Source organism: Paraburkholderia sp. PREW-6R (assembly GCF_039621805.1).
Classification (GTDB): Bacteria; Pseudomonadota; Gammaproteobacteria; order Burkholderiales; family Burkholderiaceae; genus Paraburkholderia.
In genome coordinates this window covers 345479-403149 of sequence record NZ_CP155075.1, presented here as the reverse complement: position 1 = coordinate 403149, position 57671 = coordinate 345479, and the positions used below count along the sequence as shown (strand labels likewise).

The 57671-nt window shown below is 60.4% G+C and carries 49 protein-coding genes (1 of these 49 cut by a window edge); 25 read left to right on the top strand and 24 right to left on the bottom strand.

Going from position 1 to position 57671, the window contains the following annotated elements; translation table 11 throughout:
• Positions 1-54: 54 nt before the first annotated feature.
• Together AAGS40_RS26370 and AAGS40_RS26365 are read right to left on the bottom strand one after the other, a co-directional pair.
• Complete coding sequence (locus AAGS40_RS26370) at positions 55-1479, bottom strand: chemotaxis protein CheW (protein WP_345817457.1); 1425 nt, start codon at positions 1477-1479, stop codon at positions 55-57.
• Positions 1480-1490: 11 nt separating this feature from the next.
• Positions 1491-3293, bottom strand: a complete 1803-nt coding sequence (locus AAGS40_RS26365; RefSeq protein ID WP_345817456.1) for a PAS domain-containing methyl-accepting chemotaxis protein — start codon at positions 3291-3293, stop codon at positions 1491-1493.
• A 172-nt stretch (positions 3294-3465) separates the two neighbouring features.
• Here AAGS40_RS26365 and AAGS40_RS26360 point away from each other — a divergent pair, with 172 nt between their 5' ends.
• On the top strand, positions 3466-3975 hold the full coding sequence (locus AAGS40_RS26360) for a GAF domain-containing protein (protein ID WP_345817455.1): 510 nt from the start codon (positions 3466-3468) through the stop codon (positions 3973-3975).
• 176 nt (positions 3976-4151) lie between these two features.
• Here the strand turns inward: AAGS40_RS26360 and AAGS40_RS26355 are convergent, their stop codons facing one another.
• A complete protein-coding gene (locus AAGS40_RS26355; protein WP_345817454.1) occupies positions 4152-5279 on the bottom strand; it encodes a GAF domain-containing protein in 1128 nt (375 codons plus the stop codon).
• A 356-nt stretch (positions 5280-5635) separates the two neighbouring features.
• Between AAGS40_RS26355 and AAGS40_RS26350 the strand changes: the two genes are divergently transcribed.
• Both AAGS40_RS26350 and AAGS40_RS26345 read left to right on the top strand, forming a co-directional pair.
• Positions 5636-6973, top strand: a complete 1338-nt coding sequence (locus tag AAGS40_RS26350) for an EAL domain-containing protein (protein ID WP_345817453.1) — start codon at positions 5636-5638, stop codon at positions 6971-6973.
• A gap of 184 nt (positions 6974-7157) precedes the next feature.
• Positions 7158-8525, top strand: coding sequence for a sensor domain-containing diguanylate cyclase (locus tag AAGS40_RS26345; protein ID WP_345817452.1), 1368 nt, complete (start codon positions 7158-7160; stop codon positions 8523-8525).
• Positions 8526-8688: 163 nt separating this feature from the next.
• On the opposite strand, the gene AAGS40_RS26340 is transcribed toward AAGS40_RS26345, so the two are convergent.
• Entirely contained in the window at positions 8689-9972 is a 1284-nt protein-coding gene (locus tag AAGS40_RS26340) for an MFS transporter (RefSeq protein ID WP_345817599.1), read from the bottom strand.
• Positions 9973-10090: 118 nt separating this feature from the next.
• Positions 10091-12772, bottom strand: coding sequence for an aconitate hydratase AcnA (acnA, locus tag AAGS40_RS26335; RefSeq protein ID WP_345817451.1), 2682 nt, complete (start codon positions 12770-12772; stop codon positions 10091-10093).
• A 177-nt stretch (positions 12773-12949) separates the two neighbouring features.
• Between acnA and AAGS40_RS26330 the strand changes: the two genes are divergently transcribed.
• Positions 12950-13852, top strand: a complete 903-nt coding sequence (locus AAGS40_RS26330) for a LysR family transcriptional regulator (protein ID WP_345817450.1) — start codon at positions 12950-12952, stop codon at positions 13850-13852.
• A gap of 220 nt (positions 13853-14072) precedes the next feature.
• Here the strand turns inward: AAGS40_RS26330 and AAGS40_RS26325 are convergent, their stop codons facing one another.
• Complete coding sequence (locus AAGS40_RS26325) at positions 14073-14360, bottom strand: DUF4148 domain-containing protein (protein WP_345817449.1); 288 nt, start codon at positions 14358-14360, stop codon at positions 14073-14075.
• A 295-nt stretch (positions 14361-14655) separates the two neighbouring features.
• On the opposite strand from AAGS40_RS26325, the gene AAGS40_RS26320 reads away from it, so the two are divergent.
• Genes AAGS40_RS26320 through AAGS40_RS26310 form a run of 3 tightly spaced genes read left to right on the top strand, consistent with a single transcriptional unit; the run spans position 14656 to position 20770 of the window.
• Positions 14656-17892, top strand: a complete 3237-nt coding sequence (locus AAGS40_RS26320; protein ID WP_345817448.1) for an efflux RND transporter permease subunit — start codon at positions 14656-14658, stop codon at positions 17890-17892.
• A 19-nt stretch (positions 17893-17911) separates the two neighbouring features.
• Positions 17912-19192 (top strand): efflux RND transporter periplasmic adaptor subunit, encoded by a 1281-nt coding sequence (locus tag AAGS40_RS26315; protein ID WP_345817447.1) that lies wholly within the window; start codon positions 17912-17914, stop codon positions 19190-19192.
• A gap of 57 nt (positions 19193-19249) precedes the next feature.
• Entirely contained in the window at positions 19250-20770 is a 1521-nt protein-coding gene (locus AAGS40_RS26310; RefSeq protein WP_345817598.1) for an efflux transporter outer membrane subunit, read from the top strand.
• Here the strand turns inward: AAGS40_RS26310 and AAGS40_RS26305 are convergent.
• From AAGS40_RS26305 to AAGS40_RS26290, 4 genes are all read right to left on the bottom strand, one after another.
• Positions 20748-22196 carry a heavy metal sensor histidine kinase gene (locus AAGS40_RS26305; protein WP_345817446.1) on the bottom strand — a complete coding sequence of 483 codons (1449 nt, stop codon included), beginning with the start codon at positions 22194-22196 and terminating at the stop codon, positions 20748-20750. The genes AAGS40_RS26310 and AAGS40_RS26305 overlap by 23 nt on opposite strands.
• Positions 22196-22873 carry a heavy metal response regulator transcription factor gene (locus AAGS40_RS26300; protein WP_345817445.1) on the bottom strand — a complete coding sequence of 226 codons (678 nt, stop codon included), beginning with the start codon at positions 22871-22873 and terminating at the stop codon, positions 22196-22198. The genes AAGS40_RS26305 and AAGS40_RS26300 overlap by 1 nt, the downstream gene beginning before the upstream one ends.
• Before the next feature lie 191 nt (positions 22874-23064).
• Positions 23065-23502, bottom strand: a complete 438-nt coding sequence (locus AAGS40_RS26295) for an ester cyclase (RefSeq protein ID WP_345817444.1) — start codon at positions 23500-23502, stop codon at positions 23065-23067.
• Positions 23503-23680: 178 nt separating this feature from the next.
• Positions 23681-24091 (bottom strand): DUF4267 domain-containing protein, encoded by a 411-nt coding sequence (locus AAGS40_RS26290; protein WP_345817443.1) that lies wholly within the window; start codon positions 24089-24091, stop codon positions 23681-23683.
• Between the two features lie 95 nt (positions 24092-24186).
• Here AAGS40_RS26290 and AAGS40_RS26285 point away from each other — a divergent pair, with 95 nt between their 5' ends.
• A complete protein-coding gene (locus AAGS40_RS26285; protein WP_345817442.1) occupies positions 24187-24747 on the top strand; it encodes a TetR/AcrR family transcriptional regulator in 561 nt (186 codons plus the stop codon).
• Between the two features lie 85 nt (positions 24748-24832).
• On the opposite strand, the gene AAGS40_RS26280 is transcribed toward AAGS40_RS26285, so the two are convergent.
• From AAGS40_RS26280 to AAGS40_RS26225, 12 genes are all read right to left on the bottom strand, one after another.
• Positions 24833-25879, bottom strand: coding sequence for a maleylacetate reductase (locus tag AAGS40_RS26280; RefSeq protein WP_345817597.1), 1047 nt, complete (start codon positions 25877-25879; stop codon positions 24833-24835).
• Positions 25880-25929: 50 nt separating this feature from the next.
• Positions 25930-26940 carry a Gfo/Idh/MocA family oxidoreductase gene (locus tag AAGS40_RS26275; RefSeq protein ID WP_345817441.1) on the bottom strand — a complete coding sequence of 337 codons (1011 nt, stop codon included), beginning with the start codon at positions 26938-26940 and terminating at the stop codon, positions 25930-25932.
• Between the two features lie 36 nt (positions 26941-26976).
• On the bottom strand, positions 26977-27717 hold the full coding sequence (locus AAGS40_RS26270) for an SDR family oxidoreductase (RefSeq protein WP_345817440.1): 741 nt from the start codon (positions 27715-27717) through the stop codon (positions 26977-26979).
• A gap of 48 nt (positions 27718-27765) precedes the next feature.
• Entirely contained in the window at positions 27766-28782 is a 1017-nt protein-coding gene (locus tag AAGS40_RS26265) for an ABC transporter permease (protein WP_345817439.1), read from the bottom strand.
• Complete coding sequence (locus AAGS40_RS26260; RefSeq protein ID WP_345817438.1) at positions 28779-30299, bottom strand: sugar ABC transporter ATP-binding protein; 1521 nt, start codon at positions 30297-30299, stop codon at positions 28779-28781. The genes AAGS40_RS26265 and AAGS40_RS26260 overlap by 4 nt, the downstream gene beginning before the upstream one ends.
• Positions 30296-31258: an ABC transporter permease gene (locus AAGS40_RS26255; protein WP_345817437.1), complete on the bottom strand. Its 963-nt coding sequence runs from the start codon at positions 31256-31258 to the stop codon at positions 30296-30298. The genes AAGS40_RS26260 and AAGS40_RS26255 overlap by 4 nt, the downstream gene beginning before the upstream one ends.
• A 98-nt stretch (positions 31259-31356) precedes the next feature.
• On the bottom strand, positions 31357-32469 hold the full coding sequence (locus tag AAGS40_RS26250) for a sugar ABC transporter substrate-binding protein (protein ID WP_345817436.1): 1113 nt from the start codon (positions 32467-32469) through the stop codon (positions 31357-31359).
• Between the two features lie 118 nt (positions 32470-32587).
• A complete protein-coding gene (locus tag AAGS40_RS26245; RefSeq protein ID WP_345817435.1) occupies positions 32588-34036 on the bottom strand; it encodes an aldehyde dehydrogenase in 1449 nt (482 codons plus the stop codon).
• Positions 34037-34045: 9 nt separating this feature from the next.
• Positions 34046-34669: a nuclear transport factor 2 family protein gene (locus AAGS40_RS26240; protein WP_345817434.1), complete on the bottom strand. Its 624-nt coding sequence runs from the start codon at positions 34667-34669 to the stop codon at positions 34046-34048.
• Between the two features lie 57 nt (positions 34670-34726).
• Entirely contained in the window at positions 34727-35605 is an 879-nt protein-coding gene (locus AAGS40_RS26235) for an intradiol ring-cleavage dioxygenase (protein WP_345817433.1), read from the bottom strand.
• Positions 35606-35656: 51 nt separating this feature from the next.
• Positions 35657-36568, bottom strand: a complete 912-nt coding sequence (locus tag AAGS40_RS26230) for a sugar phosphate isomerase/epimerase family protein (RefSeq protein WP_345817432.1) — start codon at positions 36566-36568, stop codon at positions 35657-35659.
• 26 nt (positions 36569-36594) lie between these two features.
• The gene (locus AAGS40_RS26225; RefSeq protein ID WP_345817431.1) at positions 36595-37371 is read right to left on the bottom strand and encodes a coniferyl-alcohol dehydrogenase; all 777 of its coding nucleotides are present in this window, start codon (positions 37369-37371) and stop codon (positions 36595-36597) included.
• Positions 37372-37586: 215 nt separating this feature from the next.
• Between AAGS40_RS26225 and AAGS40_RS26220 the strand changes: the two genes are divergently transcribed.
• Positions 37587-38366 (top strand): IclR family transcriptional regulator, encoded by a 780-nt coding sequence (locus AAGS40_RS26220; protein WP_345817430.1) that lies wholly within the window; start codon positions 37587-37589, stop codon positions 38364-38366.
• A 264-nt stretch (positions 38367-38630) separates the two neighbouring features.
• Here the strand turns inward: AAGS40_RS26220 and AAGS40_RS26215 are convergent, their stop codons facing one another.
• Positions 38631-39434 (bottom strand): helix-turn-helix transcriptional regulator, encoded by an 804-nt coding sequence (locus tag AAGS40_RS26215; RefSeq protein WP_345817429.1) that lies wholly within the window; start codon positions 39432-39434, stop codon positions 38631-38633.
• Between the two features lie 96 nt (positions 39435-39530).
• Here AAGS40_RS26215 and AAGS40_RS26210 point away from each other — a divergent pair, with 96 nt between their 5' ends.
• The 14 genes from AAGS40_RS26210 (at position 39531) to AAGS40_RS26145 (ending at position 55864) form a co-directional block, all read left to right on the top strand.
• Positions 39531-39803, top strand: coding sequence for a hypothetical protein (locus AAGS40_RS26210; protein WP_345817428.1), 273 nt, complete (start codon positions 39531-39533; stop codon positions 39801-39803).
• Complete coding sequence (locus AAGS40_RS26205; RefSeq protein ID WP_345817427.1) at positions 39800-40753, top strand: zinc-binding alcohol dehydrogenase family protein; 954 nt, start codon at positions 39800-39802, stop codon at positions 40751-40753. Before AAGS40_RS26210 ends, AAGS40_RS26205 begins: the two co-directional genes overlap by 4 nt.
• Positions 40754-41731: 978 nt before the next feature.
• Positions 41732-42967: a helix-turn-helix domain-containing protein gene (locus AAGS40_RS26200; protein WP_345817426.1), complete on the top strand. Its 1236-nt coding sequence runs from the start codon at positions 41732-41734 to the stop codon at positions 42965-42967.
• 596 nt (positions 42968-43563) lie between these two features.
• Positions 43564-44367, top strand: coding sequence for an enoyl-CoA hydratase-related protein (locus AAGS40_RS26195; protein ID WP_345817596.1), 804 nt, complete (start codon positions 43564-43566; stop codon positions 44365-44367).
• Between the two features lie 90 nt (positions 44368-44457).
• Positions 44458-45687 carry a CoA transferase gene (locus tag AAGS40_RS26190; RefSeq protein ID WP_345817425.1) on the top strand — a complete coding sequence of 410 codons (1230 nt, stop codon included), beginning with the start codon at positions 44458-44460 and terminating at the stop codon, positions 45685-45687.
• Between the two features lie 86 nt (positions 45688-45773).
• Complete coding sequence (locus AAGS40_RS26185) at positions 45774-46529, top strand: acetoacetate decarboxylase (protein WP_345817424.1); 756 nt, start codon at positions 45774-45776, stop codon at positions 46527-46529.
• Between the two features lie 20 nt (positions 46530-46549).
• Positions 46550-47755 carry an acyl-CoA dehydrogenase family protein gene (locus AAGS40_RS26180; RefSeq protein WP_345817423.1) on the top strand — a complete coding sequence of 402 codons (1206 nt, stop codon included), beginning with the start codon at positions 46550-46552 and terminating at the stop codon, positions 47753-47755.
• A 27-nt stretch (positions 47756-47782) separates the two neighbouring features.
• Positions 47783-48718 (top strand): 3-hydroxyacyl-CoA dehydrogenase NAD-binding domain-containing protein, encoded by a 936-nt coding sequence (locus tag AAGS40_RS26175; RefSeq protein WP_345817421.1) that lies wholly within the window; start codon positions 47783-47785, stop codon positions 48716-48718.
• 20 nt (positions 48719-48738) lie between these two features.
• Positions 48739-49113, top strand: a complete 375-nt coding sequence (locus AAGS40_RS26170; RefSeq protein WP_345817419.1) for a YtcA family lipoprotein — start codon at positions 48739-48741, stop codon at positions 49111-49113.
• On the top strand, positions 49110-50159 hold the full coding sequence (gene mdtN, locus AAGS40_RS26165) for a multidrug transporter subunit MdtN (protein WP_345817418.1): 1050 nt from the start codon (positions 49110-49112) through the stop codon (positions 50157-50159). The genes AAGS40_RS26170 and mdtN overlap by 4 nt, the downstream gene beginning before the upstream one ends.
• On the top strand, positions 50140-52164 hold the full coding sequence (locus AAGS40_RS26160; protein WP_345817417.1) for an FUSC family protein: 2025 nt from the start codon (positions 50140-50142) through the stop codon (positions 52162-52164). The genes mdtN and AAGS40_RS26160 overlap by 20 nt, the downstream gene beginning before the upstream one ends.
• The gene (locus AAGS40_RS26155; RefSeq protein ID WP_345817416.1) at positions 52151-53680 is read left to right on the top strand and encodes a TolC family protein; all 1530 of its coding nucleotides are present in this window, start codon (positions 52151-52153) and stop codon (positions 53678-53680) included. The genes AAGS40_RS26160 and AAGS40_RS26155 overlap by 14 nt, the downstream gene beginning before the upstream one ends.
• 44 nt (positions 53681-53724) lie before the next feature.
• Complete coding sequence (locus AAGS40_RS26150; RefSeq protein ID WP_345817414.1) at positions 53725-55167, top strand: mechanosensitive ion channel family protein; 1443 nt, start codon at positions 53725-53727, stop codon at positions 55165-55167.
• 541 nt (positions 55168-55708) lie between these two features.
• Positions 55709-55864 (top strand): hypothetical protein, encoded by a 156-nt coding sequence (locus tag AAGS40_RS26145; protein WP_020071396.1) that lies wholly within the window; start codon positions 55709-55711, stop codon positions 55862-55864.
• A 440-nt stretch (positions 55865-56304) separates the two neighbouring features.
• Here AAGS40_RS26145 and AAGS40_RS26140 read toward each other — a convergent pair whose 3' ends face one another.
• A complete protein-coding gene (locus tag AAGS40_RS26140; RefSeq protein ID WP_345817411.1) occupies positions 56305-56487 on the bottom strand; it encodes a CsbD family protein in 183 nt (60 codons plus the stop codon).
• A gap of 446 nt (positions 56488-56933) precedes the next feature.
• On the opposite strand from AAGS40_RS26140, the gene AAGS40_RS26135 reads away from it, so the two are divergent.
• Both AAGS40_RS26135 and AAGS40_RS26130 read left to right on the top strand, forming a co-directional pair.
• Positions 56934-57527, top strand: coding sequence for a YSC84-related protein (locus tag AAGS40_RS26135; RefSeq protein WP_345817410.1), 594 nt, complete (start codon positions 56934-56936; stop codon positions 57525-57527).
• Positions 57528-57577: 50 nt separating this feature from the next.
• Positions 57578-57671, top strand: the beginning of a protein-coding gene (locus tag AAGS40_RS26130) for a hypothetical protein (RefSeq protein ID WP_345817408.1). The gene runs 911 nt beyond the window's last position; the window shows 94 of its 1005 coding nt (coding positions 1-94); it begins with the start codon at positions 57578-57580; the stop codon falls past the right edge of the window.

Here is a 57671-nt window from a genome sequence, read left to right as displayed (position 1 = left end):
AAACTCGGATGGCCAATGTCTACCTGGCGTCGCACGTCCGCTTGCATGCCTCGACTAGCCGAAGCGGGTTGCCACAGTCTGCGAAAGATCAACGAGCCGGTAGCTGCGTCGCTGCGGCTGCCCCATCGTGAGGATTTCGCGCCCCTCGCCAGTGGCGTGGTCGGTGATGCGTGAGACTTCCGTCGCCTCGCCCGGCCCCGACATGGTGATGACGGCATCAATAGCAAACGCCAACGCATGGCCGTCGACATTCACAATCAGCGCCTGCTTCCAGCAAGCGCTGCCCTCGCAGCCGGGCACTGAGCGCATGCTGACAAGTTCTATCATCGAGCCTCGCCAGTCGATAAGACCGATGCTTTCCTCGTCGCAGCGGCCCGCCACCCTGACCGGCGGCCTCGCGAGGATTTCCGAGATCTGGTCGGTTCTGACCGCCAGATGCTGGTCCGCTACGCAAAAAACGATGAACGATGTCGACGCAGGCACGTGCGAGACATCGACAGACAATCTGCCGCGCTCGGCCGGCGTCTGGCGCGGCAGGCGAATCAGGGCTTCACTCCTCGCAAGCGCCTCGCAATCGATGACGAGCGCAGTCTGCTCTTTTTCCGTCGCAATGGCTCCTCTAAAAAGATGTGCGCGAACAAAGGCGGCCCGCGGCACCGGCTTGAAGTCGCCAGGTCCGGCAACAAGCAGCTCGGACAGCTCGTCTACGGAGAAGGCAGCCAACGTTTCCGCATGCTCGAAGACAAGCATGTATTTGCCGTCAGTCGCGCCTGAGTCGTCCAAACCGAGGACGCTGGGCAGATCCATGACGGCGAGATCGCTGCCGGCCCACTGGGCCACACCGAGGAACGTCTGGCTGCCAGGCGTCGGTTGCTGCAAAGGCGGCATCGGGACGACAGCTTTAACGCTCAACGCGTCCACACATAGCAGATGGTCAGCGCACCGCACGATCGCAAACTGGCCGGCTTGCCGCGCCTCGCCCTCGTCCGCTGTGAAGACGCGCCCGGCGCTTTGCCCAACACCCATGCGGGGACCACGCGCCAGGGCGGCCATGCCCTCGGTCGCCGCGTACAGTCGCCGCACATCTGCAATACCAATCAGAGAAGTGCCTTCGCCGGGCAGTAGCCGAGGGAATATGCCGCCTTTCGGGCTCGAGCCTGATTCCAGCTCAATGATGGTGTCGCCGTCGACGCTCTCCGTATTGCCAATCGCATCGACCTCAACGCCGAAAAGCGCGTCGGCTTCGCGCAGCACGACCACGTGCCTGGCACAATCCGATCTTTTCTCTTCCGGATGGAGCAAGCCGAAGGTGTCGAGTGTTGCGATCGCCTCGCCTCGCAGCAGGAAGTAGCCCCTCATTGCACGGGGTTGGGCAGGTACGCTGCTGTATGCAGAAGGTGCTTCAACGGCCTCGACGATGCGATCCGCAGCAAGGGCGATCCATGTCGCACCGACCCGCACGAGGCCGTACACGGACATTGACGCCTGCGTCATTGCTGTTGCCGGTTGAGCGCCGCAACGGTCGAACTGGATCGGGTCGCTGCTTCGCCGCCGGTGACGAGTGTCAGCTCCCGCAAAAGGTCAGAGACGGTACGGGTGGCGACGGCCTGGTCTTCGGTCACCTGGTGAATGCCGGCGATGGTTTCCGTAGTGCGGTCCACCCCTGCGCGGATGCGCTCGAAGCCTTCTGCTGCTCGCCGCGATGTGTCGCTGCCCGTCTTCACCCTCTGTACCGATTCGTCGATGAGCCGGCCGATTTCGTTGGTCGCCTGAGAGCAACGTTCCGCCAACCTGCGAACCTCGCTTGCCACGACCGAGAAACCAAGCCCGTGCTCACCGGCGCGCGCCGCCTCGATAGCAGCGTTGAAAGCAAGCATATTGGTCTGGGCCGCGATCTCGCTGATCACCTTGACGACCTCGCTGATACCGGCCGACGAGCGCTCGATCGCCTCGATTGCCGACATCGACTCGGCCAGCGTCCGCTCGCCAGTGTCGGCCTCGGTCTGCGTTTGCGTCGCAACGTTAGTCGCCTCACGGGTGCTCTGCGCGATGCCCTGAATCGACTGCGACAGCTCGTCGATCTTTTCACTCATGGCGATCAGATTGTCCTGCATCCGCCGCTCACGCTCCACCTGGCCCGTGATGTCGCTCGCGTATTTGACGATCTTGTATGGACGGCCTGATTCGTCGAAAACGGGATTATAGGTCGCCTGCAACCACACCCGGTACCCGTGCTTCGAGACACGCACATACCGGCCGGCGTTGTAGTCGCCACGGCTGAGGCGAGCCCAGAAGTCACGGTAAGCGGCGGTTGTGACATCTTCCTGCTCGCAGAAAATCCGATGATGCTTGCCGACGATCTCACGAAGGGTGTAACCCATCGCGTCCAGGAAATTCTGGTTCGCTGCGAGGACGTTGCCTTCGAGATCGAACTCGATCACGGCGTTGGCGCGGTCGATTGCCGCAAGGCGTCCGTTGCTCTCCGCCACGCCGCGTTTGAATTCGGTAATGTCAGAGGCGAACTTGACGATTTTGATAAGTTTGCCGTCCGAACTGTAGATCGGGTTATAGGTGGCCTGGATCCACACTTCGCGGTTGTGCTTTGCGAACCGTTTGTACTGACCGGCGTCGTACTCGCCTTTTCCGAGCTTCTCCCAGAAAGCGCGGTAATCGTCGGTCGCAATGTATGACGGATCGCAGAACATACGATGATGTTGCCCTTGAACGTCTTCCTTGCTATAGCCCATGAGTTCAAGAAACCGGTCATTAGCGGCGAGCACGTGCCCGCGGAGGTCGAACTCCACGACTGCCTGCGCACGTTCGATTGCCCGAACCTTGCCGGCGTGATCATCTGCCAGCGTGCGGCCGGATGTGGTGTCGGTGGCCACCTTGACGATCTTTTTGACCTTGCCGTTCACGTCCAGAACGGGCGTATAGGAACCGCTAATCCAGATATCCTTTCCTGCTTTGCTGACCCGACGGAAATCTCCGCTAACCTCCCGGCCGGATCCGAGCAGACTCCAGAACTCGTGATATGCAGCGCTTTTGGCGTACGTCGCATCACAGAACACCCGATGATGCGATCCGACGATTTCTTCTGCCCGATATCCGACGAGCGTCAGGAAGTTGGCGTTCGCAGACAGCAGCACGCCTTCCGGAGTGAATTCTGCAACCGCTCGTTCTCGCTCTGTGGTTGCCCATAACGATCGCAGTTCTTCGAGCGGTCTTTGAAAAGTATTGGAAGCAACCGGTTCGTCGTTTTTGATAGCCGAAGTTTTGATGTCTGCGTCCATGAATCTGCCTCTACCGTCGGCGCCGGTTATTCGGCGCTCATCACCGTATATTGACGGCGCGCCACTCACCTAACTTGAGTCAAATCGCACAAAACATTACCAGGCTCAAGTGCCGCCGGTTTATGCCGACATTACATCGACCAAGACTTTTCCCCGCATCAGCACAACAGAAATGGCCGAATACCCCGTCCTTTACAACGAAGAAGAGCGTCTGCAGGCCGTCGAACAATGTGGCCTGCTCGACACACCCGACGAACCCCGGTTTGACCGTCTCACCCGGCTGGCGGCCTATCTGACGAATGCGCCTATTGCGCTCATATCGCTCGTGGCAACGGAACGGCAATGGTTCAAATCGCGGCACGGGTTCGCAACGAGAGAGACAGCGCGGGACATCGCCTTCTGTAATTTTGCTCTGACCGAGTCGACGCTGTTCATCGTCGAAGATGCCACGCAAGACGATCGCTTTCGGAATAACCCGCTGGTGACGGGAAAAATGGGGATCCGCTTCTACGCAGGGAAAGCCATAACGGGGCTGGCGGGGCACCGTCTGGGCACACTGTGCGTGATCGATACGGTGGCTCGCGGGCTCGATCCCGTGCAGCGGCGTCTTTTCGAGGATCTGGCACTGTGCGCGTCGGACATTATTCGCGGTGCCGAGCTTGAACGGCAGAAAACCATCTGAATCCGTCAGCACTGCGGCCGGCTGCGGCCGGTGTCTACCGGACGCGTGGCCGGCGTTCACGATGACATAGACAGTCCGGCCATCATGCCGCTCGCGAGAACGGCATGTTCATCCGACTTTTCGCATTCGCGGGCCGGCGCGGCGCGTGAACTCGCGATGACCCGCCACTTTCCGCATCAGGCATCCCCTTCAGTAGTGCGGTCGATCGCCCCGGCTGTGGCCCATCTAAGCTGCCGCTCCCTGATGCGCAGGTTGATGCGGTCAGAGGCGAGGTGCGCCAGCGTAGTGAGCGCGTCGCGCTCAGAGCGCATCAACCTGCGAGGCGTGCGGTCAATGACGCACAGCGAGCCGAGTGCGTGGCCCTGAACGTCGCGAATGTTGGCGCCCGCGTAAAAACGGAAGTGCAGCTCGCCTGTCACGAGCGGATTGCCGGCGAAGCGCAGATCCGCTGTTGCGTCCTCGACGACGAACAGGTCGTCCTGCAAGATGGTGTAATTGCAGAATGCCCATGACCGGGGCGTCTCGACGGTTTCCAGGCCCCAATGCGATTTGAACCATTGCCTGTCCGGCGTGAGCAACGTGAGCAACGCAATGGGCGCCTCCAGCAGCGTCGCCGCGAGACGGGTGATGTCATCGAACGCTGTCTCCGCGGGCGTGTCGAGCAGGCCGGACGCAGCAACCGCCATCAACCTTTGTGACTCGTTACCTGCGGCTTCACCGTTAACCGGCGCCGCTGCCGGGTGCGCCGGTCCTCGGGCGGCGCCAAGCAAACGGCGAACCGTAGTCTGGACGGTGGCCGAAGAGGCACCGGCGGCAATCGCATGCACACGCTTTGCGGTGACGCGCCACTGCTCGAAGTCGGGGCTGACGTCGCCCGCCACGATCACGCGTGTATGTCCAAGAGAGGGATGATCGAGGATGGCTCTGACGAACCGCAGGCATTGATCGCTGCCGGGCTGGTATTCGACCAGGATGACGGGCGGCAGCAGATAGCCCGCCGTCAGCAGGGCCGCAAACGGGTCGACGCTTTCGCGCACGGTGCACTCGGGCATGAGTTCAAGCGGCTCGACATACCGGCGAAGCCTGTGCTGCGGCGCGTGAACGAGTATCAGCGAAGGCTCGTCGATTTTTTCGGTTGCCAGTCGCGCCTTGAGATCGATGATCGCGCTGCGGCGCACGCGTCGGTGACCGCCCGGCGTTTTCCATGAGTCGAGCGAATGCTGCTCGATCCATGTCTGAGCCGTGCGGACCGAGACGCCCAGCAACTCGGCCGCTTCCCGGGTGGTAATGATGGGGTCGTCCATGGTGTTCCTGTTTTTAGGTTCGCAGCATACGTCATCCGAGGGTATACGGCAGGAGCGACAGAAAAATATAGCAAAATCGGCAAATCAGGTTAAAATCATGTCCTGTATCAGTCCTCGGCCTTACCCGTTCCCCGACGGGGAAGGATTTTCGAAGCCGGCCTTTGGCCGGCTTTCTTTTTGGGCGGCCCCTTTGATACGGGAGGACGCGGACGGTTTCTACGACGGCTTGACGAATGATCTTCGGGCACGCTTCAGATGGCCAGATCCGGTCAATCCACAAAATCGGCAAAATCAGAAAAACACCCTAAAGAAGTGCTCGCTTCTGCCGTAATGTGTTGAAGAGGTCCCGTCGGCGAGTGCTGGCAGCGGGCGACAGGATGCGAACTATAAAACGGAGGAGCCAACTCATGAATCGCGCCGGGCCAGGCCAGATGACAGACGCCAGCACAGCATGCGTGGCGCGTCAGCCCATCATCGACCGGGCGGGACGGATCGTTGCCTATGAACTGCTGTTCAGAAACGGCTACCGTCCGGTGGCGGATGTGAACGACGGCTTTGCCTGCACGGCGCACGTGATCGAGCGTGCGGTGGGAGCACTTGGCGTTGACAGCGCACTTGGAGGCCTCGACGGGTATCTGAACTGCACCGCCGACTTTCTGCATTCAGGCGTGCCGCAAATCCTGATGGGCGGTCGCTTCGTGCTCGAGGTTCTCGAGTCATGCGAACTGGACAACGCGCTGAAGGTACGATGCAACGCATTGCGTGCAGCGGGTTTCCGAGTCGCGCTCGATGATGTAGCCACGCTCAGCCCCGAGATTGAAGCATTTCTTCCGGCAGTCGATATCGTCAAGCTGGAGTGGCCGGTCATCGATGCGGCGACGGGGCCGACGCTAGTGCGCAACCTCAAACGCGCCGGCAAGGCGGTGGTTGCGGAGAAGGTGGATGACCGTGAGCAGTGGCAAAACGCAATGGACTGGGGCTGTGACATGGTGCAGGGCTTTTACTTCAGCAAGCCCCAGATCATGGAAACCCGTCGACTGGTGCCAGACCTCGGGCAACTGCTGGATCTGCTCAATCTGCTGATCGACGATGCCTGCGATCACCGCATTGTCCGCGCGCTCTCTGATATGCCGGTCCTTGTCACGCAAGTGCTGCGACTGGCGAACTGCTCAGGCAATGCCAATCCCAGGCGGACTGCAATTGTGTCATTGCATCATGCGCTTGCTGTCATTGGAACGACCCGCCTGTTCCAGTGGTGCAACCTGCTGCTCTACAACCACGCTGACCCAGGGTCAGTCTGTCGTGACCCGCTGATCGCGCTCGCGACACAGCGCGCGTCGCTGATGCTGAGGCTCACGGCAGGCGCACACCCGAAGCAGCCGGCGTTTGCCCAAAGCGCTTATCTGACCGGCATGCTGTCGCTGCTGCATGTGATCTATGGGCGGGAACAGGAGGATTTTGCCGAAGAGCTGCCGATCGGGGCAACGATGAAGGCTGCGCTCACTGACCGTCGCGGCGCGCTGGGAGAGTTGCTCAGCGCGGCCGAAGTGTTCGAGGGCAGGCAGCCCATGGTAAGCGGCACGCAGCAGCATGGCGAGCATGAACAAAGCCAGGCTCCTCACCATGTCAGTGCACAGCACGACAGCAGAACAGCAGCGAATCTCGATGCGACGGACAACGCAACGATGAACTGAAGTCGGAAAATTCGACTTATTCTTCAAGTCGCCCCGCCAGGAGCCGATATATGCAATATGCATCAGTACGGAAGCCGTACCCATGCTCCACTCCGGTCATAGCTAAAGCGCACGCTGCGATTGCGCCCTCCCTCTAATGCAAGCCACGCTTATCCATTTGCCGTCGACGCCTCGCCACCGACTCATGGCCGCGCTTGTCGCCGCGCTGGCGATCGCTGCGGCCCTGCTTGTCTGGCCGTACGCCAGGGCGCCTGGACCCGTCATCCCGCCGTTTCTCCCGGTGTTCGCAACGTGGGTGACGTTGACGGAGGGGCTGACAGCCCTGCTGCTATGGACCCAGTACGCCGTCTCCGGCCGGCTTCTGTTCGCGGCGCTCAGTGGCGCCTATGCGTTCACGAGTGTCATCGCCGCCGTACAGTTGCTTGTCTTTCCGGGCGTTTTTTCACCTGCAGGGCTGCTTGGCGCGGGTCCGCAGACAGCAATATGGATATGGGTGTTGTGGCACGGCGGCTTTCCCACGCTGGTGACTGCATCCCTGCTTGCCCGCACCGTGCCCGCCAGCCTGACTAACCGCGCCAGCGGACGGTTTGCGGCCGTTGGGGGCGTCGCCCTTGCCATTGCCTTATGCGCGATCGCCACAGCCGGACAGTCGCACCTGCCGCCCGTCGTCGCGCAATCCGGCTCGTATGCCCAGTTGTCGAGCAGCCCCGCAGGGATCATGGTCGAAGCGCTCTGCCTGATGGCGCTTGGACTCCATGTGTCGACAACCCGTCTGCGCTCGTTGATGGACCTGTGGCTCGCAGTGGCGCTTCTCGGTGCGCTCATCGACGTGACGCTCACCCTGTCGGCAGGCGCACGCTTCAGTGTAGGCTGGTATGCAGCGCGGCTGGCCTCGATGGTGTCGTCGAGCGCCGTCTTGGGCATGCTGATCTACGAGACGACGGGCCTCTACCGGCGACTGTCCGAGACGCACCGTACCCTCGTTGAAACGTCGGCACGCGACGGTCTCACCGGTGTTTTTAACCGCGCCTATTTCGACGACCGCTTCCCGCGCGATGTTTCGTTTGCGTCCGCGAGCAGCCAGCCGCTTTGTGTCCTGCTGATCGACGTGGATCACTTCAAGCAGTACAACGATACGTTCGGGCATCTTGCCGGCGACGACTGCCTGAGACAAATCACCTCCGCGCTCTCCAGCGCGTTGCGGCGGCAAAGCGACTTCGTCGCGCGCTATGGCGGCGAAGAATTCGTCGTGGTGCTACCCGCCTGCGACGCGGTGGCCGGATTGCGCGTGGCGCAGTCGCTGCGGGCGGCGGTCGAGCAACTCGGCATCCCGTGCGCATCTCCGGGCGGCTCACCCGTCACCGTCTCCATTGGCCTCGCCTGCACTTTCCCTGTTCGGCCCGAGTCGTCGCAGGCCTTGTTAAGACGCGCCGACGAAGCCTGTTACCGGGCCAAGTCGCGAGGCCGCAACAGGGTGGTCGACGCGGCAGAGGCCGCCGGGCTGGACGACGCCTCGAAGACTACCAGCGCTCGACAGAGCTTCGTGCACTAAGCGCTGAAGCGGTACTTGGCTAGCCGGATGTGTGCAAGGCGGTCGCCCGGGTACGGCATCGGCATCTGCGTGGATTGGGTCTCCCGGATTGATCGGCTTGCGCAGCCTTCGTGCAGGCGTGCAGGCGTGCAGGCGTGCAGGCCGATGACAGCGTGATTTGATGTCACTGGTTTGTCGATTCTGCTGCCTTCGTCAACGGCTGCTTTGTCCACAAGCGGTTCCCGTGCGTCTCGGGCATTCTGATATAGACGATCAGCGAGATCGCTGCCCAGACGGATACATACCAGTAAAAATAATGTTCGTGTCCAATTGCCTTGAGTCTTAGCGCGACGAATTCCGTCGTTCCACCGAGGATGGCGGTCGTCAGCGCATAGGGCAAGCCGACTGCTAGCGCACGGATACGCACCGGAAACATTTCCGCCTTCGCCAGCATGTGAACCGAAGTAAAGCCGCTCAGCATCACGAGTCCCGCAAACGCGAGCGTGAATGCGACCCATGGGTTATGGGTCACGCTTAATGCGTTGAACAGGGGCACGGAAAACAGCGTCGTCGAGAGTCCGAAACAGATCAACACCGGACGTCGACCGAAAACATCGGATGCATAGCCGAACAATGGCTGCAGGAACATGTAAAGCAGCAAGGCGCTGGTTGACGCGAGCGCGGATGTTTCCTTCGATAGTCCGACTGTGTTCACAAGGTACTTCTGCATATACACGGTGTAGGTATAGAACGCGACGGTGCCTCCGACCGTGATGCCGATCGCAAGTACAATCCGACGCCAGTGGACCAGCAGTTGCGTCGAAATCGGCGGCGCGGTCTCCTGCTGACTGGCACGAAAAGCATCCGATTCCACGACGTTCCTTCGCATGTACCACGCGAAGAGGGCTAGCGCTCCGCCGACGAAGAATGGAATCCGCCAGCCCCACGCATCAATCTGCGCGGACGACATTGCATGCTGCAGGACGAGCATGAGTGCGAGAGCGACCAGTTGTCCGGAGACAACGCTGACCTGTAGAAATCCCAGATAAAAACCGCGCCGGTTGGCTGGCGCAATTTCACTCAGATAGGTCGCGCTCGTGCCATATTCACCGCCCATGCTCAGACCTTGCAGCAGCCGGGCGACGATCAGGATGATCGGCGCAAATACACCGATCGCGCTATAGCCGGGCGTGAGTGCAATCATCAGCGAGCCGACGCACATCGCAGCGACCGAGCGCGTGAGCGCCGACTTGCGGCCGTGCTTGTCGGCCCACAGTCCGACGAGCCAGCTACCGAGCGGCCGGGCGACATAGCCGACGGCCGCAATAGCCGCGGTGTTCATCAATTGCACAGTGGGCTTGTCGCTCGGAAAAAACGATTTTGCAAAGTAGATCGAGAAGATGCTGTACGTCAGAAAGTCGTACCACTCAATCAGGTTCCCTCCCAGACCCGCCGCAATCGATCGCATCTGCGGCCGAGTCGCGCTCCTGGTAGCCTCGAGTGCATCGCGGCCAATACTGCTCTTGTGAGCGGGTGTCATATTGTCTCCAGCATGTATAAAGTTATTGTTGGATTGGCGCGGCGAGTCAGGACAGGTGTCGTTCAGTGCTTTGGGTTTGCCGGGCGAGCCGGTCACGCAGCACGTACGGCAAAATTCCACCATGCCGGAAATAGGTTTCTTCGATCGCCGAATCGATGCGCGCACGCAGGCGAACCGTTGCCGTTTTGCCGTTGCCTCGATGAATCACGAGATCAACCATCTGTCCTGCCCGGATCGCATTCAAGTCGCCGGGCAGATCGAACAGTTCCTCTCCAGTGAGACGAAGGCTTTGCGCACTGTCGCCGTCCTGGAATTCGAGTGGCAAAATCCCCATTCCCACCAGGTTGCTTCGATGGATACGCTCGAAACTGCGCGCAATCACTGCGCGAACGCCCAACAGACGTGGACCCTTCGCCGCCCAGTCGCGGCTTGAACCATTGCCGTATTCGTTCCCGGCGAACACAATCATCGGGACGTTGTCAGCCGCATATTTCGTCGCGGCCGCGAAGATGCTCATGCGTTCCCCGTCCGGCTGATGGGACGTCACGCTTCCTTCTTCACCCGCGACCATCAGATTGCGAAGGCGCACATTCGCAAAGCTGCTTCGCACCATCACACGGTCGTGAGCGCGCCGGGAAATGTAGCTATTGAAGTCGCGCGGCTCGACACCCAGCGAAATCAGGAATTTACCGGACTCGGATTCGGGCGGGATTGCACCGCCTGGATTAATGTGATCCGTCGTGACCGAATCGCCGAGGATCGCAAGCGCGCGCGCTCCGCGAATGTCTCCAAGCTGCGGAATTTCACGTGTTATGCCGTCGAAAAATGGCGGACGTTGCAGATACGTGGAATCTTCACTCCACGTGAAGAGGTCGCCTTGAGGCGCCGGCAGCGATTCCCATAAGTTTTGCTCTGCTGTCGTAGCGTAAAGATTGAGCACATTGTTTGCATCCTGCGCAAATGGCGTGACTTCGGCCATGTCCTCTGCGCTCGGCCACACGTCGCGCAGATAGACATCCTCGCCCTGCAATCCCTTCCCCAACGGCTCCGTGTCAGGATCGAAACCGGTTCTCCCCGCAATAGCAAACGCAACCACCAGCGGAGGGCTCATCAGGAAATTCGCCTTGATCGACTGGTGGATGCGTGCTTCGAAATTGCGGTTGCCCGAAAGCACTGCGGCCACGCTCAGGTTTCGGCTTTTGATCTGCTCGAGAACTTCCGGCGCAAGCGGCCCCGAATTGCCCATGCAGGTGGCGCATCCGTAGCCCACCGCGTTGAATCCGAGCGCGTTCAGATATGGCTCGAGACCCGCCGACTTGAGATACGCGCTAACGACCCGCGACCCCGGCGTGAATGACGTCTTCACATGCGTCGCAGTTCGCAGTCCTTTCTGCACCGCGTGTTTTGCCAACAGTCCCGCCGCGAGCATCAGGCGGGAATTGGACGTATTGGTGCAAGACGTGATTGCAGCGAGCACGATATCGCCGTGCTGCAGGCCGGTTGTGTCTTTATCGTCTTCGCTTTGAGAAGACGCAGCGTCAGGTAAAAGTGCCTGCACTGTTTTCTTCAGATTTGATAGCGGGATCCGGTCTTGTGGTCGCGACGGGCCTGCAACGCTCGGCACCACGGAGCCAAGATCAATACTGACCGTTTCGGTGTAGTGGATGTCGCCCCGAGCGGGAATGCCGTACATGTTTTGCGCTTCGAAATAAGCTTTGAGCGCAGCGAGCTCGACGTCGGTTCTGCCGACAGATTTCAGGTACTGCAAGGTGTTGTCGTCGACAGCGAAGAAGGCGACGGTCGCGCCAAATTCAGGCGCCATGTTGGCAATCGTCGATCGGTCGGGCGCAGCCAGACTTGCCGCTCCTGCTCCGAAAAACTCTACGAATTTGCCGACGACTTTTTTGGCGCGCAACGCTTCGACAACGGTAAGCACGATGTCGGTCGCAACAATGCCAGGAGCAGGCAATCCCGTCAGTTCTACGCCAATCACATCTGGCACGACGACGCAAACTGGCTGTCCGAGCATCGCCGCCTCGGCTTCGATACCTCCTACCCCCCAACCGAGCACGCCAATGCCGTTGATCATCGGCGTGTGACTGTCGGTTCCGACGAGCGTGTCGAAATATGTCAGGCCGTCCTTCTGATTCACGCCACGTGCAAGCCATTCCAGATTGACTTGATGGATGATGCCGGTACCCGGCGGAAAGATACGGAACGATTCGAACGCGTTGTCGGCCCATTTCAGGAACGAATATCGTTCGGCGTTACGTCGATACTCGACTTCCATATTCAGACGGAGTGCTTCTGACGAGCCTGCGTGTTCCACCGAGATCGAATGGTCGACGACCAGATCGACCGGCACCTGCGGTTCGATGGTCGAGGGGTCGATGCCAAGTCCCGCGGCAGCTTCGCGCATCGCAGCGAGGTCGGCCAGAAGCGGAACGCCGGAAGAGTCAGGTGCGACGATTCGGGAAACGACAAATGGCACTTCGCTGGTACGCTTCCCATGCGGCTTCCACCCCGCGACTTCACGAAGATGATGTTCGTGCACGGTCGTCCCGTCGAGATTCCGTAGCAACGACTCAAGAATGATACGAACAGAATGGGGAAGTCGCGAAATGGTGCCGAAGCCTGACTGTTCGAGCGCGGTGAGCGAAAAAAACTGGCTGTCGGGAAGTCCCGGAATGCGTAGGGGACGCAATGCGTCTTCAGGTTGAAAGCTCATGTATGTGCTCGTTAGATGGGTTCAGATTCTCGCCAACCCAGGACCACCATTGCGGCGCGTTGTCCGTCGATCTGTAACGGTGTGGTCGGCTGTTTCAAAAGACATGATCAGGCAGTGTAGGCAAGGACCTGGCTAGCGTCTAATATATTGAAATTGCACTCTCAATACATAATATGTATGGACCTACGGCATCTGAGGTATTTCGTCGTCGTGGCGGAGGAACTGCATTTCACAAAAGCAGCGCAGCGCATTGGTATTGCTCAGCCGCCGCTGACGTTCCAGATCAAGGCACTGGAGACTGAGCTGGGCGTGCAGCTATTCGACCGGCAACCGGGGCGAGTGACGTTGACCGAACCCGGCAAGGTTTATCTTGGAGAAGTGCGCGCCATCCTGGAGCACGTGCGGATGGCGGCGCTGCGCTGTCAACTCAGTGCACAGGGCGTAACCGGCCGGCTCAACATCGGGTTTACCGAGTCCGCGTCGTTTCGCGCAGAAGTGACGAATACGCTTCATCGATACCGAAGTCTCTTTCCGGGAGTCGACATTTCACTCGAGGAAAATCGCACGGGACCGCTTCTGGATTCGCTGCGGCAGGGACGTATTGACATTGCGTTCGTGCGTCCACCTACCGACAGTGATGAAGGAATCCGCTTCGTTCTGCTTTCGACGGAACCTATGGTCGTGGTCGTTCCGAAAGGTCATCGAATGGAAAGCCGCGCTGCTGTTTCGCTGGAAGAACTGCGCGAAGAGCTGTTCGTGCTCTATTCGCGTACTACCCGCTCTGGGCTTCCTGAGCTGGTCATTTCGGCATGCGAAGCGAGTGGCTTCAATCCGAAAGTGGTGCAATATGCCCCGCAAATCTCGTCGACGATCAATCTCGTTGCCGGCGGGCTCGGCATTTCGATTGTTCCGGCCTGCATGCGCAGCAGCCGTTCCGACGATGTTTGCTACATCCCGCTGAGTGGCGACGGTGCCAACCTGGTTGCGAGCCTGGGATTGGCGCATCGGGTCACGGGACTATCGCCGGCCGCGCAGAATCTATTAGATTTGATCGCGGGAGATGCGGAAACGCTGTCGTAGATAACGCGCCGGGACTCGACGGGTTGGCTGCCGGGTCACGAGCCTTTAGTATCATCAACCGACGAAGATATTGCCGAGCACTTAACGCTCATCACGCTCGTCGACAAGTGCACTTCCGTAAGCCACTTCCGGCCCACCGGTTACCCAGGCGGCAGCGCATCTGGACGCTGCCTTGGGACGCATCGTGACCGCGCCAAGAGAGCGCACTGGATCGCTAACATCACTCCGAAGCCGCCTCGGGACGGGATCCCGGCATACCGCGTGTTGCCACTACGTTCGTGCCGTCCGAGCCGTGCTGGATTGCATACAGTTCCCGATTCCGCTCGATAGTGGCCTCCGACGGCGGGTAGTCGTCTTTACGTGCCGGCACGAGCCCTTGCGCCTGCGCCTGCCTGAGTTGTGCGATGACTTCGGCGCGCGTGAGTCCTGCCGTGCTGGATTGAGCAAACGCGTTTGCGCCGAACGGCAGGCTGAGGGCGGCGACGGCGATGGCGGTAAGCAGTTTCATGATGTCTCTCCGAAAGTTGACGAACGGTGATTGGGCTGAATCACGCTTCCCATTCTCGTCATTTCACCTGTCGACGCACTGACCCGCCGATTACGGTTTTGTTATCTACCCATCCTCGTACCGATCTTCCCCTTCAAAGTTTCCACCCTCCTTCAGATAACAGAGTTGTAATCTTCTGGACCACAACCGGTAAGCGCCTGTCCATCACACTCCTGAACATTGAAGCGCATGTCGTGCGCCGTCCGTTGCATTGAAAAGGCGGACGCTTCTGTCTGCCTCTTCTCAGGAAACCGTCATGTGGATCGTCAAGCTCGCGCTGCGCCGGCCCTATACGTTCGTGGTCTTTGCCGTGCTGATCTTCATCGTCGGCCCATTGGCCATCCTGCGCACGCCTACCGATATCTTTCCGAACATCGACATTCCGGTCGTCAGCATCGTCTGGACGTATAACGGCTTCTCCGCGCAGGACATGGCGAACCGCATCACGTCGAATTACGAGCGCGCGCTGACTTCCGACGTCGACGACATCGAGCATATCGAGTCGCAATCGCTGAATGGCGTGTCGGTCGTGAAGATATTTTTTCATCCAGGTGCCGATATCAACCGCGCGATAGCCGAAGCCGCATCCAATTCCGCGTCAATTCTGCGTGTGCTCCCTCCGGGCACCTTGCCGCCGAACATCATTACGTACAACGCGTCGACGGTACCGATCCTGCAACTCGGTCTTTCAAGCAATACGTTGTCCGAGCAGCAGCTTTACGACCTCGGTAACAGCCAGGTCCGCACACAACTCGCGACCGTGCAAGGCGCTTCCGTACCGCTGCCATTCGGCGGAAAAGTGCGCCAGATCATGGTCGATATCGATCCGCGCGCGCTACAGGCGAAGGGCCTCGCGCCGCTCGACGTCGTCAATGCGGTCAATGCGCAGAATCTGATCCTGCCGGGCGGCACCGCGAAGATCGGCACGAAGGAATACAACGTGCAGATGAACGGCAGCACGGACACAGTCGCCGCGCTGAACGATTTGCCGATCAGGACTGTGGCCGGCGGCGTGATCTACGTACGCGACGTGGCACACGTGCGCGACGGTTACGCGCCACAAACCAACATCGTGCGTAGCAACGGCAAACGCGCTGCACTCCTGACCATCGAAAAATCCGGCAGCACGTCGACGCTGACCATCATTCAGCAGGTCAAGGCCATGCTGCCGCACATTGCCGCCGGCCTGCCGAGTGCGTTGCATATCACGGCACTCTCCGATCAGTCGGTGTTCGTCAAATCCGCTGTGGTCGGTGTCGCGCGCGAAGCGCTGATTGCAGCCTGCCTGACCGCGCTGATGATTCTGCTGTTTCTCGGCAGCTGGCGCGCCACGTTGATCATTGCGGTATCCATTCCGCTCGCGGTGCTGACGTCGCTGATTGCGCTTGGCGCATTGGGCCAGACCATCAACATCATGACACTCGGCGGCCTCGCGCTCGCCGTGGGCATTCTCGTCGACGACGCCACCGTCGCAATCGAAAACATCACGCATCACCTTGAGAATGGCGAGCCGCTTCATGACGCGATCCTGAATGGGTCGGGCGAGATCGCGGTTCCCACGTTCGTGTCGACCTTGTCGATCTGCATTGTGTTCGTACCGATGTTTCTGCTCTCGGGCGTGGCGCGCTATCTGTTCGTACCGCTCGCCGAAGCGGTGGTCTTTGCGATGATCGCCTCGTACTTCTTTTCGCGCACGCTCATTCCCACGCTCGCCATGTATCTGATGCGCTCGCGCAGCAGTGCACCAGCGACAGGCAATGGACCCATCGCCCGAGTCGTGCGTTTTCAGGCCGCATTCGAGCGTCGTTTCGAATTGCTGCGCGAGCGCTATCGCCATGTGCTGGGTGCGGCAGTCGCCACCCCTCGACGCTTCATCGCCCTATTCCTGCTGCTGTGTGTCGGCTCGCTCGCGCTGGTGCCGTTCGCGGGACGCGACTTTTTCCCCGCTGTCGATACTGGCGAGATTCGCCTGCATCTGCGCGCGCCGACCGGCACGCGGATCGAGGATACGGCGCGCATCACCGACCAGGTCGAAGCCGCCGTGCGCCATCTGATTCCAAAGCAGGAACTCGCGGCAGTGTTGGACAACATCGGCGTGCCCGTGAGCGGCATCAACCTGACTTACGATTCGTCGGACCCGATTGGCCCGGAAGATGCCGACGTGATGATCACGCTCGCGGCCCAACACAAGCCGACGGCGACCTATGTCGCGGCGCTGCGCACGACGCTTGCGAAGGCATTCCCCGGCGTGAGCTTCGCCTTTTTGCCCGCCGACATCGTCAGTCAGATTCTGAATTTCGGCCTGCCCGCGCCGATCGATATCCAGATCGTGGGCAACAAGCTCGACGCCAACCGCCTCGTGGCCAACAAACTGCTTGAAAAGTTGCGCGGTGTGCGCGGCCTCGTCGACGCGCGCATCCAGCAACCGGGCGACGCGCCTGCGATCAACGTGAATGTGGACCGCACGCGGGCGATCCAGGCCGGCCTTCAGCAACGCGAGGTGTCGCAGAATCTGCTGATCGCGTTATCGGGCAGTTCGCAAACTACACCAAACTTCTGGCTCGATCCGAAGAACGGTGTCAGCTATCCGCTCGTCGCGATGACCCCGCAGTACGACATCAACTCGCTGCAAGCGCTGGCGAATATCCCTGTCGCGTCGAGCGGCAGCGCAACGCCTGGCGCGATGAACGGCGACCGCCCGGCTCCGCAGAACCTGCTTGGCGCGCTTGGCACGCTGTCGCGCGTCAGCCAGCAGGCCGTGGTGTCGCACTACAATGTGCAGCCGGTGCTCGACATTTTCGCTTCGACGCAAGGACGCGATCTCGGCGGCGTGGCCGCGGACGTTGGCCGTATCGTCGACCAGGTCCGCCCGCAATTGCCTGCGGGCGCCTCGATCGTCGTGCGCGGGCAGGTGCAGGCCATGCACGACTCCTTCGCCGGCCTCGCGAGCGGCATGATCTTCGCTATCGTCCTCGTTTATCTGCTGATGGTCGTCAATTTCCAGTCCTGGCTCGACCCGATGATCATCATCAGCGGCTTGCCAGGCTCGCTCGCGGGTATCGCATGGATGCTGTTCAGTACCGGCACGCGGCTGAGCGTGCCCGCGCTGACGGGCACCATTCTATGCATCGGGATCGCCACGGCCAACAGCATTCTCGTGATCAACACCGCCCGTGAATTGCATCACGACGGCGAGCCGCCGCTACAGGCCGCGCTCGACGCCGGCTTCAGCCGCTTTCGCCCGGTGCTGATGACCGCCCTCGCCATGCTAATCGGCATGCTGCCGATGGCGCTCGGTCTCGGTGACGGCGGCGAGCAGAACGCGCCGCTCGGTCGCGCGGTGATCGGCGGTCTTGCGCTCGGCACCGTTTCCACGCTGCTGTTCGTACCGGTCGTCTACGGAACGGTGCACGCGTGGCTGGATGAACGCCGGGCCCGTCGGCAAAACCGCCAAGACAGTCAGGAAGCCAGCGTCGCCGACCGCACCTATTGATTTCGAAGAGAGCCTCCTCATGAACGACGCCTCCATTCCACCCACGCCCGACGACGCCGGCAAGCCCAACGGGCAACCTGCGAACGATGCAATACCCGTCGCGCAGGCAACGGCGACTGCGGCGAACGCAGGACTGCGAGACTCCGGCAACTCCACCAGACGTCGTCGGCGGTACTGGCCTTTCACGCTGGCTGGCGTCGCCTGCGCCTTGCTGCTCGCCGGCATCGTGCCGCGCCTGCAGGCAAGCGCCAGTCTGACGCAACAGACAGACGCGCAAAGTATGCTGAGCGTCTCCGTCATTACGCCACGTGTGGCGCCCTCGGCCAGCGAACTGCGGTTGCCCGGCGCGGTGACGCCGTTCGCCGAAGCGTCGATCTATGCGCGCACGAGTGGTTATCTGGCGCACTGGACGAGCGACATTGGGGCCAAGGTCAAAAGCGGCCAGACGCTCGCGACGATCCAGGCGCCCGAGCTCGACGCGCAACTGCGTCAGGCGCGGGCCGACGAGGCCACCGCACAGGCGAACTATGACTACGCGAAGGCCACCGCGCAGCGCTGGCAGGAGATGCTGAAAACGCAGTCGGTCGCGCAGCAGGACGCCGACACGAAGCAGAACGACATGGAAGCGCGCCGCGCGATGCTGGCCTCCGCTCAAGCCAATGTCGCCCATCTGGCCGAACTGGTCTCGTACGAGGACATCACAGCGCCGTTCGACGGCGTGATTACCGCTCGCAACGTCGATGTTGGCGCGCTGGTCACGGCGGGCGGCACGCCCGGCACAGCCGGCCAGTCCGGTGAACTGTTCCATATCCAGCAGACCGGTGTGTTGCGCGTCTTCGTCGACGTGCCGCAGAACGATGCGCCGTTCGTCACGCCGGACACCGCCGTCTACCTGAGTGTCCAGCAATATCCCGGCCGCCATATCGACGCGCGCGTGGTGCGCAGTACCGGTTCGATCGACCCGACGAGCCGTACCTTGCGCGTCGAGGTGGACGTCGACAACAGGGACGGTGCCTTGATGCCGGGGGCTTATGCGCAGGTCCATCTGGCATTGAACTCGTCGACGCCGGCGCTCGATCTTCCCGTCAGCGCACTGCTGTTTCGTCCGGACGGCGTGACGGTCGCCGTGGTGGACAGCAATGGCCGTACGGTGCTGAAGAAAGTGCACATTGGCCGCGACTTCGGCACCCACGTCGAGATCACGACGGGACTGGCGCAAACCGACCGGGTGATCGACAACCCGGGCGACTCGCTCGATGCCGGGCAAGCCGTGCAGATCGCGCCGCCCACCCACGGTTGAGGAGCCGTTATCGTGAAGACCTTTGCCCCGTCTGATAAGCGCGCTCCGCTGCGGAACCTGCGCCGTGGTCTCACGCTCGCGGTGTTGGGTGTGCTGCTGGAGACGCTCACCGCGTGCTCGACGCTTCCCGACTACCAGCGGCCGACCACCGACGTGCCCGCACAATTCGCGGGCGCAGCGGCTGGCTGGACCCGCGCCGCGCCCGCCGACGCCAAGCCGCGCGGTGAATGGTGGACGCTGTTCGGCGACCCGGTACTCAACCAGCTCGAGTCGCGTATCGACGTATCGAATCAGACGGTACGCAAGGCCGTCTCGCAACTCCAGCAGGCGAGTTCACTGGTCGATTATCAACGCGCGGGACTCTTCCCGACCATCACCGCCGGCGTTTCGCAAAGCCGTTCACGGACCTCGCAGAACGTCGAAGGACGCTCACTTGCCGGCAAGACTGTGCCGGACTATTCGGCGGGCGTATCGGCCGGATGGGAGCCCGATCTGTTCGGCCGGGTCCGTGACGCCGTCGCGGGCGCGCAGGCAGACGCAGAAGCCAGCGCGGCCGACCTCGAAGCAGTACGCCTGTCGATGAGCGCAGACCTCGCCGCCGATTATTTCGCGTTACGCTCGCTAGACGTGCAGAAAACGTTGCTCGACAACAGCGTCAATGCTTACGCTGCGGCATTGAGCCTGCTGCAGCAGCAATTGAAAGACGGGGCGATCGACGCCTCGGCTGTCGCTCAGGCCACCGCTCAACTCGAAGCCACCCGCACCCAGGATACCGACATCGATGTGAGCCGCGCGCAGATGCAGCACGCCATCGCTACGTTGATCGGCGTCCCGGCGTCGACGTTCGTGCTGCAGCCAGGCGGCCCGGACGTCGCGCCTCCGACGATTCCGGTCGGCGTGCCTTCGCAATTGCTGCAACGGCGGCCCGATATCGCCGCGGCCGAGCGACGCGTCGCGTCGGCCAATGCGCAGATCGGCGCGGCACACGCCGCCTTTTTTCCGGACCTGATGCTCTCGGCGAGCGCCGGGCTCGAAAGTACCTTTTTTGCGCCATGGCTAAGCGCGCCGAGTCTGTTCTGGTCGATCGGGCCGCAACTCGTCGGCACGCTGTTCGACGGCGGCAGACATAGCGCCACCCTGCATGGGGCGACCGCGCAGTATGACGGCGCGGTGGCCGACTACCGTCAATCGGTGCTCGTCGCGTTCCAGCAGGTGGAGGACAACCTCTCAGCCCTCCACTCGCTCGCCGACGAAGCGGCCAGTCAGCAACGCGCGAGCGCCGCCGCCGAACTGTCGCTACGACTCACGACCAATCGCTTCAAGGCAGGCGCAGTCAGCTATCTCGACGTAGTCACCGCCCAGACAATCGCATTGACGAACGAGCGTACCGCGGATCAGATCGCGGCGCGCCGGCTTGAAGCGAGCGTATCGCTACTGAAAGCACTAGGGGGCACGTGGGCGGGCGCAATGCCGGCTCAACCGGGCCACGATGCCGCCAACGCCGCGGCACACGAAACACCGGGGCTGGACGTCACCGCAACCGTTCCCGCACCGGTCAATGCGCGCGCGGAAATGTGAGCGTGAAGCGCGTGACTTGCGCGTTGCTTTCGACGTGCACTGAACCGCCATGCAGTTCCATGATCGTTCGCACGATGGCCAGACCCAGCCCGGTCGAACCCGCCGATCCCATCGACAGGCCCGCCGACGGCAACGCGCTGCGTGAAGGATCAACCCGGTAGAAGCGGTCAAAGATCCGTTCGAGATGTTCGGGGGAAATCGGCACCCCCTGATTCGACACGCTGACCCGCACCTCGCCAGCGGTTGCGCTCGCCTCGAGCGTTATTTCCGCACCAGGCGGCGTGTAACGGATCGCGTTGGCCAGCAGGTTGCTCACAGCGCGACGGAACAATTCGAGGTCCGCCGTGACCGGCGCCGTACCGCTTACACGTATTGCGACATGCGCATCCTCAGCGACACCTTCGAAATAGTCCGCGATATGGATCAGCTCCTGTCCCGCGTCGAACTCGCGCATGTGTTTGATGAATTGCGGATGTTCCGCGCGAGCGAGAAACAGCACGTTCTCGATCATGCGCGACAGCCGGTCGCATTCTTCCAGATTCGAAGCGAGCAGCGCTTCGTACTCTTCCGGGGAGCGCGGTCTTGCGAGCGCAACCTCGGCCGCGCCACGCATGTTGCTGATCGGGGTACGCATGTCATGGGCAAGGTCGGCGCTGAACCGCGACAGCCTCTGAAAGCCCAGATCGACGCGGTCGAGCATCGCGTTCAGCGCCGTCACCAGTGTCGCCAGTTCACGAGGCACGCGGGTTGCCTCGATCCGCGTGTTCAGCCGGTTGATTGTTACCCGTCCCGCGCTCGCCGCGATGTCGCGCAATGGCCTGAGTGCCGCGCGGATGAGCACATAACTCAACGCCATTGCAAGCAGAACGCCGACCGCGCCGGCAAGATGAAGCGTGTCGCGGTAGCGGTCGAGTAGCAACCAGTGATCGCTCATGTTGCGTGCGACGAGGACGCTCGCCACTTCGCCATCCCGCAAGCGGACATCGGTCAGAATGCCGCGAATCGGCGCGCCATCGCGGCCGGTCCATTCGCCGATATCGCTATCATCTATGCGCGCCGTAGCCGGCACGCGGATGAGCGGCGGCAGCGCGGCAATCGAAGTGCCGTCAGGCGCAGAGAACGTTCTGGCAGCATTGTGTTCGATCACGCGGCTCCCGTCCGGTCCAAACACTTCCATCGACATCACTTCATTGCCGAGCACGGTACTGACAAGACGGTCGCCGTGTTCGCTGATGCCCCTGGCCGCTTCGAGTTCCTCCCCGAGCCGGCGCGCATGGCGGGCGGCGAGTACGATATCCAGATTGTCCTGGGTCTTGATCTGCCGCTCGAGTGCGAGATACAGATAACTGCCGACCAGCACGAAGACCGCTAACGTCGCGACGCCGAATGCAAACGCCAATGTCGCCGCGAGTGAACGGCCCCGCATCAGACCGCGTCCTTGAGCTCAAGCACGTAACCGACGCCGCGTACCGTATGAATCAGCTTGATGGGAAAATTGTCGTCGATCTTCGTGCGTAGCCGACGGATCGCGACCTCGACAACATTGGTGTCGCTGTCGAAGTTCATATCCCAGACGTAAGACGCGATCTGCGTGCGACTCAGTACCTCGCCCTGGCGGCGTGCGAGCAGTTGCAGCAACGAGAACTCGCGCGGGGTGAGATCGATGCGCGCGCCGCCGCGCTTCACACGCCGGCGATTGACGTCCATTTCGAGATCGCCAACCTTGATGAATTCGCTTTCGCGAGGCGGCCCGCGTCGGGCAAGCGTGCGCACGCGCGCGAGCAACTCGACAAAGGCGAAGGGTTTGACCAGATAGTCGTCCGCGCCCAGTTCGAGACCGCGCACGCGGTCGTCCACCTCGTCGCGGGCCGTGAGGAACAGCACGGGCGTGGTGCGCGTGTTGCGCAGCGTTTTGACGATCGCCCAGCCATCCATGCCGGGCAGCATCACGTCGAGCACGATCACGTCGTACTCCTCTTCCTGCGCGAGGATCAGCCCTTGCGGGCCGTCATGGGCGACGTCGACCGCATAGCCCGATTCTTCCAGGCCTTTTTTCAGGTAAGCCGCCGTTTTCAGCTCGTCCTCGACCACCAGGATTCGCATGTTCGCGCTCCGCGTTGCGTTGATCTCTGGATGATACCGGCACGCACGTCTTTCGTGCGCAGCGAGTAGACGCCCATCTCATAGGTCCGCGTGGCGGTCCGCTGTCGAGGGTTCATCGGTTAGCCGCACCAGGCGCGATGCTGGAACGATCTTCACACCGCAACCCGCCCGAGTCAGCTTCGCGACGCGGTTCATGACGGCTGGCGAGGCGGCGGGACAGCGCCAATCTGAATGAAGACGTCCAGCGTATTGAGTTCGTCCCAATGCTCGACGAATTTGCCATTCTCGACCCGCCAGATGTCAATCGAGCGCATGGCGAAGGGCTTGCCGGTGCCAGGGAAGCCCAGGAAGTTTCCGGTGTGCGTGCCGTCGTAGCGGTAGCGGCCGACCACACGCGAGCCATCCGACGAGACGATGACGTCTTCCGCCGTCACCTTCAGGTCGGGCACACCCGCGATGATAGCCCCGAGGACCTTTTTTGAACCCTCCAGCCCCGGTTCGGCGAAGGCGTTGTGGTTCACATAGTTGGGTGCCTTGATCTCGTCGAGGCGCGTCACATCATGGCTGGACATGATCTCGGCAAAGAGGTGGCCGAGTTTCACCAGATCAGCGTGCGTTGAGGTTGCCATGCTCCGTCCTTTCCTGGGTTGAGGGTTGAGGGTTGAGGGTTGAGGGTTGAGGGTTGAGGGTTGAGGGTTGAGGGTTGAGGGTTGAGGGTTGAGGGTTGAGGGTTGAGGGTTGAGGGTTGAGGGTTGAGGGTTGAGGGTTGAGGGTTGAGGGTTGAGGGTTGAGGGTTGAGGTCTGTTTCTAGCTGGCGCCGACGATCAGGCACACGCCGGTGGCGACGATGACCACTCCCGTCAAGCCGTGCATGCCGAAGGCGAGGGCCTTGCTTCCGCCCGAGCGAAGGACGGTCACCATGTCACCGAAAGCGATGAGGCTTGCGGCGAGCATGAATTCGCCGAGGATGTGGGGCGTTCCATTCACCATGAGCAGAATGACGAAAAGTCCGGAAGCCACGTCGCGTGTCCCTTTCACGGAAAGCCACGCATTGAAACTACGCGACAGCGGCGGCGAGGCGGCAATGCCAAACTCGGCGGATGCTCCGGCGGGCGCCATCCAGAAGCGAGAGCCGAGAAAGATAATCGCCATCGCGATCAGCGCGCACAGCACGTATCCGGTCTGGATCAGTAGGTGGGGATGGGTCATGGTGGACATCTCCTGTCGTTAGTAGATAATCTAGCGTTGCTAGATTTTGAAGTCAATAAGAATTCTAGCGTTGACAGAAAACAGTCCATTGGTAGTATCGACGGATGTCAATCGTTAAACGAAAGGCGCGCGAGCGGGCAGCGCGCTATGAGCTCATCCTGAATACCGCGCTCGAACTGGCCGCGGCGGAAGGCTGGGAGGCAGTCACAACGCGCCGCCTCGCCGCGCTGATCCAGTACAGCCAGCCGGTCCTGTACAGCCACTTCAAAGGCAAGGCTGAGATCATGGCGGCGATCGCCATGAGAGGGTTTGAACAGCTGGCGACCGAATTAAAAAACGCAGCTGGCAGCGCCGACGCCCTGCACGCAGCCTGCACCGCCTATCTGCAATTCGCCGCTTCACAGCCGGTGGTCTACGAGGCGATGTTCGTCTCGCCGACCGAACTGTTGTTTGCCAGCGAGCAAACGCCGACGGCACTCCGGGACGCTTTCGACGCGCTGGTCACCGCACTCGGGCCGGATCAGGAAGATCTGGTGTTCACGGCCGAAGTGCTGTGGAGCGCGCTGCATGGGATGGTCGTCCTCTCGCAGTCCAAACGCCTCCCAGTTGACGGAGACAGGGATCGGTTAGACGTTCTGATCCGAAAATTCAGGCGCTCTTGCTAATCGTTCGTTCCTCCCGGCAGGCAGTCCTTCAACGACGCCGTCAGCGCCGACATCGATGGGTATTCAGTCGAAGCTCGGCTCGCCCTCATTCATCCGGCCTGGACCCGTCAAAAGCAGCGCCAAGGAGTGCATGAATCGCCGCACGATCGATCACGCGCGGATTCCAGTAAGGCTTTTGCAGCGCGATATCAGTCGCGCGGTCAAGCTCGGCCTCTCTCATGCCGATCTGCTTCAGTGAAACTGGAGCACCGAGAGATTGTGCGAGATCGAACAGGGCGCCGCCGGCGTTACCATTCTCGGTACCTAGTGCACGGCAAATCCGTGCGGCCGCATCGGGCGCGGCCACGGCGTTGTATGCGATCGCATGCGGCAACACCACTGCATGGGTTTGCGCATGAGGCAGATCGAAACTGCCGCCAAGCGTATGACAGAGCTTATGATGCAGCGCCATGCCAACGCTTCCCAACACCATGCCGCACAACCACGCACCGTACAGACAGTCGCAACGCGCTGGCCTATCCATCGGGCTCTCCACCAGCTTTCTCAACCCTGCCACCATCGCCCGTATTCCCTCTTCGGCCATCAGGCTGATAACGGGATTGCCATTCTGCGCGTAGAGGCCTTCGGCACTGTGTGCAATCGCATTGAGACCGCTCACGACCGACAAAGCCACCGGCAACGTCAGCGTCAATCCGGGATCGTAGATCACAGTTTTTGATAACACGCGCCAATCGGTTCCCGTAGTCTTGACGCCCCCGTCCGTGATGCCATACACGGCGGTCATTTCCGAACCCGCGTAAGTAGTGGGAATCGCGAGTATCGGAAGCCCTGTTTCGAGCGCAATCGCTTTCGCCAGCCCCGTTGTCGAACCGCCGCCCATCGCGACCAGACAGTCGGCATTCAGCCGGTTCGCCACCTCGCGGCCTTCGATCGCGATGTTGATCGGCACGTGCATCGCCACTTTGTCGAAGGCACCCACGGCCCTGTCACCGAGAATCGCCGCGGCTTTCTGCGCAAGGTCCGCCTGTTCGGGCGTGGAAAGGACCAACGCTCTCTTCGCCCCGAGATGCGCGGCTTCGTCCCGAAGCGTGTCGAGTTTGCCCGCGCCGAAAACGACACGGGCGGCCCGCATCTCGTAAGTAAAATTATCGTTTGCCACTTTCCACCTCGAGGACGGAGCCGTTAGAGCGATTCGGTACGTACCAGCGCGCCGGTGCGCACAGACTCAAGAACGAGTTCGGCGAGTACCAGCGCGGCGCGCGCATCGCGAACGGTGCAGAACGGTTGCGCGCTTCCATTGAGAACGTCGATGAAATTGCGCATTTCTGCGGCGTAGGCGGACTCGTAGCGTTGCGGAAAATGATCGAGTAGCGGCGCGCCCACGAAGCCCTCGCGCCCGGCGGAGATAATCGTGCTGGTATGCATGTTGGGACACGACACCATGCCTTTCTCACCGAATACTTCCAGACGCTGATCGAAGCCGTATGCGCAACGGCGGCTCGCTGACAGCTGACATTGCGGGCCGCCCTCGAACACGATCGTGATCGCAGCGGTATCGTAGTCGTCATATCTGGCGAGCAAGGGAGGATCGACGAAGCGCTTCAGATCGGCCTGCACTGAAACAGCTCCTGTACCGCACAGCCAGGTCAATTCGTCCAGATCATGAATCAGCATGTCTTTGACGATACCGCCTGAGTGTGCGATGAAACTTTCGTCAGGAAGACGCGGATCGCGGCTGATCTGCAGGATATGTTCGAGCCGACCGAGTCTGCCCGATTGCACGATCGCATGAACCTCGCGGCGCGCCGTGTCGAAGCGGCGATGAAATGCGATCAGGACCGGCACGGCCGACGCTTCGACCATCCGGAGGCAGGCGTCCACGCGCTCCAGCGACTGATCAACAGGCTTCTCGCAGAACACGGGCAGCTCGCGCTTCACGCAGGCTTCGATCAACGACGCATGCAGGCTCGTCGGTGCTGCGATGATCGCGCCGTCGAAGACCTGATCGCTACAGGCACGCTCGAAATCCGGATACCAGATCGCGCCGATCGCGTTGGCAACGCGCTCGCCCTCCTCGCGTGCCGGGTCGACGACGGCGGTGACCTGGGCTGCGCCGAGCGCCGACAGCGACCTGAGATGAACCTTCGCAATACGCCCCGCACCCAGCAGGCAAATCGATTTTTCTTTGGACATGGTTGAGTCGCGCCATCCAGTAGTGGGCTTCGAAAATCAGGCGAGCGTGCGTCCGCCGTTCACAGCAAAAGTCTGGCCGGTAATGAAATTCGCCTTGTCGGATGCGAGATACGCAACGAGCGCTGCGACGTCATCGGGCGAACCGATACGCTCGAGCGCGGTATGGCGCCGGTACTCTTCGAGCATTTGCGGGTCGTCGTCCTGGTGACGCTCGACCGGAATCCATCCCGGCGCCACCAGATTGACCGGTATGCCCTCGGGTCCGAGTTCGCGTGCCCATGAACGAGTGAGTCCGAGCATCGCGCCCTTCGCCGCGACGTAGTGCCCGAACAGCGGGTTGCCGATGTCCACGACTTCACTGCCGATGTTGATGACCCGCCCCGTTTTCCGTCGACGCCAGTCGGGCAACACGGCCTGCAGCAGCAGCAACGGCGCCTTGACGAATAATCGCAACTGGTTCAGATAATCGTCCCACGTCTGCTCTGCGACCGGAATGTAGGGCTGCGGGCCGGTGGCATTGTTGACGATCACTTCGACAGGTCCGAGCGTCGTCACGATTTTCGCAATGCCATCACGCACCGCCTGCTCGTCTGTCACGTCGAAGCGCGCCGTGGCCGCCTGGCCACCCGCATCGACAATGGCGGCAACCACGCGTTGCGCGCCAGCCGTGTCGCTCGCGTAGTTGACGGCGACGGTCCAACCGTCGCGCGCGAGCGCTTTCGCCATCGCCACACCGAGTCCGCGCGATGCGCCGGTCACGAGGGCGACCCTTGACATTGAATCACTCACTTTGTATCTCCGAAATCGAACCGGTGATAAAACTGCTCATTTGACACTCCCGAGCTTTTCACGATCCAGCGTCACCGCGACAGCGGTCAAAACCACCAGACCGTACACGATATCCTGCGTGGTGGGCGGCAGACCGATCACGACCGACGCAATACGCAAAAACGCCGCAGTCAGTCCGCCCACGATGCTCATGCCAATACTCCCGACACCCCCTGAAATCGCCGTTCCGCCGAGCACGACGCCGACGATCGCAGGAAGAACCATGGTCTGAGCCAGCGTCGGCGACGAAAAGAGCGTTTGAGAGACGTACAGCACTCCGGCCATGGCCGCACATAGGGCGGACAGAGCGAAGACCACCACGCGCGTTCTGGAGGCGTCTACACCGGACATGACCGCCGCGCGTTCCTGAATGCCGACTGCGTACACATGGCGACCGAGTTTCAGATAGCGCATGGCCGCGACCAGTCCGAGCCAGACAACCAGCACCACGAACACACAGTTCGGAATGCCCAGCGTATGCGACGTGATGGCATCGAACACGCGCAGCCCGGCGCCGATGGGAACCGAAGACGCCCCCGTCAGGAACATCGCAAGCCCGGACAGCACGCCGAGCGTGCCGAGGCTGACCGCAAACGAAGGCACCTGGCACTTCGCGTGGATATACCCCTGCAATCCACCTGTTGCCACCGCGAGAAGAAGCGTGACGACAACCGCCCACGAACCCAGCGTGGGCGCGAAAAGGCTCACACTCACGCCGGCAATGGTCGCCATGGCTGCAACCGAAAGATCGATTCCTCCGATCAGGATAGGGATCGTGCTACCGATGACCAGCAGCAGCAACGGTGCCGCATCCACGGAGAAAGAAGCGAGCGCGCGCGGCGACAATGCGGAAGGCGACACCACACCCACCACCACGACCAGACAGAACAGCACGATCAACGGTCCCGCAGTGCGCAGCGCGCCCGGACGCTCATTCCGTGTTTCGTTGCCTGAGTCGGGTTTGACGCTCGCACCACTTTCGCCGTTGCCCGGGGAGTATTGAGTGATCTTCATACCATGGCTCTTACGATAATTTCTTCGGCCGGCGCCGCCGATGCGACGTCTTCGAACTTCGCGCTGACCTTGCCGTCGCGCATCACGATGATCGTGTCGCTGACGAGAATCACCTCGTCCAGCGTGTCCGCTACGAACAGGATCGACAGACCGTCTGCCGCCAGCTCACGCATGGTCTCGAACAGATCGCCGCGTGCGCCGGGGTCGAGTCCTCGCGTGGGATGATCCATCACAAGCAGCTTCAGATTGCGGCTCATCAGCCACTTGCCGAGCACTGCTTTCTGCTGATTGCCGCCGCTCAGCCGCTCGATGTCTTCGTCAAGAGACGACGCTTTCACCCTTAGTCGCGCCGCCCAGTTCTGCGCCTGATCCCGCTCCTTTGCGTGGTCCGCGAAGAGGCCAGCGTGTGCGTAGTCGAAACCGAACGTCAGCGTCATGTTGTCCGCGATGCTCATGCCCGTGAGCATGCCCTCTTTCTTGCGTTCCGCAGGCAGATACCCAATACCGCGGCGGATTGCATCCGTAGGCGAGCGAATGGCGACTTTTTTCTCTTCGAACGACACCGCGCCTGCGCTCACCTCTTCAAGCCCGAACAGGGAGCGGCACAGCGTTTCCGCGCCCGAGCCTTGCACGCCGATCAAGCCGACGATTTCTCCCGCGCCGACGGACACGGAAACCGGACCTACACTTGCGGCGATTTGCACGTCGTCCAGTTGCAGCACTGGCCGACGAACGCTCGCCGGGCGGGCGCTGCCGGTTCGCTTCGCGGTGGTACGCTGTTTGCCGACCATCAGTTCATAGAGCTCCTTCGCATCGACACCACCGCGCACGCGCTCGGCGACCTGTCTGCCATCGCTCAATACGTAGACGCGGTCTGACAGTTCCAGCACTTCGTCCATCCGATGCGAAATGAACACGACGGACGAGCGGTGGCGTATCCGACGTATCTGTCGGAACAGATCTTCGATTTCCGGGTCGCTCAGCATGGACGTCGGTTCGTCGAACATGATGACGAGATCGTCCTCGACCATTTCCTCCAGCGATAGCACCTTGGCAAGCTCCACCATCTGGCGCTGTGCGAAACCCAGTTTCTCGACCAGCGTGTCGGGCCGGATATCGAGTTCCACCTTGTCGAGTTGAACCCGGGCCGCAGCGAGCAATCGCTCCCAGCGATACCAGCCGTGGCGGAAAAAATCGCAGGACTTGTCGAGGAAGATGTTCTCCGCGACAGTCAGATTCGGAATCAGCGATTGCTCCTGATGGACGAGTCCGATACCGCGGCGCGCGGCGTCGGCGGTGGAGCGCCAACGCACTTCCTCGCCGCGCAGCCTCATCACGCCGTCGTCAGGCTGTTGCACACCGACCATCGTCTTCATCAGCGAGGACTTGCCCGAGCCGTTCTGGCCGATCAAGCCGACAACCTCATTTGCGTTCAGGCGCAGATCGACATGGTCGAGCGCCGTGACCCGCCCGAACCGCTTCGTCAGGCCCTGCATTTCATAGATTGCCTGTGTCATTTCGCAACCCTCAGTTTTGCACGCAGATGCCACGATCCCACCACGACGGCCAGCACTATCGTGGCGCCTTCCACGACCTGAATAAGCAGGGGGTCGAGGCCCACCTGAAGGAGCCCGTTGCGCAGCACGGACAGAATAAGCACGCCCGTCAGGGATTGGAGAACGCCGCCTCGTCCGCCGCTCAGCAAGGTTCCGCCGATCACGGCCGCGCTGATGGCAGGAAACAGCAGACCATCCCCGGCCCTCGAATTGCCCACGCCAAGTTGCGCCGCAAGCAGTACTCCGCAAAGCGCAGACAGAAAGCCCGACATTGCAAAGACGACGAGCTTGATCCGGTCGACATTCAACCCCGCGAGCCGGATCAGTCTTTCGTCTCCGCCAATCCCATAACTGAGCCGCCCGATCCTTGTGCGCGTTTGCACGATCCATGCGATCGCGATGACCAGAACCGCCACGTACACAATGCCGCTCAGTCCGAAGTGTTTGCTCAACGCAAGCGAGAGGAAATTGGTGTCGGTGATTTGCGGCTGCCGCGACGGAAACAGATACGTGGCGAGTCCGCCTGCCACGAACCACGTTCCCAGCGTCACGATTAGCGATGGGATCCGCAAGCGCGTATACATCAACCCGTTGAATACGCCAAACAGCAACCCCGCTCCGAGCGATATGACGAGCGCGACGCCGAGGTCGTGATGCGCCGTGATCGTATTGCCGACATACAAACCCGCCAGAATGCAGGCCAGTGAGGCAATACCCTCTACAGATAGATCAATGGACCCTTGCAGCATGACAAACGTCAGCCCGACTGCGGCAATGGCAGGAATGGCGCTCGTTTCGACAATAGAGAGCAGATTGTCGAGGCTCGCGAAGCCGTCACCTGCGAATGAAAAGAGCGATACGAGCACCAGCAGCACGAGCAAGGGGCCCCGGTCGCGAATGTGGGAGCGGAACAGGTTCATGAGATTGGCCGGCCAGTTTCGCAATTGAGTGTGTTGGATGGTGGGCGAGCACGTCGGAGCGCAGCGGACGTGGTGGCCGCTGCGCCCTTCACGCAAGTTCACTTGAATGCAGAAGCGGGAATCTGGCTTGCCACGCCCTGCCACATTCTCGCCTTGACCTTTTCATAGGTGTAATCAGCCGGATCGACCTTGTGGTTCAGGATCTCGTCCACGTTGTCTTTCGTGACCAGTGTTTGCTTGAGGTACACATCGCGTTGCGCATGCGAAAGTTTGTGCAGGTCGATGTCGCCGGACGCCGCGCCGTAACCTAGAGCAGTAGCGAACGCACCCTGCATCACGCCATCGATCCACATGGTGGACACCATGTCGCCCGATTTGATGAGATTCAGTGCGGCAACCGAGCCGTCGCTGCCCGATACGGCAACCTTGCCGGCAAGGCCGCGTTCCTTGAGCGCCGCGACGGCGCCGATCGCCATTGAATCGTTCTCGGAGAAAACCGCCTTCAGGTTGCCGTTGTAGCGCGCAAGCCAGCCACGCGTCAGCACTTGCGCCTTTGTCTGGTCCCAATCGGCGTACTGTCTGTCCAGCAGCTTCATGCCGGGACATTCCGCCAACGCCTTTGTCAGACCCGCGAAGCGTTGTTTGGTGGACGGATTGTCCGCTACGCCTTCGATCGCCACTACGCCGCCTTTTCCACCGATTGCCTTGCAGAGCGCCAAGCCGTTTCTGTAACCCGACTCGACACCGTCAAACGCAATGTGGGCGACCCAGTTATCAGAGTCCATGTCATACGGATGGATGTTGTCGGGCCGATTCCAGATCGTGATGACCTTGGCGTCCGCCGCCGTTGCGCGATCCACGATCGCTTTCGTGAATGCACTCGACACAGGGTCGAGAATCGCCACGCAATCCTTGCAGCCCGCCGCGAAGATCGCGCCGTAGTCCTGCAGAAATTTTTGCCCCTGAAATTCACTCGTCATGACCTGCAGTCGCGCATTCACGGAAGCCGCTACCGCCTTCGCGCCGACCACGGTCGCGGCCCAGTACTCGCTCGACTCTGTTCCGATGCCGAAATAGATGCCCGGTACTTTTGCGGGTGTCGCGTAAACTGCCACACTCGACACCGCCATCAACACACTGGTTGCTGAGCCCAACGCCATGCGCGCCAGTGAACGAACGCCGTGCTTACCTTTGAATGAAATCTTGCTCATCGTCTGTCTCCTCGTGTAGCAGCCATGCCAACGGTTGTATCTTTAAATTAGTAATCCTACTTTCTTTGAACTGCGCAGACCCCACGCCGCTGAACGGCCTGGGACCGCGCTGTATCAATCAGAACGGATAGTGAGGTCTTTGCGTTTCAACGGTAATCCAGCGTGAGTAGGTGAACGCTTCTACTCCGCCACGACCGCCAAAGCGGCCGTGACCGCTCGCTTTTACACCGCCGAACGGAATTTGCGCTTCGTCCTGGATCGTCGGCCCGTTGATATGACAGATTCCACTTTCGATCCGGCGGCTAACGGTCAGCGCCCGATTGATGTTCTGACTGAATACGGCAGCGGAGAGACCGTATTCCGTATCGTTGGCGACGCGAATCGCCTCCTCGTCATCACGCACGCGGATCACAGGTGCGACGGGCCCGAAAGCTTCGGCGCGATAGATGTCCATGTCGGGCGTTACGCGATCCAGCACCGTGGCGTTCATGATCGCGCCGCGCGCCACGCCGCCGCTTTTGCGTTCGGCGCCCTTCGCGATCGCGTCGTCGATCAGCGCGTTCACACGCTTGACCGATGCCTCGCTGATCATTGCGCCCAGCGCCGCGCCAGCGTCCGGATCGCCGGCTTCGAGGCTCGCCGCTCTGCGGGCGAAGCGCTCGACGAACACGTCTGCGATCTCGTCGACGACGATCACGCGGCCTGTCGCCATACAGATCTGCCCCTGATGCATGAAGGAGCCGAAGATCGCTGCGTCGACGGCGTCGTCGATGTTCGCGTCTTCCAGTACGACGATCGGCGATTTCCCGCCGAGTTCGAGCAACACCGGCTTGAGCAACTCGCCCGCCTGGCGCGCGATGATGCTTCCGACGTGGCTCGATCCCGTGAGGTTGATATGCCGCACCGCCGGATGCGCGAGCAGACATTGCACGACTTCGGGGGCGTCTTCGGCCGCATGGCTCACAAGATTGACGACGCCGGGCGGAAACGTGCCCTCTGTGACGGCTTTCGTAATAAGGTAGTGCGTGCCGGGACACAGCTCGGACGATTTCAGCACGACGGTGTTGCCGCACGCGACGGCCATCGCGAACGCGCGAACGAACAGCACGATTGGCGCGTTCCACGGTGCGATGCCGAGACACACGCCCCAAGGCTCACGTGAGGCAATCGACAGACAACCGGCCTTTTCAGTTGGAATGACATCGCCGGTCAGCTGCGTAGTCATCGCGCCCGCTTCGCGTAACAGATCGCAGCCCAGCTTGACGTTAAAGCTCGCCCAGCTCGTGGCCGCACCCGTTTCCTTGACCATCATCGCGACGATGCTGTCGCTCGATTCGAGCAAACGCTCCGCCGCGCGCAACATCAGCGCCCTGCGAGCGGCCGGCGGCGTAGCGGACCACGCCGGAAACGCGGCCTGTGCAGCCTCGATTGCACGCACAGCGTCGGCAGGGCCGGCCGCGGCGGCGGTGCTCACCACATCGCCACTCACCGGATTCGAACGCGTGAAAGTCTTGCCGCTGGCCGCCGCCGCGTCTGCGCCGTTGATGAACAGATTAATGGATGCCACGGTGTCTCCTCAGAATGTCGGCGCTACTGCCGGCGCGTCGTTGTGCAGATATCGGCGACCGCTTTCGTAAAGCGCCTCGACTTCCGGTCCCTTCAGGCCCGGCATGTTCAGCTTCACCGTGTAGCCAATTTGCGATTGCAGATAAGCCAGATGGCGATAACCCGCCGGGAAACGATCAAGCAGCGTCTGATCGAGCTTTAGCGACGCAGAAGGATCGACGGGATCGGCCCGATCTTTTTCATAGATAGGCTGACGGAGCACGAGGCCCCACCGTCCATTACGTTTCTCGAGAAAATCATAGAAACGCCCCGTGCACACGACATCGCATAGCACACCTTCCAGCGTGCCGCGCTGCGAGATGGTCATCTTCGTTTGCGCGATGGCACGATTGCCCGCAAGAGTGATCGACGTGCCGCCAAGAAAATGCAGGATGCTGACGCCCTTTTCCCAGCCCGCGACGCTCATCGCAATGAATTCGTCGGCCGTACCTTGAGTCCACGTTGCCATCATGCGGCCGTCGTCGTGCCATACCTTGCGAAAACCGGTCCAGTCGCCCGCGTCTCTCAGTACTACCCAGTCTTCGAGCAAGTCCCGTATTGCGAGCCGCTCATACACTTCGCCACTTTCTGACATGTCTTCTCCTGTTGCCCCTTTTTGCAGATCATTCGAACGCCGGATACCGTTCGATCGTTACGCGTTCGTCAACACAAAGTCATAGTGGAGTTCCCAGAATGGCCCACCGAATTGGCTCGCCTCTATCCGCTCGGGATCGCTGACTCGCTCGAAATGCACCATCAGACTCTGCTTGACGCCGAATACGGCGTCCGAATGGATGTATTCGTCGTCCGGATCGAAAATATGCGTGGTCAGCGCGGCGAACCCGTCCGCTTTCACGATGAAATGCAGATGCGCCGGGCGATAGGGATGCCGCCCGAGCAGTCCGAGCAGTTCGCCGACCGTGCCGTCGTCTGGAATGGGATAAAACCTGGGTTTGACCGCCCTGAACCAGTACTGCCCATCATCTTGTGTGCGAAACACGCCACGCAGGTTGAAATCGGGCTGAATGCCGCGTTGCTGAACGTCGTAAAAGCCTTCGTCATTCGCCTGCCAGACGTCGAGCGTCGCATTCGCGATCGGTTTGCCTTCCATATCCAGAACGCGGCCGCGCACGAGCATCGGCTCACCCTTCTGATCGAGGCAAATATTCGCACCCATCTCCAGCACCGGAGCGCTCGCAACGTGAAACGGGCCCAGCACGGTACTCTCCGTTGCGCCCGACGGCTTGCGGTGATTGATCGCATCGACGAGCATGGACACGCCCAGCACGTCCGACAGCAGTATGAACTCCTGTCGCCACTCATCACAAAGATGACCTGTCTGCGTCAGGAACAGAATGGCGTTCAACCATTCCTGTTGCGTGGGCTCTATCTCCTTGACGGCTTCGTGCAGTTTGCGGGTGATGACTTCCATCGCAAACTTCACGCGCTCGTTCGTGGCCTTCTCGTTTCGCCCGGTCACGACTTCGATCGAGTTGGCCTCAGTGAAATAACCCTTTTCGTGCGAGTCCATATCTTTTCCTGCTCGGTCTGCTGAATCGTTCAGAAACGGCGCTCGCCGCATTTACGCGAAAGCAATGCCCGCTTCAGTCAACACGCTGCGCATCGAATCCGACGACAGCTTCGCAATCGCTTCCGCGCTCTTCGTGCGATTGTGTGGTGAGAACACTTCCGGATTGACCTGGTTGAGCCCACCCGTACGCGCGAGCGTGCGAAGCATGTCGATTAGCGGAAATTCGCCTTCTCCCGGCCACAGGCGGTCGAAGCAGTTCTCTTCCAGCGTGACGCCGGCCGGAAGCTCCAGTGGTCCGTCGTTCACCTGAACACAGTGGATCGCACTGCCTGGAATCGAAGCCAACGTCGCGAGATCTGAATGGCTGCGAATAAAATGCAGCGTGTCGAACACAATGCCACCGTTGGGCATGTCGGCAGCACACACGATGTCCCATGCCTGCTGGAGTGTTGCAACACCCCACATTGGCAGGTTCTCGATGTCGCAGATTACGCCGTGCTCGTGCGCCAGTTTGCAGGTAGCCATGTAGTATTCGACGATTTCTTCGAATGGTACAAGTCCCGCAGCAAAAGTCGCATTCAGGCTTGCATAGCCGCAGCCGAGTTGCTCACACAAGTCGAAAAATTCGACTGCGGGGATATTGAAGTCGCGAATGTACTCGGCATCCATGTTCGTCGGAAGCCAGCGCGGGTTCCAGTTACTGAGCGGATCGAGCCGGGTGATGCGAACGCCGTGGTCGGCCGCCATGCTCAGCATGTCGCGTGCTGATGTGCCGCCCGCCATGATGTCCCGTACCTCATGCGGATGCAGCGATAATTCCGCGAAGCCAGCGAGTTGAGTCGCGCGCAGTTTGCCCGGATACGGCAAATGCCTGACATTCGAAAACGGCATCAGAAGCGGTCCGTTGATCGAGTACTCTGTTTTCGCATCGTCGACCGTGCGGGCGTGTGCGAGCATTGTCATTCTGATCGTCTCCGGTAAGTGTTGGATCAAAGCCCTTGCCGGGCCAGTGCGATATGCGAAGACATGCCGCCATCCGCCGTCAGATTCGCACCGCGCAGCCAGCGCGCGCCATCCGTTTGCAGGAATGCCACCACAGGTGCGATGTCCGCCGGCGTTGCCGGGCGGTCCATGATCTTCATGTCCTCTTCGACCCGCTCGCCAAGCGTGGCGATGAAATCTTTGAGGATCGGCGTTTGGACCGGGCCCGGACTCACGCAATTCATGCGTATATTTCTGTCGCGCCATGTCCAACGGTTCATGAAGGTCCACGCAATCAGGTACTCTTTCGAGAAGAAATAGCTACGCGCACCTTCAATCTCAAACCGTTCGCAAAACGCATCGACAGTATCGAAATCGACCGCGTTGAACGCATTGATTTCGTCGACCGACCTGGCCCAGTCGAATCCCGCGAGCGATGCCAGGTTCACGATGGACGCACCGTCGGCCAGTTTGTCGATCAATTGCGTGGTAAGACGTTTAAGGGCCAGCACGTTGACTTTCAACACAAGATCCGGCGGCGCCGTAGGTGGCACGCCCGCGATATTGCACAGACCGTTCAAACCGGAAGGCAGCACGTCGACCAGTTGATCGATGGCTTGCGGATCGGACAGATCGGCATGATGAAAAGCGCTGCATGCATCGTGCGTGGGCACCACGCGATCTACACCCACTACACTCGCGCCCATCGCCTTCAATGTGACGGCCGTTTCCGCGCCAATTCCGGATGCAACACCGGTCACGGCGATGGTCTTCCCCTCAAGCATGGTTTCCTCTCTCACATGGGATGTGCGGACCGCGATACCGATCGGACCGCGTTCGCATGTTCTCTATAATGAACTCGTTCATTTAGAGGAACAACAAGGGTTCTCCCTGGAGGCTTATTCTTCGAGCTTGCCCAACCGCATGGCGCGTTTGAGCTTGACGCGCCTTTACATCAGCTATAGCCTGTTCCCATATGTGAACGTTTTAGGCAAAGACCATGAAGCACGACGTTGAAGCGGGCAGTTTCGTCAAGTCAGCGGACCGGACGCTCGATCTCTTTGAACTGCTTGCGCGCTGGGGTCGGGAAATGTCCCACTCCGAAATTGCCCAGGCACTCGACATCCCCAAGAGCAGCCTGACCAAGTTATTGCAGAGTCTGTCAGCGAGGGGCTACATCCGCTACATATCGGAAACGAAGGGATACTGCCTCGGCGACGCCGTCGTCAAACTCGCGCAGCGGACGACGCAGTCACGCGACCTCATTGCGAGCGCGGCGCCAGTTCTGGCGGACATTACGCAACAGACGCGCGAATCGTGTGCGCTCAATCAGCTCAAGGGCGATCAGGTCGAAGTGGTAGCCACGGTCAGCAGTCAGCAGAGATTGCTGTCGCATTTGCGTTTGGGCGATCTTGCGCCGCTATATGCCGTGTCCGGCGGGAAAGTCATCCTCGCCAATCTGCCCGAGGTGATGAGGAGCGAATACCTTCGCTCGGTCATCTTTCAACAATTCACGCCCAACACCCTTTCGTCAAAAGAAGCGCTGATACTCGAACTGGATGAAATACGCGAGAAAGGCGTCGCATTTTCGATGCAGGAATACACGCCGGGCATTGTGGGGGTCGGCGTGCCGGTTCTATCGTCAACCGGTTTTCCAATCGGCTCGCTCAATCTGGCGATTCCGTCGGTCCGCTATTCTGCGGCAGTGGGATCACGCGCGCAGGCAATCCTGCAGGACGCGGCGAACCGGCTAAGGCGCCAATACAGCGCAGACCAATAATATCGATCCACTTCGCCGCTTGACGCGTGGCACGGATTCCGCTGCGCCAGGCGACTGTCAGTGCGGCCGTGGCCGTACAAATGGCAGGTCATGGCGCGATCACCAGGCATTGTCCCGCTCGTTCAAGCGCGGTGTGGCCTTCGCTCGCCGGTCTGGTTCGCGGTTACACCGCTAGTCATATTCGCGATCTACCAGACCGGCAAGCTTCCTTTGCGCTATTCAACCGCGCGCGCCCACTCGACAGAGACGCGCCGTCCGAATCGCCTATTTGCCGGCTTCATAGCGTCCAGGCGTACGGCCCGTCGTCCGCCTGAACATATCGATGAAAGCGCTGACGTTCTCGTAACCGAGCTCAAGCGCGATGGCCGTCACGCTGACGCCATCGGCGAGAAGTTCCATCGCGCGTAAGAGTCTTGCCTGCTGACGCCATTGCGCGAAGCTCATGCCCGTCTCCGCGATGAAACGACGGCTCAACGTGCGCGCCGACAGACCGGCCCATGCGGCCCACTCCTCCAGACGCCGCGGGTCAGCGAGATTGCACGCCAGTGCATCGGCGATGCGTTTGAGCCGCGCATCCTGAGGACTCGGTAGACGCAATAGCTCAGCGGGTGCAGCGGCCACTTCATCGAGGATGACTTCGGCGACACGCGTCTGTTGGACGTCGAGTGTCCTCCCCGGCCAACTCGCCGCCCGGTGCACGGCCTCGCGCAACAGCGCCGTCGTGCAGATCGCGCGCGGCACCGCAGGCAAATCCGCACAGCGCGACTCCGCGATGAACACACTCCAGCCGGAGAACGGTCCGTGAGAGCGCATGCCATGCACACAATGCGGTGGAATCCAGATCGCATGAATCGCTGGCACGACCCACTGTTCACGCTCGACGGACACGGAAACCAGCCCGCTCAACGCACCCATCAATTGCCCGCGCGGATGGTGGTGCATTGCCGTTTCCCGAGGCTCACTCTGCGTCAGCTCGGCCGCCGCAAGAAACGCCCCTTCGGGCGAAAGCACGAGGTCGGGGCGAATCAGCGGCGACGTCGCCAGTGGCACATGTTTCGGGTTGGGCATCGCAGTGGCCAGAAAACGGTATTGAATGACTTTTATACCGGAGCCGCGCCGATTGTGCACGCCTAGACTGGGGCATCACTACCCATGGAGAATCCGATGCGATCCGACCAGTTACTACCCGACCACATGAATGCTTGCGATTTCAATGGTGTCACCGTTCGCAAAGGCACTGTCGGCGCTTTTCTAATCAACGCACGCGTGTGGGCCGACCGGAACGCTGACGATGCGGCGCGTGCAGACGCCGCATTCGATATCGTCGCCGCGGTGCCCGCACTGCGCGCACTCGGGCTCTTCGACGTGTTCGAGATCCGCGATCCTGCGCTGCGCGCGTTGATGGACGAGCACCTGGCCAACGAGGTGCGCGCATGAAAGCGGCTGTCATAACCACCAAGGGCAATGCGCCCGTGTATGCGTCTTTCGACGAGCCTGCACCGCGCGCAGGACATACGTTAGTCGACGTCGACGCATCGGCACTGAGTCACGTGACTCGTTCGCGCGCCTCTGGCACGCATTATTCGTCCTCGGGCGCATTTCCATTCGTGGCAGGTGTGGATGGAGCGGGACGACGGGCGGACGGTTCGCCCGTCTATTTCTTCGCGCCGACAGCACCGTTCGGCGGCCTGGCTGAACGCACTCTCGTCCCCGACGCGCACTGCGTGGCGCTGCCCGAAGCGCTGGAGCCACACGTGGCGGCCGCGCTTGCCATTCCGGGGATGTCGTCATGGGCGGCGCTGAAGGAGCGCGCCCGTTTCATCGCCGGCGAGACGGTGTTGATCAATGGCGCGACCGGCGTGTCGGGCAGTCTTGCCGTGCAGATCGCGAAGCACCTCGGCGCGGCGAAGGTGATCGCAACCGGTAGACATCGACCGACGCTCGCCGCGCTGCAGGCGCTTGGTGCCGACAGCGTCATCCCGCTTGAGGACGACGAACGTGCGTTGAGTGACGCGCTCGAGCCGCATTTCCGTGCAGGCGTCGACGTGGTGCTCGACTATTTGTGGGGATCGAGCGCGCGCGCTTTGCTCATTGGCGCAGCGAAAACATTGCCCGACGGGTATCCGCTTCGCTTCGTGCAGATAGGATCGATCGGCGGCGACGCATTCGAGTTGCCGGGCGCCGCCTTGCGCGCGACGGCGATTACGCTGATGGGCAGCGGGATGGGCAGCGTGCCGCTCACACGGCTATTGCACGCCGTCGAAGAGGTGTTGGAAGCCGCCATACCCGCGCACTGGCAGATCGCGACGCGTACGGCGCCGCTTGCCGAGGTCGCTTTGCAGTGGGCAAACGTTGAAGACCGTGCGCGCGTGGTGCTGATGCCGTAAGGTCCTCTGTGCATGGGATGGCACGACACGTCGTGGGCGGCGACACACGGAATGAACGCCGCAACCACTGGATGCGAGAGCATGACCTCAAATGGTTTCGGAACGCGTGTGTCGCTCGGGGCCGGGCGGCCACATGGTGGGCAATCGCATCGAACCGGTCCTGACTTTACGCAGAGAAATTGGAAGCGCTGACTCCCGCCGGTCTCCGTTTGGCTTTAACCGATCCAGGGGCCGTACAGAAAGGAAGATCTCTATTTAAAAGCGCTCCGGGTTCCTCGCGTCGATTCAATTCCAAAATGTCGACCATGCAGAGCCAGTACAAACTCAAACGATCAATGAAAGCTTTCGATTCAAGCCGTTGATGATCGGCGCCATCCCCAATCGGAATCGCTCCGACGAACATTGAATGTTCCGGATGGTTGAACATGGGTCTGATGCTCTTCGGGGAAATAGACGAACCTTGCGAGAAGGACGAGAAGACCGACACCCGTCCTCATTGTGATCGCAACCAGTTCGGTCTGAACAGCCGAAAGATCTCGCCGCTCCGGCCGACGTACACGAACGCCACGAAGCGCGTGTCTTCCTGCTTGCCATTATCGTGCGATCGTCTATCCGGATTCTCCAGAAGATAACCCATTCATTCGGATAGCTAACGGCGTGCAGACCGTTTGATCGAACTCATTGGCTGCCTGCGAGAAGGAACGGAAGATATCGAGCTATTCGCGGGCTTGTGTCTTTCATTTTCAAGACGCCGGCTTGATCGTTGTGAAAAATTACAGATCGCTTGTTGATTATGACAATGCGTCAGGCCTTCATTTGCCTTGCCCCGGCATTTATCATGCGCCATCGCGGCTCAGCTTCACGAGAGAAGCGCACAATAGGATCGCGCGCGAGTGACAGTGACTCTGCCATGCGCCGGGAGACGGCGTCACCACGCGAGCAGTGGCAAAACCCTGCGGAGGCAAGCAAAACGTGAAGATGAACATTCCTAAAATATCGCCGGATCTGCAGATGTGGACCGAGCGACTCGATTCACATATCGACACGGTCGTCGATCGTGTCTATGCGGTGTTGATGAATATCCCACCCTACGCCGATCTCGACTCTCCGGCGAAGCTCGACACCCGAAACTCGATCGCTTGGGCTGCGAAGCTCTGGTTCGATACGCTGTTGTCCGGTAACTCTCCATCGGCGCAAAATTTCGAAGTCTTCAAGGACTTCGGGCGTCGCCGCGTGCATCAGGGCGTGCCCCTTGATGTGCTGTTGAGGGCGTTCCGACTCGGGTCTCGTGAGCTATGGTGCTGCTATACGGACACCGATGATAAAAGCGACCTTTTGCGCGATGAACTGTTATTTCGGATTTCTCCGTTCCTGATGGAGTTCTTCGACATTCTGGCGCAGATCATTTCCCAGGCTTATCTGGATGAACAATATAAGCAGGCTCGGTGGCGGGACTCATTACGCTATCAGCTGCAGAGCATCATATTCTATTACCCCGAGGACACCGAGGGTTTTGCCAAGACGGCAGCCGCTCTACGACTTGATGCAGCGGCCCCTCGAATAGCACTCGCTATCGAAATCGACTCGATCGACAGCAGTTCGCCCACATTCAAAAGCGAACTGGACCGGATTGTGGTTGCTACCGGCGGACGGCTTAAATTGCCTCTCGATGATCTAGTGGACATCTGGTACCGAGGTCAACTACTCGTCTGGATACCTTCGCGGATCGGGGACTTGATGAGCGCAAGCGATCGTCAGGTCGGCAAGCAGATCACGTCGCTCATGGTCACCATGCCGGAAATCAAGGCGATCGGTATCGGCCTCACCGGCGAGGGTGCGGCTGGGTGGGCCATGTCCGCAGAGGAAGCAATCCGCGCGCTCAGCTTTGGCCGTGGCAACGCCCACGCAGAGCGCGTGCGGCTGTACTCGGAAATCATTGTCGAAGAGAGCGTCCGTGGTGCGAAGAATGCCCTGCGCTATCTCGTCTCTCTGGTCGAACAGCTCGCTAGCGAACCCGAACTGCTTGAGACACTCGAGACCTACTTTCATCAGTTGCAGCGAAGAAAAGTCACCGCGGGCGTTCTGGGCATTCACCCGAATACCCTCAACCACCGGCTGGAAAGAATCGAGAAAATTCTCGGAGCCCGCCTCGATGACGCGAGTTGGGTATCAAAGCTCAATATCGCAATCAAACTTCGTGGTTCACAGCGATGAGACCTTCGCCTGTCGGTTTTGCGATGCCTGCAAAGACACCACCAGTCGGTTGCGGCGACATGGTACCGGCATTGTAAAGATAGCTAGTCGCGTTGTGAGTTATCACATAGGCGGCATGGCGCTGAAGACTTAAGATCAGCATGAATCGCTGAGGTCGGTCTGGACAATGCGCACAGCGTAAGGTGAAGTCAAACGGGAATCGCCTCGCGGAGTTGGCCGACTTGGGCATCCACGGAAAAAACTGATTCGCGAACAGCGACTGATGCGCGAATTATCCGTAATTCAAGCGCTTCCGCGACAGTCCTCGCATTTGTCACGTGCGGGTCAGCGTTTAATCGTCATACCGCGAATTCGAATACCGGGATTAAAAATGCGCCGGCGATCAGGTCGTTTGTCCTGATCCCGCCCGGCAATGCGCATGTTGTCGTCAGTGTCACGGCCATGACCTTCAACCGTCTAACCACTAGCAGTGACTTACGTTGACCCGGCAGTGCCAAGTTTCGCAAATAGCAAAGACGAGTGGCGGCGCTGCGGTGTAACCGTTGCGCATGAAGCAGCAGCCCCGTCTGCCCCATGAATGCGGGAGACAAGATCTGATGTCGCAAAATTTACCTCACCCCGGCTTCAGCACTATTCTCTATGAAAAGCGAAATGCAACAGCGTATGTGACGCTCAACCGTCCCGACGTGATGAATGCGCTGAACCAGCAGGCGATCATGGAATTGCGCACGGCATTCGAAGATGCCCGAGCCGATCCGCAGATTCGCGGCGTCGTCATAACTGGCGCAGGCAAGCGTGCATTCATTGCGGGTGCCGATATCAGCGAGCTCAGCAAGGCCACGCCGATTGAAGCCGAAAGTCAGACTCGCGCGGGCCAGGCGTTGCTTGACCAGATCGAAAATCTCGGCAAGCCAGTCATTGCGGCGGTGAACGGCCTTGCACTCGGTGGCGGATGTGAAATCGCGCTTGCCAGTACGATCAGGCTCGCCGCTCAGGGCGCGAAGTTCGGCCAGCCCGAAATCAGATTGGGGCTCATCCCTGGCTTTGGGGGTACGCAACGGCTCCCTCGACTGGTCGGAAAAGGGGTAGCAATGCGACTCATCCTGACTGGCGAAATGGTATCGGCAGAAGAAGCATTCCGTGTCGGACTCGTGGATGAAATGGTAGAGGCCGACGGTCTTATCGCTCGCGCCGAGGCGATTCTGGAGCAGATTGCTGCCAACGCACCGCTTGCCGTCGCTTATGCGATGGATGCAGTCAACCAGGGACTCAATGCACCCCTGCCGGTAGGACTCGCTCTGGAGGGAAAGCTTTTCGCACTATGCGCCGCGACCGAAGATAAAAAAGAAGGCACCACCGCCTTTCTCGAGAAGCGTGCGCCCAGGTTCAAGGGTCGGTAATACCTGATCCTTTCACTGTTCCGCCCCGCGACCGTGACCTTACCGGGTCTGGATCGAGTCAATATCTGAACCCAAATCGAGAACACTTCCATGATTGACGGACAACACGTTTTTTCAGGTCTCAAGGTGCTCGATCTGGCGAGCTATATTGCCGGTCCAGCCGCCACGACGATATTGGCCGACTTCGGTGCGGACGTAGTCAAGATCGAGCCGCCCGGTACGGGCGACATCTACCGCTTCTTCTCCAGCATGCCACCAAACCCGGTAGCCGATACCAACTACGCGTGGCAGTTGACGAACCGGAATAAGCGCAGCATCGCCGTCGACCTGAAGTCCGGCGGTGCCAAAGAGGTACTCACGCGACTCGTCCAATGGGCCGATGTGGTGGTCGTCAATTTCCCGCCACGTGTAAAGGCGTCTTTGGGGGTAACGTACGAGGCTCTTTCTTCTCTTAATCCAAAGCTGATTTACGCCGATATTACCGGCTACGGTTCCGAAGGGCCCGAAGCCGATACTCCCGGCTTCGATGTCACAGCCTACTGGGCCCGATCCGGCCTCATGGAGGTCACCCACGATGCCGGGAGCCCGCCGACGCTACCCATTCCGGGGATTGGCGATCATGCCACGGCAACCACCCTCTACGCCGCGATTGTGACGGCGTTGTATGTGCGTGCCACGACCGGCAAAGGCGGTCATGTGTCGACGTCACTGATCGCCAACGGCATCTGGGCAGCGGCGGCGTGGGTTGAAGGTGGTCTCAACGGCGGAAAGTTCTTCGCCCAGCACGACCGGAAAAACCCACCCAACGCGCTGCTCAATCCTTATCAGACGGCCGACGGTCGCTGGATTTTGCTGGTGGCGGCTCAACGCAAGGACTGGCCAGCTTTCGCTCGCGCGGTAGGGGTCGCCGACCTGCTCGACGATCCGCGCTTCACCGACGATCGGCGCACCGATAACGCGGCCGCGCTCGTCGAGATTCTCGACCCGTTGTTCGCCAGTCAGCCGCTCAGTTTCTGGAAACAAACGCTCAGCGCAGCCCGCGTCATTTTCGGTGTTGTGCAAATCGCTGAAGAGATCATCAACGATCCGCAGTTGGCGGCCAATGGAATCGTGGTTCCGCTCGACGTGCCAGGTCGGCCCGCTACGCGCACGATCAGCAATCCCATCCACATAGGCGGAGAGGAGAAGGTCAAACCCCGCCTCGCGCCACAACTCGGCGAGCACGGAGCGGAAATCCTCAGGGAATTAGGCTTTAACGACACCGAAATTTCACGCCTCAACGATGCCGGCGTGGTTGCGCGCTTCGAGGGCGCCGCATGACTGCCACTACCTGAAAATTCTGGAAGCAACACCTCTGTTGGCAACGCGTCGGACGGCTACCGGCCGGCGCACTCTGGAGCTTTTCCATGACTGAGAACGAAGTCCGCGATTGCGCTTACGCGATGCCGATCAGCAGCCCCGCTTATCCACGGTTTCCTTTCCGCTTCGTGGATCGGGAAACCATCATCATCACGTATCGTACCGATCCCGACGCTCTTGCCCGCATCGTGCCAGCGCCGCTGCGTCCGGCCGCCCCGCTTGTTAAATACGAATTCATTGGCATGCCGGATTCCAGTGGTCTTGGGTCCTACACCGAGACCGGTCAGGTCATCCCGGTGGAACATAACGGCGAGTCCGGCGGCTTCACTCATGCCATGTATCTCGATAATGAAGCGGGCATTGCCTCCGGTCGGGAACTGCTCGGCTTTCCAAAAGTCCTTGCCCAACCGAAGCTCGAAATTCGCAACGACGCTCTGGTCGGGACCCTCGACTACAACGGCGTGCGCGTTGCGACTGCAACGATGGCCTATAAATACGCGCCGCTGGATCACGGCACCGTGAAGGATACGCTCGCGGCGCCAGGCTTCCTGCTCAAGATTCTGCCGCACGTCGACGGCTCAGCCAGAGTCTGCGAACTGGTGAAATATTACGTGACTGACGTCACGGTCAAAGGGGCCTGGACTGGACCCGGTTCTCTCGAACTGCATCCTCATTGTTTCGCCCCTGTCGCAAAGCTGCCCGTACTCGAGGTCATATCGGCAATCCATATGGTGGTCGATCTGACAATTGGTGGTGGGGAAGTTATTCATGACTATTTGCGCATCCCTTCGAACGCATCCTGATCCTGATGACGGAATTTCCAATGAATGCCAGCTCAAAACCAGACCGCCCGCCTCCGGCCCCCGACAGCGATTTCTATCTGATTCATGAGCTCCTGAGCGAGCCCGAGAGAACGCTGCTAAAGCAGGTACGTTCGTTCATGGAAAGCCGGGTCGCTCCAGTCATCAACAAGTACTGGGCTGAGGATGCGTTCCCGTTCGAACTGATTCCCGGCATCCGGGAACTCGGTATCGTCGGCATCGGCATTGAGGGCTACGGTTGTCCGGGCGGCAGTACGCTACTGGACGGCTTTATCGCCATGGAGCTGGCTCGCGTGGATTCGTCGATTGCCACCTTTTACGGCGTTCACAGTGGCCTCGCGATGGGCTCGATTTATCTCGGCGGATCCGAAGCGCAAAAGCAGAAGTGGTTGCCACCGATGGCACGGCTGGAGAAAGTCGGATGCTTTGGATTGACCGAGCCGCTGGTCGGATCGGGCGCCGGAGGAGGCTTGCTGACAACTGCCAGTCGAGAAGGCGATACCTGGGTTCTCAATGGTCAGAAGCGATGGATCGGCAATTCGCCGTGGTGCGACTTGTCGATCATATGGGCACGCGATGTTGGAGACAATCAGGTCAAGGGTTTCATTGTCGAAAACAAAGCCACGCCGGGCTTCTCGGTCGAAAAAATCGAGAACAAGATTGCGCTGCGAGTGGTGCAGAACGGCGTCATCACGCTTGACAACTGCAGGGTTCCTGAAGAGAACCGGCTTCAGGGAGATCTGTCCTTCCGCGACACGGCAAGAGTGTTGCGGTTGACCCGTCAGTATGTCGCGTGGGAATCGGTCGGATGCAGTATGGGCGCTTATGAACATGCGCTGCGCTACGCGCAGACTCGCGAGCAGTTCGGCAAACCCATCGCGTCCTTCCAGATGGTGCAGGACCTGCTCGCCAAGATGCTCGGCAATATCACCGCTTCGCAATGCATGGTCGTACGGCTGGCGCAACTGCAGGACCAGGGCAAGCTGCTGGACCAGCATGCGTCACTCGCCAAGGCATTTTGCACGACCCGCATGCGCGAGACTGTTGCCTGGGCGCGTGAAATCTTCGGCGGCAATGGCATTGTGCTCGACTACCACGTCGCACGCTTCTTTGCGGACGCCGAAGCGCTCTATTCCTACGAAGGCACGCGCGAGATGAACTCGCTAATTGTTGGCAAGGCGGTAAGCGGTTTCAGCGCTTTTGCCTGATCGCACTCAACTCGAAGGATGTTAGCCATGAGCAACGACATTAAACGCGTCGCCATTATCGGCACGGGTGTTATAGGGGCAAGCTGGGCCGCCCTCTTCCTTGCCAGGGGTCTGGATGTCATCGCAACGGACATCGCACCGGATGCCGGGCCGAAGCTCGATGCATTCATCGAGGCGGCGTGGCCCGCGCTGGAAGAATTGGGACTGGCACCAGGCGCCTCGCGCTCCAGACTGACTTTCACGGCGAATCTCGATGAAGCGGTGACCGCCAGCGATTTTGTTCAGGAGAACGGGCCCGAGCGGCTCGACTTCAAAAAAGAGCTTTATCGACATCTCGACAACATCCTTCCACCCAGAACCATCATCGCGTCGAGCTCCTCAGGCCTGACGATGAGCGAGATCCAGTCAGCTTGCGAGCACCATCCCGAGCGGTGCGTGATCGGGCATCCGTTCAATCCGCCGCATCTGATGCCGCTCGTCGAAATTGTCGGCGGGACCAGAACGTCGGAGGACACAATCGAACGCGTCTCGGCCTTCTATAGCAGTCTTGGCAAGCGCACTGTGCGGTTGCGCAAGGAAGTGCCCGGACACGTCGCGAATCGACTGCAAGCCGCGCTGTATCGTGAGATGGTGTATCTGATATCGGAAGGCGTGGTCAGTGTCGCCGACGCGGATACCGCTGTTTGCTGGGGACCGGGTCTGCGCTGGGGGGGTATGGGGCCGAGCCTTCTTTTTCACCTGGGCGGAGGCGACGGCGGCATCGAGCACTTCTTCGAGCAATTTACCGGACCGCTGAATGCATGGTGGCATGTACTCGGCTCGCCCGAGTTGACTCCCGAAATTCGGGAGACCATTGTCCGCGGTGTGCATGAACAGACGAAATCCCGATCCGTCCAGGAACTTGCTGCGCATCGGGATGAAATCCTGCTCGGCCTCCTGTCCCTTCGAAGCAAAGAGCGCTAACTGCGGCGACCCTTCGAAGAATGCCTGACCATGTCGCGTCGATGGGCTGCCCAGTACCGCGCATTGGGATCGGCGGCGACCGGCGAATCTGTTCTCGAACTCTGAATGAAAGGACGGTTGTGAGGCAACGGCCCGCGCTCTACCTGGTTCTAGCCTTGAGTACGTTGAACGGGTGCGCCACGCGAGGCGCGCCCTCGTTCGCGCTTTTCGGCGCATTCTTCCCCGCCTGGATGGTTTGTGCAGCGCTCGGCGTGTTTGCCGCGATCGCTGCCCGCGCCATCTTCATCTTCTGCGGATCGGCTAATGTCCTGCCCTTTCCGCTTTTTGTCTGTACGGCAATCGGCGTCTGCCTGGCACTGCTCGTCTGGGTACTCTGGTTTGGGCACGGACCATGAGAGCTGAGGGCGACCGCGGCCATCCGCTCTGGGCCAGGCTGATCTCGTTTGCAATCGTTGCCGTGGCCATGCTCTTCAGCCTCTATGTCCTGCACAGGAGTTCTGTCATGCCGTCCACGGATGACGCCACCATCGACGCCGATGTCGTACACGTGGCATCGGTCGTCGGCGGACGGATCGTGGACATTGCCGTCACCGAGAACGTGCACGTCACGAAGGGCGATCTGCTTTTTCAGATTGATCCGGTTCCGTACCGGCTGACCGTAGCGCAGACCGAGGCGGACCTGAGCGTGGCAAGAGCGGCTCTGGACACCCAGCGGCGCGTGCTGTCGACCCAGCGATCGACAGCAACTGTCTCGGCGGATCAGGTACAACGCGCTAGCGCCAATCTCGCCCTCGCGCAACGCACGGTGCAGCGGCTTCAGCCTCTGGCGGCCAAGGGTTATGTCTCCGAACAGCAGCTCGATCAGGCGCAAACGGCCCAGCATGATGCGATGACTTCGCTTCAGCAGGCCCACGTCCAGCAGACGGCCGCCGTCGCGGCGATCGATACGGTAGCGGGCGCCGAGGCAACAGTGCGTGCGCGCCAGGCGGCGCTCGACATCGCGCGACATGCACTGGCCGACACGACCGTTCGTGCGATGCACGATGGCCGCGTCGTTGGACTTAACGTCCTGTCCGGAGAAATCGTCGCACCGGCGCAGCCTCTGTTCACACTCGTCAACGACGACGAATGGTTCGTCGTCGCAAACTTCCGGGAGATTGACCTGCCTGCCATTGCGGTCGGCGACTGCGTGACAGCCTTCTCGATGATCGATCGACGTCGCCCCATCAAAGGAACCGTCCAAGGCATCGGCGCAGGGGTACTCGATACCGACCGGATCAACCTTCCGCGCTCGGTGCCGTACGTCGAACGGTCGCTCAACTGGGTTAGAGTGGCGCAGCGCTTTCCAGTGCGTATCCGGCTCGAGCATCCCCCTCAGGCGCTCGTGAGGCTGGGCGCCACAGCCGTTGTCGAGATCAAGCATGGCGACGCCTGCAGGTAAGCAGCCGCACCCGGCCATGGAACGGCTTCGGGCTGTTCTCGAACCGTTTCCCGGACGCTTCGAGTTTGCGGTCCGACTGGCTATCCTGTGTGCGCTGACGACGCTCGTCGCTGAGATCTATCAGACGCCCGAGCCGGCACTCACCACGTATGTCGCCTTTTTCGTCATCAAGCCTGACCGGGCGACGAGCGTGGTGGTAAGCGCTGTCATGCTCGTGCTGATCACGCTGGTCGTCGGCATTGCGTTACTGATCACCGTGCATGTGATCGACGACCCGCTCTGGCGTCTTGTTGCCATGACGCTGATATCGTTCTGCATGCTGTTTGCGGCGTCTGCGAGCAAGCTCAAGCCGGTCGGCGGCATTATCGCGTTGATCGTGGCTTACGCGCTGGATCTCCTTGGTAGCATTCAGATCGGCGAAATCGCAACCCGGGCGCTTCTCTATGCATGGCTTTTCGTCGGCATTCCCGCAAGCGTGTCGATCGTGGTCAACTTCGTCATCGGGCCGCCGCCCAGACGACTCGCCGAACGAGAGTTGGCGCAGCGCCTGCGTACCGCCGCGAAGGTGCTCCGTTTGAAGGATGCAGGCGCCCGGAACCATCTCAACGCCTATCTGCAACGGGGACTTGGCGACATTCCGGGCTGGCTGAAACTGGCCGGGGCCGAGAAAACTTCCCGCCCGCACGAGCTCGCCGCACTGAAGCAAGCGAGTCAATCCACTGTAGCGATCCTTTCGACGGTGGACATTATTGCGCGCGAGCCTGGCGTGCCACCGACCGTTCTTCTTCGCGAGCACATTGCACAAACACTCGATGAGATGGCGGCCATACTCCGAAAGGGCCGTTATCCGGTCGATATCTCGTTCGAAAGTAGCGAAGGCAAGTCGGCGTTGTCGCCGCTCGCGGCGGCGGCACTGGCGGAACTGCGCGTTGCGCTGGCTGGCTTCGCCGAACCGCCGCCGACGCCATTACCCGCTCATCCACCGGCAAAAAGCGCGACCGGCTTTTTCGCCCCGGACGCGTTCACCAATCCGGCCCACACCCGGTACGCGTTGAAAACGACCGCTGCGGCGATGTTCTGCTACGTGGTCTACTCGCTGCTTGACTGGCCCGGAATCCATACCTGTTTGATCACCTGCTACATCGTCTCGCTCGGCACCACCGCCGAAACAGTCGAAAAGCTGACGTTGCGGATCATCGGCTGCCTGATCGGTGCCGCAGCCGGCATCGCAGCCATCGTCTTTCTGATGCCGAGTGTCACCTCGATCGGTGCGCTGATGGCTATCGTTTTTGTTGCCACGCTCCTCTCGGGCTGGATCGCCGCCGGCAGTCCGCGCATTTCCTATATCGGCTTCCAGATCGCATTTGCCTTTTTTCTTTGTGTCATTCAGGGTGCGTCGCCTGCGTTCGACATGACCACCGCTCGTGACCGGGTGATTGGCATACTGTTCGGCAACCTGGTCGTCGCGCTGACGTTCACTCAGATCTGGCCGGTAAGCGTGTCTCAACGAGTCGATCCCGCCATTGCCGCCCTGCTTCGCAGGCTCGCCGCGCTGGCCGGCATGCAGCAGCATCCTGAGCGCTGGACGCGCGCCGCCGACGCTCAGGCGGCGCTGGGCGCCATCCGCGAGGACCTGGATCTGTTTCGCTATGAGCCGTCGTCCGGTCGTGCTTCGCCAGGCTGGCTTGAGCGCCGAAGGCGTGTCGCCGATGCCATCGCTGGTCTCCAGGGGCCGCTTCTGATCGGCACCGGGCGCGAACCTCTGGTGGCCGGGGTAGTTGCGAGCCGGCTTGATCGTCTGGCCGATACGTTCAGCGCTGAAACGAAGGGGTCAAGCCGTTCTTTGCCGCCAGAAACGCCCTCCTTGCCGGCGCACGACGAGGACGTCATCAGCCCCTCAAGTATGTCTCAGGCAATCGTCGACCCCTTTCTCGCAGAGCTGGAAAACGCAATCACGCAACCGGTCGGCGACGACGAGACGAGGGCCGGCTATGCGAGGGTGTGAGGGTTCGATCGTCGCCGTTCTGTCCGTCTTGCTGCTACTCGGCTGCGCGACATCGGCTCTCGAGATGGCGCCGGATCGCCCGGACCGGCCCTGGTCACCTGCGACCGCACCCAGTGGCCAGATCATTCCAGGCAAACGGAACACGGCAGCGCCAGCGAACGGGTACGTGCTCCCAGCGAATCCGGCGCTAGCCAACATCGCGCCCTCTGCCGCCGTGGATGCCAGCCGGGTCTATTCCCTGCCCGACCTGATCGACCTCGCGGAATCGAACAATACGACAACGCGCATTGCCTGGAATGACGCGCGACGCGTAGCACTTGCCGCCGGCATTGCCGAGAGCAACTACTTGCCGAGAATGACCGCCACCGCAATCGGCGGCTACCAGGGCAACAGTGGCAACGACAGCACGCAGGGCGTGAGCTTCAACAATAGCGGTTCTGCGAACGGCACCGTCTCAGCGGTTTCGCTCCAATGGCTTTTGTTCGACTTCGGGCAACGTGCTGCAGTCGTCGAGGCCGCCAAAGAGGCGTCGGTTGTCGCGAACATTGCTTTTAACGCCGCCCATCAGCAGGTCATCTACAACGTGACGCTTGCCTTCTATGCACACGCGGCGGCTCGGGCGCGAGTCGCGACGGCCACCCAGTCTTTGAGTAACGCGCAAGCCGTGCAAAGCGCCGCGGAAGCCCGCTATAAGCACAGCGCGGGCACTGTCATCGAGGTTGCGCAGGCGCGCCTGGGGACCGCACAGACGAAGCTGGCGCTCGTGCGGGCCAGCGGCGACGAGAAAGACGCCTACCTATCCTTGTTGACGGCAATGGGGATCTCGCCGCTCACCCGTATCCTGATCGCCGATGTAGCGTCCCGCGATCTGTCGCCCTCATTGGAGACTTCCGTGGAAGCGATCGTCGCCAGTTCCATTGCGCGGCGGCCCGACGTGCTCGGGGCGGACGCGGCACGAAGCGCAAGCCTTGCGAGCATTCGCTCAGCACAGGCCGAGTTCATGCCGAAGATTTTCCTCTCGGCAGTCGGCGCATACAACGAGGGAGGCCTGGGCTTGACAGCGCTGCCGTCGGCCGGGCAGCAACCGCCGACCGTGAACATCAATGGACATCATTTCAACGGCGGTGTCTTTATTGGCGTGTCGATACCGCTTTATGACGGTGGCACCCGCTCGGCGTTGCTGTCCCAGGCTCGGGCCGAAGCGGACAGCGCCGATGCCAGACTGACGCATGTACGTGACGAAGCCGTGCGCGAGATCGTGCTTGCCGACAACAGCCTGCGCACCAGCCTTTCGGCGTACCAGGCATCGAAGTCGCTCGCCAGCGCTGCCCAGACTACCTTCGATGCGGCGCTCGCCGCCTATCAGCACGGTGTCGGCTCCATCACGGATCTGACGTTGGCCGATACCCAGCTTTTGCAGGCGAAAAACGCGACGACCGATGCATACAGCGCGGCCTTGTCAGCGGCCGCAACCCTGGCGCTAGCGACCGGCGTGCTGGGCGCAGCGCCGCAATAGCACCAGACGAGGACTACGTGAACCTGACGCTTCTCTCGGCTGCCATGCTGGTCGCCATTACTTTCGCGGGCGTGCTCGGACTTCGCCGCTTTTCCGACAGGATCCGCCTCACCTTCGACGTTAGCTGTTTTATCGCCATCAGCTTTTACTTCCACCGACAGCACGTTTTCTTTCCCGTGTTTCCGCCATTGCAGGCGCACGCCGACAGCGGAGCCGTCTGGCTGCGTGCAATCGGCGGCGCGTGGTGGCTGCTGGGTTCGCGCATTGTCGTGGCGACCCTATGGTTCGCGCTTCATCGCGACCGGCGCTCGCGCGGCGCCAGACTTTTCTCTGACCTCGCGGCCGCTGCAATCTATATCGCTACTGCAGCGATCGTTCTGAACTCGGTGTTCGCGCTGCCGGTCACCGGCGTGGTCGCCACGTCTGGCGTCGTCGCGATCGTGCTCGGTCTGGCTTTGCAAAATACGCTAGCCGATGTGTTTTCCGGCATTGCTGTTGGCATTGAGGCACCGTTCAGCGTCGGAGACCGCATCCAGATCGCGGACAAGATCGAGGGGGTCGTCGTGCAGATCAACTGGCGTTCGATCCGGATCAACACGGACGGCGACGACATGGCCATCATTCCCAACAGCCTGATCGCCAAGGCGGAGATTATTAACCGCAGCATTCCAAGTCCGCGCCGCATCGCTTCGGTGGACATATCCTGTTCGGAGCATGCCCTTCCTGATCGTGTCATCGAAATCCTGCTGCACGCTACTTTGCTATGCCCGGACATTCTGCAAGCGCCACCGCCAAGCGCCGTTCTGGCGCAGCTGGGTGCGCGGCGAAACACCTACAAAATCGCTTTTAACGTTGCGAATACCAGCCATCTCGGACCCACCCGGGATCTCTTGCTACGAAGCGTGCGTCGTCAGTTGCACTATGCCGGTTTTTCCGACCTGAGCCACCACGATCAGCTGACGAAGTCCGAGCTCCCCGACGAGGCGCTGCTTGCGCGCCGTCTGCTGCGTGACGTCATACTCTTCGAGTGCCTCGACGAGCAGCAACTCGACGGCCTTTCTGCGCTGCTGGAATTGTTGCGACTCGAACCGGGGGACGCGCTTTTTTCGGAGGGTTCGGTCGATCCCGCGCTGTATATCGTCGCGTGGGGCATTCTGGAGCTTACGCGGCAATCGGCATCAGCAACCGAGACGATCGGCTGCATTGGCGCGGGCGAGTACGTCGGCGAGATTGGCATGCTCACCGCGGCGCCTCACGCGGCTACCGGGGTCGCACGCACTTACTGCAGGATTTACAGACTTCCGCGCAAAGTGCTCGAACCACTTCTGGCCAAACATTCAGAGTTTGCCGCCGAACTCGACAAGTCCGCACGTCGCGGAATGGAAGCCCTTCATCGCAAGGTCGCCGTTCTCGCGTCGCCCGACATCGGCCCGACGGGCCAGTTTCTGAAAAGAATTCGAAGTCTTTTCAATTTTGGAAACGCTTGAAAGACCAATAAGTGCGGAGTGCTTGAATGCAGAGGCATGGCGTTTTTGCTGCCGGATGGTGTCACTGGCTACAAGCTGGCCGTCATTCCCGACCCAAGTTTGGGCCTACATGACGGATGAACCAGAAAGCCGGCAAGCTTTTTGTAGGACGAAAGATTAGAACGCGGACAGGAGCTACCGTTAGCGCGCGGCACTCGGTCAGCCAAGGCGGTGCCGAATCTCCACGCCGCAGCAAACCATAAAAACTTCAGAGGAACCCTTCAACCCGGCGCACGCCAATTAAGCGTCCGCTCGCGACGGGATGACGCACTAAACCGACGGAAAAAGCCGATATAGTGCGTTGCACAAGCCCCAAGAAGCAGCCGATGCGACATCATAGTTGTGTTATACTGCACTGCACAATAACCGTTGCGATCGGCAAAATGCGATCCGACCACCGCGTCCGGCGTTGCCGGTTGCGCACCAGAATGCCGCTGAAGTTGAGTCGACACGTCTGGAACCTACGTTCAATTTCTGTCTACATCATCAAGAAGAGGTCCCTGTGAAATACCTTACCCGCATCGCCGCATCTGGAGCACTCCTCGTCGTCGCTCTCGGTATCGTTACCTTCGCCCAGATCAAGTTTGCGCCGCAATCTGCAGACAGTAACCCGGTTGCACGGATCGTCCTGAACGTCGAATCGCAACTGAACGGTTGAGCGACTTCATCGCCGTATGTAGTTCGCGCCCCGCAATCAAAAAAAACCCGCCAGCTCAGAAGAGAACTGGCGGGTTTTTGCTATTTATTTCACATCGCTTACGACGCGACGGCAACCGAGCGGACGCCTGATCAGGCGCTTCCGGCGAGCAGCCGGTCTCCATCCCCCCGGCATCCAACACTCTGACAGGTCACTCATCGTCATTCGAGGCGCTTCATCGTGTCGGCGCGATTATTCGATCGGTATTTTGGATAACCAAGTACAAACGCAAGCCTGTACAGAATGCAGCGACGAGGCTTGAGCACCGGTCAGATCAGGGAGATTGACGGAGGGTGATGCGCCGTCCATCACCCTCCGCTACCAGACAAATCAGCCAATCAGTCAACCCGCGAAACGCCCCGCATACAAGCATCAGGCGCTGCGCGCGGGTTAGCACGTCATCACTTCTTCAGTTTGTCTTTGACGGCGTCAGCCGCCTTGCCCACATTTTCCTGTACCTTGCCGGCTGTTTTCTCGGCGACGCCTTCCGCCTGAGTGGCACGATCTCCCGTTACCTTGCCGATCGCTTCCTTGATCGTTCCCTTCACCTGCTTGGCAGCGCCATCGATACGGTTCTTATCCATGATTACCTCCAGGTTAAAGATTGGTCATTTGCTTCCGTCGCGCACTGCGCTCCGGAACGACATCAGTATCACCGGATGACGGACAGTGAGCCAGAAGCGAATGCATCAGCTTATCCAGTACATTTGCCTTGCCGGGGCCATCATTACTTCAGTGTCCTATCTATCAATGCCTGTTCAGCGGCCTCACGATCTTCAAACGCATCGCCCATCTTCCTATCTCTCATCTTTTTCACGCGCCGCTGTGCTCACATGGCGGAGGTCGGCCAACACGCATTGACGTCACCTTCATCGCACTGCAAGGCCTGTTTTCCCGAGACATTCGCACCAGGAGTCGGGGTGCGGATGCATCATCCACCCGGTCCTGGCCCCGCCTACACTGTGCATCTTTTCCGGTGTCACTCGCGCATCGCTTCCGTTTCAATCTGAATCGAATAAGGGAGATGAAGATGTTCAGATCAGGCAGACGACACTTCGTTGCAGTTGCTGGTGCCGCTATTGGCTCGCTCTGCATCGGTGCCTGCACCACGACCAGACCGTCGACCACAAACACGGCCGGGTCAATCGACGACCATGATCGCGCAATCAACGCCGAGGTCAGTGCGACACTCGAACGGCTGTATGCGACGGTCAAAGGTTCGCATGAGCTCATCGGCAAAGCATATGGCGTGCTCGTGTTTCCGTCCGTGCTCTCAGCGGGCTTTATCGTGGGTGCACAGTACGGCGAGGGCGCATTGCGCGTTGGCGGACGCACGGAGGGCTACTACAGCAGCGCAGGCGGGTCCTTCGGCCCACAGATCGGTGCGCAATCAAAGGCGCTCATATTCGTTTTCCTGACCGAGGACTCGCTCGTTCGGTTCCGGCGTCTGGACGGCTGGGCCGCCGGTGCGGATGCCACCGTCGCACTGCTCAAGGTCGGCGCAAACGGCGACATCGACACGTCGAGCGCAACCAGCCCAATCGAAGTCCTCGTGCTGACAAACGCCGGATTGATGGCCGGCATCTCACTCGAAGGTACGAAGATCACTCGCCTGAAACGCTAGCCGAACAAGCCGAAGCCATAGTCCCACACGCCTAATCAAGGAGCTTCCTGATGAACCCGTCTGATTCAATCCGCCAACCCGCCCGTTTGATTCCGGCACGCCTGTCATGGGGCGCGGTGTTCGTCGGCTTTGTCATTGCGATGA

What these genes read in the sequence shown, in the direction of transcription:
- AAGS40_RS26295 (WP_345817444.1), bottom strand. Translation starts at nt 23,502, where the DNA reads ATGGCAACCTCAACGCACGCTGATCTGGTGAAACTCGGCCACCTCTTT.
- AAGS40_RS26155 (WP_345817416.1), top strand. Translation starts at nt 52,151, where the DNA reads ATGCGAGGGTGTGAGGGTTCGATCGTCGCCGTTCTGTCCGTCTTGCTG.
- mdtN (WP_345817418.1), top strand. Translation starts at nt 49,110, where the DNA reads ATGAGAGCTGAGGGCGACCGCGGCCATCCGCTCTGGGCCAGGCTGATC.
- AAGS40_RS26200 (WP_345817426.1), top strand. Translation starts at nt 41,732, where the DNA reads ATGAACATTCCTAAAATATCGCCGGATCTGCAGATGTGGACCGAGCGA.
- AAGS40_RS26290 (WP_345817443.1), bottom strand. Translation starts at nt 24,091, where the DNA reads ATGTCCACCATGACCCATCCCCACCTACTGATCCAGACCGGATACGTG.
- AAGS40_RS26220 (WP_345817430.1), top strand. Translation starts at nt 37,587, where the DNA reads ATGAAGCACGACGTTGAAGCGGGCAGTTTCGTCAAGTCAGCGGACCGG.
- AAGS40_RS26360 (WP_345817455.1), top strand. Translation starts at nt 3,466, where the DNA reads ATGGCCGAATACCCCGTCCTTTACAACGAAGAAGAGCGTCTGCAGGCC.
- AAGS40_RS26190 (WP_345817425.1), top strand. Translation starts at nt 44,458, where the DNA reads ATGATTGACGGACAACACGTTTTTTCAGGTCTCAAGGTGCTCGATCTG.
- AAGS40_RS26270 (WP_345817440.1), bottom strand. Translation starts at nt 27,717, where the DNA reads ATGTCAAGGGTCGCCCTCGTGACCGGCGCATCGCGCGGACTCGGTGTG.
- AAGS40_RS26300 (WP_345817445.1), bottom strand. Translation starts at nt 22,873, where the DNA reads ATGCGAATCCTGGTGGTCGAGGACGAGCTGAAAACGGCGGCTTACCTG.
- AAGS40_RS26265 (WP_345817439.1), bottom strand. Translation starts at nt 28,782, where the DNA reads ATGAAGATCACTCAATACTCCCCGGGCAACGGCGAAAGTGGTGCGAGC.
- AAGS40_RS26325 (WP_345817449.1), bottom strand. Translation starts at nt 14,360, where the DNA reads ATGAAACTGCTTACCGCCATCGCCGTCGCCGCCCTCAGCCTGCCGTTC.
- AAGS40_RS26365 (WP_345817456.1), bottom strand. Translation starts at nt 3,293, where the DNA reads ATGGACGCAGACATCAAAACTTCGGCTATCAAAAACGACGAACCGGTT.
- AAGS40_RS26225 (WP_345817431.1), bottom strand. Translation starts at nt 37,371, where the DNA reads ATGCTTGAGGGGAAGACCATCGCCGTGACCGGTGTTGCATCCGGAATT.
- AAGS40_RS26320 (WP_345817448.1), top strand. Translation starts at nt 14,656, where the DNA reads ATGTGGATCGTCAAGCTCGCGCTGCGCCGGCCCTATACGTTCGTGGTC.
- AAGS40_RS26285 (WP_345817442.1), top strand. Translation starts at nt 24,187, where the DNA reads ATGTCAATCGTTAAACGAAAGGCGCGCGAGCGGGCAGCGCGCTATGAG.
- AAGS40_RS26230 (WP_345817432.1), bottom strand. Translation starts at nt 36,568, where the DNA reads ATGACAATGCTCGCACACGCCCGCACGGTCGACGATGCGAAAACAGAG.
- AAGS40_RS26180 (WP_345817423.1), top strand. Translation starts at nt 46,550, where the DNA reads ATGAATGCCAGCTCAAAACCAGACCGCCCGCCTCCGGCCCCCGACAGC.
- AAGS40_RS26345 (WP_345817452.1), top strand. Translation starts at nt 7,158, where the DNA reads ATGGCCGCGCTTGTCGCCGCGCTGGCGATCGCTGCGGCCCTGCTTGTC.
- AAGS40_RS26140 (WP_345817411.1), bottom strand. Translation starts at nt 56,487, where the DNA reads ATGGATAAGAACCGTATCGATGGCGCTGCCAAGCAGGTGAAGGGAACG.
- AAGS40_RS26175 (WP_345817421.1), top strand. Translation starts at nt 47,783, where the DNA reads ATGAGCAACGACATTAAACGCGTCGCCATTATCGGCACGGGTGTTATA.
- AAGS40_RS26215 (WP_345817429.1), bottom strand. Translation starts at nt 39,434, where the DNA reads ATGCCCAACCCGAAACATGTGCCACTGGCGACGTCGCCGCTGATTCGC.
- AAGS40_RS26340 (WP_345817599.1), bottom strand. Translation starts at nt 9,972, where the DNA reads ATGCGATCGATTGCGGCGGGTCTGGGAGGGAACCTGATTGAGTGGTAC.
- AAGS40_RS26170 (WP_345817419.1), top strand. Translation starts at nt 48,739, where the DNA reads ATGCCTGACCATGTCGCGTCGATGGGCTGCCCAGTACCGCGCATTGGG.
- AAGS40_RS26210 (WP_345817428.1), top strand. Translation starts at nt 39,531, where the DNA reads ATGCGATCCGACCAGTTACTACCCGACCACATGAATGCTTGCGATTTC.
- AAGS40_RS26260 (WP_345817438.1), bottom strand. Translation starts at nt 30,299, where the DNA reads ATGACACAGGCAATCTATGAAATGCAGGGCCTGACGAAGCGGTTCGGG.
- AAGS40_RS26185 (WP_345817424.1), top strand. Translation starts at nt 45,774, where the DNA reads ATGACTGAGAACGAAGTCCGCGATTGCGCTTACGCGATGCCGATCAGC.
- AAGS40_RS26370 (WP_345817457.1), bottom strand. Translation starts at nt 1,479, where the DNA reads ATGTCCGTGTACGGCCTCGTGCGGGTCGGTGCGACATGGATCGCCCTT.
- AAGS40_RS26195 (WP_345817596.1), top strand. Translation starts at nt 43,564, where the DNA reads ATGTCGCAAAATTTACCTCACCCCGGCTTCAGCACTATTCTCTATGAA.
- AAGS40_RS26275 (WP_345817441.1), bottom strand. Translation starts at nt 26,940, where the DNA reads ATGTCCAAAGAAAAATCGATTTGCCTGCTGGGTGCGGGGCGTATTGCG.
- AAGS40_RS26250 (WP_345817436.1), bottom strand. Translation starts at nt 32,469, where the DNA reads ATGAGCAAGATTTCATTCAAAGGTAAGCACGGCGTTCGTTCACTGGCG.
- AAGS40_RS26315 (WP_345817447.1), top strand. Translation starts at nt 17,912, where the DNA reads ATGAACGACGCCTCCATTCCACCCACGCCCGACGACGCCGGCAAGCCC.
- AAGS40_RS26330 (WP_345817450.1), top strand. Translation starts at nt 12,950, where the DNA reads ATGGACCTACGGCATCTGAGGTATTTCGTCGTCGTGGCGGAGGAACTG.
- AAGS40_RS26280 (WP_345817597.1), bottom strand. Translation starts at nt 25,879, where the DNA reads ATGCGGGCCGCCCGTGTCGTTTTCGGCGCGGGCAAACTCGACACGCTT.
- AAGS40_RS26255 (WP_345817437.1), bottom strand. Translation starts at nt 31,258, where the DNA reads ATGAACCTGTTCCGCTCCCACATTCGCGACCGGGGCCCCTTGCTCGTG.
- AAGS40_RS26160 (WP_345817417.1), top strand. Translation starts at nt 50,140, where the DNA reads ATGGCGACGCCTGCAGGTAAGCAGCCGCACCCGGCCATGGAACGGCTT.
- acnA (WP_345817451.1), bottom strand. Translation starts at nt 12,772, where the DNA reads ATGAGCTTTCAACCTGAAGACGCATTGCGTCCCCTACGCATTCCGGGA.
- AAGS40_RS26135 (WP_345817410.1), top strand. Translation starts at nt 56,934, where the DNA reads ATGTTCAGATCAGGCAGACGACACTTCGTTGCAGTTGCTGGTGCCGCT.
- AAGS40_RS26150 (WP_345817414.1), top strand. Translation starts at nt 53,725, where the DNA reads ATGCTGGTCGCCATTACTTTCGCGGGCGTGCTCGGACTTCGCCGCTTT.
- AAGS40_RS26235 (WP_345817433.1), bottom strand. Translation starts at nt 35,605, where the DNA reads ATGGACTCGCACGAAAAGGGTTATTTCACTGAGGCCAACTCGATCGAA.
- AAGS40_RS26240 (WP_345817434.1), bottom strand. Translation starts at nt 34,669, where the DNA reads ATGTCAGAAAGTGGCGAAGTGTATGAGCGGCTCGCAATACGGGACTTG.
- AAGS40_RS26305 (WP_345817446.1), bottom strand. Translation starts at nt 22,196, where the DNA reads ATGCGGGGCCGTTCACTCGCGGCGACATTGGCGTTTGCATTCGGCGTC.
- AAGS40_RS26205 (WP_345817427.1), top strand. Translation starts at nt 39,800, where the DNA reads ATGAAAGCGGCTGTCATAACCACCAAGGGCAATGCGCCCGTGTATGCG.
- AAGS40_RS26355 (WP_345817454.1), bottom strand. Translation starts at nt 5,279, where the DNA reads ATGGACGACCCCATCATTACCACCCGGGAAGCGGCCGAGTTGCTGGGC.